Below are 57,671 nucleotides of genomic sequence, written 5' to 3'. Positions count from 1 at the left end.
GAGCCGCAGGTGCCGCCCGCCATGCCGGCGGAGCCGCCCACGGTGCAGCAGCAGGCGGTCCCGCTCCACGACGAACGTCCTGTGCACCCTGCGGCAGCAGTGCACCCCGAGGATGCCGTGCCCGCTGCGCCGCTCCACCACGAAGAGGCAGTGCACCCCGAAGGCTCCGCGGAGTTGGAAGCACACGCCTACGACCCGCACACTGAGCTGCACCCGGAAGCGGGGCACCACGACGCCGGGCACCACGAGTATGTGGAGCACGGCTACCCAGTGCACGGTGACGCGGTGCACGGTTACGGTGACAACGCCGCTTACGCAGGGCACCACCAGGACGAGGCACACCATGTCTATGACGACGCCGACGTCTATCCGCCAGCGGAGCACCACGAGCATCACGCTGACGAACCCGGCCACCCGCTGATGGCCGGTGCTTCTTCCGTTGGCGTCGCCCCGGCCAAGTCCAAGAAGGTGCGCCGCCGCCGCCGCTGGCTGGCGCTCCTGCTGACGCTTGCGGTCTTCGTCACGGCCCTTGTGGTGGGCGCCCAGTTCCTGAAACCGCTGCTCGGCGCGGACACCATCGCCGATTACCCCGGACCCGGTGCAGGAGAGGTGAACGTGTCCGTGGAACCCGGCGAAGGCACGAGGTCGGTTGCCACCAAGCTTCAGGACCAGAAGGTCGTGGCCAACGCGGACACGTTCCTACGGGAGCTCACCGCCTCCGGCGGGACTATTGCTCCGGGGGAATTCCAGTTCCGCCAGGAAATGAAGAACTCCGACGCGGTGGCCGTCCTGCTGGGCAAGGGTGATGGCAAAGTCATGTACTTCGCCCTGAGCGCGGGACTCCGGATTGGCGAGTCGCTGCAGGCAATTTCCCAGGGATCCGGGATCCCCGTCGCGGAGCTCTCGGCCTTGAGCGACTCCCCGGCGCAGTTCGGGCTGCCGGCGAAGGCCAAGAACCTGGAAGGCTACCTGGCTCCTGGTGAGCACCGCTTCCCGGTGGGCACCCCGGCCAAGGAGATTCTCCAGAAGCTCGTCACGGTTACGACTGACGAGCTGAAGGCACAGGGAGTCACCGACCCCGCGAAACAGTACGACGTCGTCACGGTTGCCAGCATCGTCCAGGCCGAAGGCGGACAAGCTGAGTACGGCGATGTGGCCGGCGCCATCTACAACCGTCTCAAGCCAAATAACACCGAGACGGCCGGACTGATCCAGTCCGATGCCACGGTGACCTACGGGTTGGGTATCAAGAGCTTTTATATCGACGAGGCACAAAAGGCGGACAAGTCCAACCCATACAACACCTACGCTAATCAGGGGCTACCGGTTGGCCCGATCGGATCACCCGGTAAGAGCGCGATCGACGCGGCCGCAAAACCCAAGGCCAATGACTACATGTATTGGGTGACGATTAATCTGGACACGAAGGAGACCAAGTTCTCCAAGACTCTGGCCGAGCACCTCCGCTATGTGGAGCAGTACAACACCTGGTGCGCCGCTAACGCGGGACGTTGCACGTGACCCTGAAGGCTGCCGTCCTTGGGCATCCGATCGGCCATTCGAAGTCCCCGGCACTACATCGGGCCGCGTACGCCCGCCTGGGCGTTGACGTGGCGTATTCCGCCATCGATGTGACCGTTCCTGAGCTTCCGGCATTCATGGCGGCCGTGCGCAACGAGCCAGGCTGGCGCGGACTGTCCGTCACCATGCCGCTCAAGACCGCCATGGTTTCCGAGGTTGACGAGGTCCGCGGAGTGGCAGGCATCCTGGGCGTGGTGAACACCGTGGTGTTTGAAGCCGAAGGCGGTTCCGTGCGCAGGGTCGGCTACAACACCGACGTCGCCGGCATCGTGAACGCCGTGCGGCATGCCGGTGTGGCCGCCGCACCGTCCGCGGTGGTCCTGGGCGGCGGCGGTACAGCTGCGGCTGCAGTCGCCGCGCTCAAGGACCTCGGCGCACCGTCTGCGGATATTTACGTACGCGACGTGCGGCGGGCGGCGGAAGCCCGGGCCGCGTCCGACGGCGTGGGCCTTCCGGTCCGTATCCTTCCACTGACCGGCGCGGCCGACGCAATGGCCGCCGCCGACGTCGTAATTTCCACCCTCCCTCCCCACGGGGCAGACGCCCTGGCGGAGCAGCTCGCGGGCCTCCGCACCCCGACTCCCGGGGTCCTGCTCGATGTCGCCTACGATCCCTGGCCCAGCCGGATTGCCTCCGTCTGGCAGCACGGGGGAGGATCCGTGGTTCCCGGCCTGGAGATGCTGCTTTACCAGGCGGTGGAGCAGGTGCGGTTTTTCAGCGGCCTCGGCGACGACGTCACGGCCGATGTCATAGATGTGATGTGTGACGCAGTCGGGGCACCCCGACGAGTGTTCTAACCGCCCTACGTGGCAGGATGGATTTTATGTTGCGTTGGTTGACTGCCGGTGAATCCCATGGCCCGGCACTGGTCGGAATAATTGAAGGCGTGCCTGCCGGTGTAGAACTCACCAGCAGCCAGATCGCCGATGCCCTGGCCCGTCGGCGCCTCGGCTACGGCCGCGGTGCCCGGATGAAGTTCGAGCAGGACGTCGTGACCGTGCTTGGCGGCGTCCGCCACGGCATCACGCAGGGCGGTCCCGTGGCCATCCAGGTGGGCAACACCGAATGGCCCAAATGGGAGCAGATCATGGCCGCGGACCCGGTGGCGCCGGAAATCCTCGCCGACCAGGCGCGCAACGCACCACTGACCAGGCCCCGCCCCGGACACGCGGACTTCACGGGAATGCAGAAGTACGGCTTCGACGAAGCCCGCCCCGTTCTGGAACGGGCCAGCGCCCGCGAAACCGCCACCCGCGTAGCACTCGGAACCGTGGCCGCGCAGTTCCTCAAGCAGCTGGGCATTGAGCTTGTCAGCCACACCGTGTCGATCGCCAGCGTCACCGTACCCGAAGGACGGCCGTTGCCGGTTCCGGACAACGTCATTGCCCTTGATGCGGATCCGCTCCGCTGCTTCGACCGGGAAACCTCGGACGCCATGGTGGCCGAGGTCGACGCTGCGCACAAGGAAGGCGAAACCCTGGGCGGCGTGGTCGAGGTGCTGGCCTACGGCCTTCCCCCCGGACTCGGCAGCTACGTCCACTGGGACCGCCGCCTGGACTCCCGCCTTGCCGCTGCCCTCATGGGCATCCAGGCCATCAAGGGTGTGGAGGTGGGCGACGGATTCCTTACCGCCTCGCGCCGCGGCTCCGCCGCGCACGACGAAATCGTCAAGGACTCCGACGGGCGGATCATCCGCACCAGCAACCGGGCGGGCGGCATCGAGGGCGGCATGAGCATCGGCGACGTCCTGCGCGTCCGTGCCGCGATGAAGCCCATTGCCACCGTTCCGCGCGCCCTGAAGACCATCGACGTGAGCACCGGCGAGGCCGCCAAGGCCCACCACCAGCGCTCTGACGTCTGTGCCGTCCCGGCCGCGGGCGTCGTGGCCGAGGCAATGGTGGCCCTGGTGCTCGCCGAGGCAGTGGCAGAAAAGTTCGGCGGAGATTCGGTCGCGGAGACCGCCCGCAACATCAAGGGTTACCTGGACAACATTCCGGCGTCCCTGGACTCGATCGGCCAGTAGTGCCGGGCAGCATCAGGCACGGCGCTGTGCCACGACGGCCCATCGCCCTCATCGGACCCATGGCGGTGGGAAAGTCGGCGATCGGCCACCAGCTTGCGCAGCAGCTCGGTGCGGCGTTCGTCGACACCGACGTCGTCATCGTGGAAAACCACGGCACCATCGCGGACATCTTCGCCGCCCGCGGCGAGACCGCGTTCCGGGAGATCGAAGCCCGGACCGTGGCGCGGGTCATCGAAGACGCCGGGAACGCCAGCACTGTCATTTCGCTCGGCGGGGGAGCCGTGCTTGACTCCGGCACCCAGCAGCTGCTCCGCCGCTGCACCGTGGTGTACCTCGAATGCGACGCCGACACGGTTTCGGAGCGGATTGCCCGGAATTCGGGCCGGCCGCTCCTGGCAGGTGACGCCATGGGCCGCTGGCGTGCACTGTTTGCCACCCGGCAGCCCGTGTACGAGCGGCTTGCCGATCTCGTTTTCGATGTCCGCCACGGAACCGTCGCGGATCTCGGGCATCGGCTGGAAGAGGCGCTGCGTGAGTACGCGGCGGCACAGACCGCGGCGGCGGAGCCAGTGGCCGCAACAAAGGAAGTTGAAAAGTGAGTAGCGAATCAACCGTCATCAAAGTCACCGGCAAGTCTGCCGCTGACAACTACGACGTCGTTGTGGGCCGTGGCCTGCTCGAACGCCTTCCGGAACTGCTGGGGGAGCGCGTCAAACGCGTCCTGGTCATCCACCCGCGGGCCCTGCGGCTCACCGGGGATACCGTCCGCGACGAACTGGCCTCGGCCGGATTCACCGCGCTGACAGCCGAAATCCCGGACGCCGAGGAGGGCAAGCACATCCAGGTGGCCGCCTTCTGCTGGCAGGTCCTCGGACAGAACGACTTCACCCGCTCCGACGCCGTGGTGGCTGTCGGCGGCGGCGCTGTCACGGACCTGGCCGGGTTCGTGGCCGCGACCTGGCTCCGCGGGGTCAAGGTCATCCACATGCCCACCAGCCTGCTCGGCATGGTGGACGCAGCCGTTGGCGGCAAGACCGGCATCAACACGGCCGAGGGCAAGAACCTGGTGGGCGCCTTCCACCCGCCCGCGGCCGTACTCGCCGACCTTGACACCCTCAGCACGCTGCCCAGGAACGAGCTGATTTCGGGGATGGCCGAGGTCATCAAATGCGGCTTCATCGCAGACCCCGCCATTCTGGACCTAGTGGAAAAGGACCCGTCCGCCGTCACCGATTCGCAGTCGACGATCCTCCGCGAGCTGATCGAACGGGCCATCGCAGTCAAGGCCGACGTGGTGTCGGAGGATCTGAAGGAGACCGGCCGGCGGGAGTTCCTCAACTACGGGCACACGCTCGGACACGCGATCGAGCTCGTGGAACGGTACTCGTGGCGGCACGGCGCTGCCGTGTCTGTGGGCATGATGTTCGCCGCTGAACTCGCCCGCAGTGTGGGGCGCCTCAGCGACGCTGATGCCGACCGCCACCGCGCCATCCTGGAATCTCTCGGACTGCCGATCACCTACCGCCGCGACCGGTGGCAGGGGCTGTTGGACGGCATGCGCCGGGACAAGAAGTCCCGTGGCGACCTGCTGCGGTTCGTCGTCCTCGACGGCGTTGCGCGGCCCGGAATCCTCGACGTTCCGGACACGTCCCTGCTGTTTGCCGCCTACCAGGAGATTGCCTCTTGATGACGACCGACGTCATGATTGATTCCATGGGCGGCACGAGCGAGTGGCCGGATGCGGGGTTCCCGGGTATCAAGATCAACCCGGACACGCTGATGCCGGGAATTGTCAACGAAGAAGTATGTAACCTGGCGTTGCAGGCATCGACCGACCCGGCGGACCGCATCATGGTCCTGCTCGCGGAAGGCCATGCCGCAGACGCCGCGGAGCTCCTCGCCGAGGCACGCTACAACGACCCCGAATCCTTCAGGCTGCGCACGTTTGAAGCAGAAGTCCTTCGCGTGTCCAAGCGTTTTGACCGGGCTGTGGACCTTTTCCGCCAGCTCTTGGGCGAAGTCCAGGGAACCGAGCTGGAGGCCCTGGCGCACCAGCACCTGGGGCGGGCCTACTATGCCGGCGGCAACACCGCAGCCGCCGTCGACGAGTTTGCCAAGGCCCTTGACCTGCGCGTCGCGGGATCTGCCGATGCCGCGCTGATCTACTCATCCACCGTCGCACTGCAACGGGCGCGGAACGTCCTGGAAATGTCGTCCTAGGGGCCCTCGCAGCAGCCCGCCCGCATTACCGGTAGAATGGTTCTTGGATTTTTGACAAACACTCGCTGGCAGCCTTTTGGCGTGCCTGCGTGACATAACCGGCTGGCGGCTTGAAGCGGTCAGATACAAACCAGAGGATACCAGTGGCAACCACAAACGACATCAAGAACGGAACCGTGCTGAAGCTTGAGGGCCAGCTCTGGAACATCATCGAGTTCCAGCACGTCAAGCCGGGCAAGGGCGGCGCGTTCGTCCGCACCAAGATGCGCAACGTCATGTCGGGCAAGGTGGTCGACAAGACCTTCAACGCCGGCCTCAAGATCGAGACTGCCACGGTTGACCGCCGCGACTACCAGTACCTGTACCAGGACGGCGCCGACTTCGTGTTCATGGACACCTCGGACTTCGACCAGCTCACCGTGTCCGCCGAGACCGTTGGCGACGCCACCAACTTCATGCTCGAGAACCAGATGGTGAACATTGCCATCCACGAAGGCACCCCGCTCTACATCGAACTGCCGCCGAGCGTCGTTCTCGAAATCACCTACACCGAGCCGGGCCTGCAGGGCGACCGCTCCTCGGCCGGCACCAAGCCCGCCACCCTCGAGACCGGCTACGAGATCCAGGTGCCGCTGTTCGTTGAGAACAACACCAAGGTCAAGGTCGACACCCGCGACGGCAGCTACCTCGGCCGGGTCAACGACTAGTGAGCGCCCGCGGTAAGGCCCGTAACCGGGCCCTGGATGTTCTTTTCGAGGCGGAGCAGCGCTCCCTCTCGGCTTTTGATGTGCTGCGGTCGCGGCGTGAAATAACCGACCAGATCGTCAACCCCTACACCCTTGAAATCGTTGAAGGCGTGGTCTCCCACCAGACCGCCATCGACGAATTCCTGGAGACCTACTCCCAGGGCTGGACGCTGGAACGCATGCCGTCCGTGGACCGCATCATCCTGCGCATCGGTACGTGGGAACTGCTCTATAACGACGACGTTCCCGACGGCGTGGCTGTCAGTGAAGCTGTGGCCCTGGCCAAGACGCTGTCCACGGACGAGTCGCCGTCGTTCATCAACGGCCTCCTGGGCCGGCTGCAGCAGCTGAAGCCTTCGCTGCTGGCGTAGTCGCCCGGTGCCTGGCTGCGGTCGTAACCGCAGCGTTTCACCAATGGAAAGGACCGGTCCCCGCCAAAAGGCGGGGGCCGGTCTTTTTCGTTTCCGCCCAGCCTGTTTCCGCCCAGCCTGTTTCCGCCCAGCCTGTTTCCGCCCAGCTGGCTACCGCTCAGCGAAGCACGGCGTCCCGCCGCGCCGAGATTTCCGCGAGCTGGCGGTGCTCGTCGAGCTGGTGTGCGGGAACGTCCCGGCCGCTGAGGATCCGCTGCCGGATGAAGGCAAGCTGCGTGGCCGCGTGCAGGAAGGCTTTCATCTGTTGCCCCCGGCCGAACTGCTTCGCCCAGCGGACCGCTGCGCGGCGGCCGCCGGCGGTCGCGAGCATGTCCACTTCCGGCGGCGTGAACCACCCCGCTGCCGCATATTCCAGGAGCCGCTGGCGCGTCAGCCGGTTCTCCGCCACGCGCAGCAGGACTATCACGATGACGGCCAGGACGAAGATGGGCACCTGGACCACGATGTACTGCAGCAGGAAGTCCTGGCCCATGCTGTTCCACATGCTGTGCAGCAACATGGCCGGGACCAGGCCGGCGAAGAACGCCACGACAGACATCCCGGTGTGCCAGCGGCGCGCCGCAAAGCCGAGGATCAGCCCCGTGGTCCCGGTAAAGATGGCGTGGGCGAAGGGGGACATCACGCCCCGCAGGAAGAAGACAACCGCGAGGTCCGCGCCCGGAGTGCTGGACTCGGCGATGGCCCGGCCGAAATAGAGGATGTTTTCCGTGAAGGCAAAGCCGCCGGCGATCGTGAAAGCGAACACCACGCCGTCCACTGGTCCGTCGAAGTGCTTCCGCGCCAGCAGCAGGAGCAGAAGCAGGCCCAGGGACTTCGCGAATTCCTCCACCACCGGGGCCTGGACCGTGACGGCAAACGTCCTGTAGTCCATGCCGGCGGGCGGCGCCGCGGCCAGTGCAAAGAACGGCTGGATCAGCAGCGTGACGGAAATGGACACCACAGCGCCCCAGAGGAAGGCGAACAGCAGCAGGCGTTTCGGCTCGGGTTCCCAGCGGTCAATAAGGTAGACGGCCAGAAGAACGGCGCCCAGTGGAATCAGGGAGGCGATGAAGCCGATTACGAACCCGGTGACGCCGGTGTTGCCCACCAGGTACGGGAGGACCAGGAAGAGGCTTGCGAAGGCCAGGAAACCGCCGCCGCCCACAAGGCCTACCACCCCCGCACTCGAACGTTTGCGCACGGCGGCCGGCGGCATGACAGTGGTCACCGCAGGCGCGTTGTTGTTCGCGGGTGCCGCACGGTAGAGGCCGGGACGGACCTGGCCCATCCAGGTGGGGTTGGTCTGCTGCGGCAGGTCCCGCCCGGGCCATGGGGGCTGCTGCCCGTTTCCACGGCCGCCGGACGGATCGTGCTGCGGCCAAGGCGCGTTCGATGTCATGAGATTGAGCCTATGTCCCGCCAACCGCCGCATCCAAGGCCGGCCTTGGTGCGGCGGCGGCGGACTGGAGGCAACCATAGGCAACACCGTGCCGGCGGCCAGCCCGGGGCAGCCTCACCGGCCGGCGGATGTGATGTTAAACGCTCTCCGCGCGCCCGGCGGGCAGCCGGGCCGGGATGGCGCGTGTGGTAATTTTGAAGGGCAAATGTTCCTTTTTTAATTCCGTCCCGTGAGGCGGGGAAAGGGGAGACGAGCGTTGACATCAGTCACAGAAGCACCGGTTCCGGCCAGGGTTGTACTCAACTCTGCGGACATTGACCGTGCACTCACTCGTATCGCCCATGAGATCCTCGAGGCCAACAAGGGTTCCCAGGATCTGGTGCTGCTGGGCATTCCGCGCCGCGGCTATCCGCTGGCCGTGCGCCTGGCCAAGAAAATCGCCGCCGCCGATCCCACCGTGGATGCCGCCGCCATCGTGGGCCAGTTGGACGTCACCATGTTCCGGGACGACCTCTCCCACCAGCCCACGCGGCCGCCCTATCCCACGCAACTGCCCCGAACCGGCATCGACAACAAGGTCGTCGTGCTGATCGATGACGTCCTCTACTCCGGCCGGACCATCCGCGCGGCACTGGATGCCATCGTCGACCTGGGCCGCCCGCGCATCGTCCGGCTCGCGGTCATGATCGACCGCGGACACCGTGAACTTCCGATCCGGGCCGACCACGTCGGAAAGAACCTCCCCACGTCCTCCTCCGAAAAAGTCCGGGTCCGGCTTGAAGAGACCGATTCCGTTGACGGCACACCGGTCAACGAAGTGGTCATCGAGGCAGGCGCATGAAGCACCTGCTTTCCACCGAAGACCTCAGCCTGGCCAACGCCATCCGCATCCTCGACACGGCCGAGGAGATGGCCGCGGTGGGGGAACGCGAGGTCAAGAAGCTCCCGGCCCTGCGGGGCCGCACCGTGGTGAACCTGTTCTTCGAGGACTCCACCCGCACGCGCATCTCCTTCGAGGCCGCCGCGAAGCGGCTGTCGGCGGACGTCATCAACTTTGCCGCCAAGGGATCCTCCGTCTCCAAGGGCGAATCCCTCAAAGACACGGCGCAGACGCTGGCCGCCATGGGGGCAGACGCCGTCGTCATCCGCCACTGGGCCTCCGGTGCGCCGCACCGGCTGGCCGCCACGGACTGGATCGACGCCGCCGTCATCAACGCCGGTGACGGCACCCACGAACACCCCACCCAGGCGCTGCTGGATGCCTTCACCATGCGGCGGCACTGGGCACAGCTCCACGGGACGCCGTCCGCGGGGGCTGACCTGAAGGGCATGCGGGTGGCCATCGCCGGTGACGTCCTGCACTCCCGGGTGGCCCGGTCGAACGTCTGGCTGCTCCGTACGCTCGGCGCGGAGGTCACGCTGGTGGCGCCGCCCACGCTGCTGCCCATCGGCGTCGGGCAGTGGCCCTGCAGCGTCAGCTACGACATGGACGAAACCTTGGCGAAGGGCGTGGACGCCGTGATGATGCTGCGCGTCCAGGGCGAACGGATGAACGCCTCGTTCTTCCCCACAACGCGTGAATACTCCCGCCGCTGGGGCTTCGACGACAACCGCCTCCGGGCCCTGGACACCCTGGGACTGAAGGACACCATCATCATGCACCCCGGCCCCATGAACCGGGGCCTTGAAATATCGTCCGCCGCCGCGGACTCTCCCCGTTCCACCGTGCTGGCACAGGTCCGCAACGGCGTATCCGTCCGGATGGCCGCCCTGTACCTGCTGCTGTCCGGGGACACCCGGGAACCGGCAGCCAACGCCTCTTCCGGCACAGCCTCTTCCAGCACCGCATATTCCAACGCCGCCCATTCCACCAAGGAGAGCCACTGATGGCACACGAACAACAGGATGCAGCCCGCACCGGGTCATACCTCATCCGCGGCGCGGCGATTCTCGGCGGCGCAGCCCAGGACCTCCTGATCCGCGACGGCATCATCACCGGACGCGGCACCGACTTGGCCGGCAGCGACGCGGCTGACGGCGCCACCGTCATCGAAGCCGCCGGCCTGGTGGCCCTGCCCGGCATGGTGGACATCCACACGCACCTCCGCGAACCCGGACGGGAAGACGCCGAAACGGTGGAGACCGGCACCCGCGCCGCCGCCCTCGGCGGCTACACGGCCGTGCACGCCATGGCCAACAGCAACCCCGTCGCGGACACCGCAGGCGTGGTGGAACAGGTGCACACCCTGGGACGCGCCGCCGGCTGGGTGGACGTCCGTCCCGTGGGCGCGGTCACCGTAGGCCTCTCCGGCGAACAGCTGGCCGAGCTCGGCGCCATGGCCGATTCCCGCGCCAAGGTGCGGGTGTTCTCCGATGACGGCATCTGCGTCCACGACCCTGTGCTGATGCGCCGGGCCCTCGAATACGTCAAGGCGTTCGACGGCGTGGTGGCCCAGCACGCCCAGGAACCCCGGCTCACCGCCGGCGCCCAGATGAACGAAGGCGACGTCTCGGCAGTTCTCGGACTGACGGGCTGGCCCGCCGTCGCCGAGGAAAGCATCATCGCCCGTGACGTCCTGCTGGCCCAGCACGTCGGGTCCAGGCTGCACGTCTGCCACGTCTCCACGGCAGGTTCGGTCGAGATCATCCGCTGGGCCAAGGCGCGCGGCATCAACGTCACCGCCGAAGTGACCCCGCACCACCTCCTCCTGACCGACGAACTTGTCCGCAGCTACGATCCCGTCTACAAGGTGAACCCGCCGCTGCGCACGGACTCCGACGTCCAGGCGCTCCGCGCGGCCCTGGCAGACGGCACCATCGACGTCGTCGGCACGGACCACGCCCCGCACCCGAGCGAACACAAGGAATGCGAATGGGCGCAGGCGGCCATGGGCATGACCGGCCTGGAAACCGCACTGTCCGTGGTGCAGGCGACCATGATCGAGACCGGCCTCATGGGCTGGGAGGACTTCGCCCGGGTCACCTCCACCGCTCCCGCCGTCATCGGACGGGTGGCCGACCAGGGACGTCCGCTGGAGGTGGGCGAACCCGCGAACGTCACACTGGTGGACCCGGCTGCGCGCTGGACCGTGGACCCTTCTAAGATGGCAACCATGGGCCGTAACTCTCCGTTCGCCGGAAGGGAACTCCCGGGCAAGGTTGTGGCGACGTTCTTCAAGGGTCATCCCACCGTCCTGAACGGCGAGCTCAATACCCCGTACCGTCACGGATCCCACCCGGAAACAACCGGTCCGGCGGGCGCCAACTGATGGACAACAAAGCCCTCACCCTGGTCATCACGCTGCCGCTCATCGCGCTCGTGCTGGCCATGATCGGCGCCGGCTGGCGGAGCCGCCTGCGGCGCCAGTCCGACGTCGAACAGTTGCCCGCGGTGCCGGCGGAACTGAGCCTGCCGCTTGCCGCGGCCGACGGCCAGTACGTCGCCACCACCACGGCGGGGGACTGGCTGGACCGCATTGCCGTTCAAGGCCTGGGAATCCGCACCAACGCCGAACTGACCGTCCACCCCGAAGGCGTGCTGTTCGAGCGGTCAGGTGCCGGACCGGTCTTCATCCCGGCCGGCAGGCTCACCGGAGTCCGGCAGGACAGCGGCATGGCCGGCAAGTTCGTCGAGAAAGACGGACTCCTGGTGCTCAGCTGGACACTGGGCGGCCGTGAACTGGACACCGGATTCCGGACCCGGCGCGCCGCCGACAAACCGGCCATCCTCGATGCCTTTCAAGAATTGATCTCCGCAGTCCCTCAGGCAGATGCCGATAGTGGAAAGTAACAACGTGACAGAAACCCAAGTAACAGCAAACGCAGATACTGCACCTGAACAGGGAACGTCGGCGCCCGCCGTGCTGGTGCTCGAGGACGGCCGCTTCTTCCGCGGCAGCAGCTACGGCGCCACCGGCACCGCCCTGGGCGAGGCGGTCTTCGCCACCGGCATGACCGGCTACCAGGAGACCATCACCGATCCCTCCTACGCCCGCCAGCTGGTGGTCCAGACGGCACCGCATATCGGCAACACCGGCGTCAACGCCGACGACGCCGAGTCCCGCCGCATCTGGGTGGCCGGCTACATTGTCCGCGACGCTGCGCGCCGGCCCTCCAACTGGCGCTCCGAGCGGTCCCTCGACGACGAACTCGTGGAACAGGGCATTGTGGGCATCCAGGGCGTCGACACCCGGGCCATCACCCGGCACCTGCGCGAACACAAGACCATGCGCGCCGGGATCTTCTCCGGCGACGCGGCCCGGGCCACGGACAAAGAACTGCTCGACGCCGTACTGGCAAGCGCGCCGATGGAAGGCGCCCGCCTCGCCGAGGAAGTCAGTGTTGACGAGGCCTACATCGTGGAACCGAAGGACTGGGGCTGGGACGGCGAGCCGCGCTTCAGCATCGCCGCAATCGACCTCGGCATCAAGCGCATGACCCCCATCCGCTTCGCCGAGCGCGGCGTCCGCGTCCACGTCCTGCCGGCGACGGCCACCCTGGCCGACGTGAAAGCGGTCAACCCGGACGGATTCTTCATGTCCAACGGTCCGGGCGACCCCGCCACGGCCGACAACCAGGTCAAGCTGCTCCGCTCGGTGCTGGACGAGAAACTTCCGTACTTCGGCATCTGCTTCGGCAACCAGATCCTGGGCCGGGCCCTCGGCTTCGGCACGTACAAGCTCCGCTACGGCCACCGCGGCATCAACCAGCCCGTGATGGACCGCCGCACCGGCAAGGTGGAGATCACCTCGCAGAACCACGGCTTTGCCGTGGACGCCCCGCTCGACGGCGCCACCCAGGCCCCCGAGGAACGGTTCGGCCGCGTTGAGGTCAGCCATGTGAGCCTCAACGACGACGTCGTGGAAGGCCTCTCCTGCCTGGATATCCCCGCCTTCTCGGTGCAGTACCACCCGGAAGCCGCCGCCGGGCCGCACGATGCCGCCTACCTTTTTGACCGCTTCATCGAGTTGATGGCGGACACCAAGAAGGCTGCCGCCCCCTCGGCTGGCGCCGACTCCAAAACTTCCACCGAATCCAAGACTGAGGACAAGAAGTAATGCCCAAGAGAACTGACCTTAAGAGCGTCCTGGTCATCGGTTCCGGTCCGATCGTGATCGGCCAGGCCGCCGAGTTCGACTATTCCGGCACCCAGGCTCTCCGCGTCCTCAAGGAGGAAGGCCTGCGCGTTATCCTGGTCAACTCCAACCCGGCCACCATCATGACGGACCCCGAGTTCGCCGATGCCACCTACGTGGAGCCCATCACCCCCGAGGTGGTGGAAAAGATCATCGCCAAGGAACGGCCGGATGCGGTCCTGCCCACCCTGGGCGGCCAGACGGCCCTCAACACCGCCATCGCGCTGGACAAGAACGGCGTGCTCGAAAAGTACAACGTGGAACTGATCGGCGCGAACATCGCCGCGATCGAACTCGGCGAAGACCGCGAAAAGTTCAAGGGCGTTGTGGAACGCTGCGGTGCGGAGTCCGCCCGCAGCCACATCATCCATACCATCGACGAGGCCCTGAAGGCCGCCGAAGACCTCGGCTACCCGATGGTCGTCCGGCCCTCCTTCACCATGGGCGGCCTTGGCTCCGGCCTGGCCTACGACGAGGGCGACCTCCGCCGGATCGTCGGCCAGGGCCTGCAGTACAGCCCCACCAGCGAGGTGCTGCTCGAAGAGAGCATCCTCGGCTGGAAGGAATACGAGCTCGAGATGATGCGGGACAAGAACGACAACGTGGTGGTTGTCTGTTCCATCGAGAACTTCGACCCCGTGGGCGTGCACACCGGAGACTCCATCACGGTGGCTCCCGCCCTGACCCTCACGGACCGCGAATACCAGCGCCTGCGCGACATCTCCATCGCGGTCATCCGTGAAGTGGGCGTGGACACCGGCGGCTGCAACATCCAGTTCGCCGTCGAACCGGACACGGGACGCGTCGTCGTCATCGAAATGAACCCGCGCGTCTCCCGGTCCTCGGCGCTGGCCTCGAAGGCCACGGGGTTTGCGATTGCCAAGATCGCCACCAAACTGTCCCTGGGCTACACCCTGGATGAGATCCCGAACGACATCACGCAGAAGACCCCGGCGTCGTTCGAACCGACGCTCGACTACGTCGTGGTCAAGGTTCCGCGGTTCGCGTTTGAGAAGTTCCCGGCAGCGGACCCGACCCTCACCACCACCATGAAGTCGGTGGGCGAGGCCATGGCCATGGGCCGCAACTTCACCGAGGCACTGCAGAAGGCGCTCCGCTCCCTCGAGCAGAAGGGCTCGCAGCTGGACTTCAGCCACGTTCCCGAATGGGAAGTCCCGGAGCTGATCGAAAAGTCCAAGCGGCCCACCACCGAACGCCTGCACCAGGTGCAGCGCGCCCTGCTGGGCGGCGCCACGGTGGAGCAGCTCTTCGAAGCCACCAAGATCGACCCGTGGTACCTGGACCAGCTCCAGCTGCTGAACGAGATCTCGCAGGAAATCCGCAAGTCCACCGCCCTGACCCAGGAGATGCTGCAGCGCGCCAAGCGCCACGGCTTCTCCGACGAGCAGATCGGCGCCCTCACCAACAACCAGGAGGCCGTGGTCCGCGGCGTCCGCCAGGCGCTGGGCATCCGCCCGGTCTACAAGACCGTGGACACCTGCGCCGCCGAGTTCGCCGCCTACACCCCGTACCACTACTCGTCCTACGACGAGGAGGACGAGGTGGCGCTGCACTCCAAGCCGTCCATCATCATCCTGGGTTCGGGCCCCAACCGCATCGGCCAGGGCATCGAGTTCGACTACTCCTGCGTGCATGCCTCCATGGCGCTCCGCAAAGCCGGCTACGAGACCGTCATGGTCAACTGCAACCCGGAAACCGTCTCCACCGACTACGACGTCTCCACGCGCCTCTACTTCGAACCGCTGACCCTCGAGGACGTCCTTGAAGTCATCGCGGCGGAGGAGCGCACCGGCGGCGTCATGGGCGTGTTCGTCCAGCTCGGCGGCCAGACCCCGCTCAAGCTCGCCCAGCAGCTGGCCGACGCCGGCGTGCCGATCCTCGGTACGTCACCGGAAGCGATCGACCTCGCCGAACACCGCGGCGCATTCTCCCGCGTGCTGGACGAAGCCGGGCTCATCTCGCCCAAGAACGGCACCGCAGTGTCCTTCGAGGACGCCAAGAAGATCGCCGACGAAATCGGCTACCCGGTCCTGGTCCGCCCGTCCTACGTGCTGGGCGGACGCGGCATGGAGATCGTCTACGACGAGCCCAACCTCTCCCGTTACATCGCCAACGCCACCGAGATCACCACCGAACATCCGGTGCTGATCGACCGGTTCCTGGAAGACGCCGTCGAAATCGACGTCGACGCCCTCTACGACGGAACAGAAATGTACCTCGGCGGCATCATGGAGCACATCGAAGAGGCCGGCATCCACTCCGGCGACTCCGCCTGTGTGCTGCCTCCGATCACGCTCGGCAACAACGTGATCGAGCGTGTACGCACCGCCACCCTGGCCATCGCCGAGGGCGTGGGCGTCCGCGGCCTCATCAACATCCAGTTCGCCCTGGCCTCCGACGTCCTGTACGTCCTCGAAGCCAACCCGCGGGCCTCCCGCACGGTGCCCTTCGTCTCCAAGGCCACGGGCGTGCAGATGGCCAAGGCTGCCGCGCTGATCGGCACCGGCGTGACCATCAACCAGCTCCGCAGCGCCTACAAGATGCTGCCGGAAACCGGTGACGGCTCCACCCTGCCGTTCGACGCACCCGTCTCGGTCAAGGAGGCCGTGCTGCCCTTCAGCCGCTTCCGTACCCCGGAGGGCAAGGTTGTGGACTCCCTCCTCGGCCCGGAAATGCGCTCCACCGGCGAAGTCATGGGCATCGACAAGCACTTCGACACGGCTTTCGCCAAGAGCCAGGCAGCCGCCAACAACGCGCTGCCCACCGAAGGAAAGATCTTCGTCTCCGTGGCCAACCGGGACAAGCGCTCGGTGATCATGGGCGTCAAGCGCCTCTCCGACCTCGGCTTCGAGATCGTCTCCACCGGCGGCACCGCGGACGTCCTGCGCCGCAACGGCATCCAGGCCACCCCGGTCCGCAAGGTCGCCGAAGGAAGCAGCGCCGAAGGGGAAGGCACCATCGCCGACCTCATCATCGCCGGCGAGATCGACATGGTCTTCAACACGCCGTCCGGCGGAGAAGCCCGCATCGACGGCTACGAACTGCGCGCGGCGGCAACGTCCATCGGCATTCCGTGCATCACCACGGTGGCCGAGTTCAACGCGGCCGTCCAGGCGATCGAAGCATTGCGCACTTACGAATGGTCGGTGACCAGCCTGCAGGAGCACGCTGAGAACCTGAAGGCCCTGCAGAATGGCTGAGCAAGCGGCAGCAATGACGGCCGGCCGGGAGTCCTTCGGCTCCCGGCTCGGCCGGGCCATGGCGGACCGCGGTCCGCTGTGCGTGGGGATCGATCCGCACCCGGCGCTGCTGAAGGCCTGGGGACTGAACGACGACGCCGCCGGCCTGGAGCGCTTCTCGCTCACGGTCGTGGAGGCAGTGGGTTCGCTCGCTGCCGCCGTGAAGCCGCAGGTGGCCCTCTACGAACGCCACGGCTCGGCCGGCATGGCCGTGCTGGAACGCACCCTCGCAGCGTCTGCCGATGCGGGCGTGCTGACCATCGCCGACGCCAAGCGCGGGGACATCGGCTCCACCATGGCAGCCTACGCCGACGCCTGGCTCCGGGACGGCTCTTCGCTGGCCGCGGATTCGGTGACCCTGAGCCCCTACCTGGGCTTCGAGTCGCTGCGCCCGGCCCTGGACCTTGCGGCCGAATACGGCCGCGGCGTCTTTGTCCTGGCCCTGACGTCCAACCCGGAAGGCGCCTCCGTCCAGCACGTCGGCGGCGCGGATTCCGTGGCCCGCCGGATCACCGAGGCGGCGGCTGCTGAAAATCTCCGCTACACGGGCGCGCTGGGCTCTGTGGGCCTGGTGGTTGGCGCCACTGTGGGTGGAGCGCTGGCGGACCTGCAACTGGACCTGGCGGCGGTACGCGGAATCATCCTCGCGCCGGGCCTCGGAGCCCAGGGCGCCACGGCCGCGGATCTGCGGGCAACGTTCGGTGCCGCCTATTCGCAGGTCCTGGGCACCTCAAGCCGGGACATCCTCTCCGGAGGGCCCTCCGTTGGCGGACTCCGGGAGGCCGCCCTGCGCACCTTGGAGCCCCTGCTGACCAGCTGATCCATCGATTTTCGCGTCCATTGATTTCTGCGCCAGGCAAAGGGTAGGTTCGGAGGACTCCCGGGACCTTTGCCTTGGATCCGACCGACGATATCGGGGTGACTTGAGTGAGCCTGCGGCCCCTGACAGACCAGGAACGCGCGGACGCGCTGGGTAAGGCGGCGGCCGCCCGGGCGGCCCGGGCGGAAGCCAAGGAACAGCTAAAGCTTGGAACGCTCACGGTGGCTGAACTCCTCGCCTCCGGGGACGGTGATTCCGCCATCGCGCGGATGAAGGTTTCCGAAATGCTGGAGGCGTTCCCCGGTGTGGGCCGTGTCACGGCCGCTGCCATCATGGACGAGCTGGGCATTGCCGTATCCCGCAGGCTGCGGGGGCTCGGCATTCACCAGCGCCGGGCGCTGGTAGATTTTATGAACGAGAATCACGTCCATCCGAATAACGCCCAAAGGAATATGTGAGCAAGAAACCGGGACTGACAGTCCTCGCCGGCCCGACGGCTGTTGGTAAAGGCACCGTGTCCACCTACATCCGGGACAACTATCCCGAAGTCTGGCTTTCCGTCTCGGCCACCACCCGGGCTCCGCGCCCGGGGGAGCAGGACGGCGTTCACTACTTCTTCAAGTCGGCCGAGGAATTCGACGCCCTGGTGGCCGACGGCGAACTGCTCGAATGGGCCGTGGTCCACGGCCGCAACCGGTACGGTACGCTGCGCAGCACCGTGGACGCGGCCATCGCCGATGGCCGTTCGGTGCTGCTGGAGATTGACCTGCAGGGCGCGCGCCAGGTCAAGCAGGCCGTCCCGGAAGCCCAATTCGTGTTCCTCGCCCCGCCTACCTGGGAGGAAATGGTCCGCCGCCTGGTGGGCCGCGGCACGGAATCAGCCGAGGAACAGCAGCAGAGACTGGAAACCGCTAAACTAGAACTTGCCGCTGAGCCGGAGTTCGATCACACCGTCATCAATGATGACGTTCGACGCGCAGCGGACGAGCTTGTTTCACTCATGGGGCTGACCCCGCACCCGCACTAGCCGCAGGGTCGGATCGGCCCGTTAGAATTTGGAGAATTCGTGTCCACGAACCTTGAAGGCATCATCAACCCGCCGATCGACGAGCTGCTGAAGGCAGCTGATTCCAAGTACGGCCTGGTGATCTTCGGTGCCAAGCGTGCACGTCAGATCAACGCATACTACGCCCAGCTGCACGAGGGCCTGTTCGAATACGTTGGCCCGCTGGTCGACACCAAGCTGAACGAGAAGTCGCTGTCCATCGCCCTGCGCGAAATCAACGAAGGCAAGCTCGTTTCCACGCCGATCGAACCCGCAGAGTAGATCTCCTTACACAAAAAGACTGCCTGTTGACGGAGGTCACGTGCGCATAGTCCTCGGAGTCGGGGGAGGGATTGCCGCCTACAAGGTGGCATCGCTCCTCCGGCTTTTTACTGAAGCCGGACACAACGTCACGGTGATCCCCACGGAGGCGGCCAACCGCTTTGTTGGCGTGGCCACCTGGGAAGCCCTGTCCGGGAACCCGGTCAGCAACAGCGTCTTCGACGACGTTCCGTCGGTCAACCATGTACGCCTGGGTCATGAGGCGGACCTCATCGTGGTGGCCCCGGCCACGGCGGACCTCCTGGCGCGTGCCGCCGGCGGCCATGCCAACGACCTCCTCACCAACACTCTCCTGATGGCCAGCGGCCCGGTGCTGATGGCCCCTGCCATGCACACCGAAATGTGGCTGCACGCTGCCACCCAGGCCAATGTGGAAACGCTGCGCAGCCGGGGCGTAACGGTCCTTGAACCCGCCAGCGGCCGGCTCACCGGCTCCGACTCAGGCCCCGGCCGGCTGCCGGAGCCCGAGGCTATCTTTGCCGCCGCGCTGGCCCTGATGCAGGGCAACGCCGTTCCCGGGCAGCTGCCGCTTGCCGGGCGCACCGTCACCATCAGCGCGGGCGGCACACGGGAACCGCTGGACCCGGTACGGTTCCTCGGCAACCGCTCGTCCGGAAAACAGGGAGTGGCACTTGCCGTGGCAGCCCGCGACGCGGGCGCGAGCGTCCGGCTGCTGGCCGCCCACATGGACGTACCGGCTCCCGCCGGCGTCGAAGTGGTCCGGGTCGAAACTGCGCTGCAGCTCCGGGAAGCGGCGCTGCGCGCGGCAGCCGATTCCGACGTCGTCATCATGGCTGCCGCCGTGGCGGACTTCCGGCCCGCCGAGGTGTCGGACACCAAGATCAAGAAGCGGGATGACACCGCCGATCCAGTGATCAACCTGCTCCGCAACCCGGACATCCTGCACGAACTCGTGGAGGTCCGCGCGGCGGGCAGGCCCGGTCAGCTGATTGTGGGTTTTGCCGCGGAAACCGGCGACGCCGAGGGGGACGTGCTGGACCACGCCGAGGCCAAACTCCGGAAGAAGGGTTGCGACCTGCTGGTGGTCAACCACGTGGGCGAGGGCCTGGTGTTCGGCCAGGACAACAACTCCGTGGTCATCCTTTCCCGCACCGGCTCCGAACCACAATCGGCATCCGGCTCGAAGGACGAAGTTGCGGCGGCCGTCATTGACCGCATCAGCTCCGAGTTGAGCCGCGTATTCCCACGAGCTTGAACGGCCGGCGTGTGCAAGGCCTCCTTAGCAGGGGGACACATGCCGAGGCCTGACCGATTCCCAACCAGTAAGGTAGTTGAGTGACTTTACCGCTGCACATTCCCGCATCCCATGGCGCGACGCCGCCATCCCTTCGTCTCTTCACGTCGGAGTCCGTGACTGAAGGCCATCCGGACAAGATTTGCGACCAGATCAGCGATGCGATCCTGGATGCCCTGCTGGCGAAGGACCCCGAGTCCCGCGTGGCAGTGGAGACGCTGGCCACCACCGGACTGGTGCACGTAGCGGGCGAAGTCACCACAGACGCCTACGTGGAGATCCCGCAGATCGTGCGGGAGACCATCCTGGGGATCGGCTACGACTCCTCGGCCAATGGGTTTGACGGTGCACGCTGCGGCGTCTCCGTCTCCATCGGCCAGCAGTCCAACGACATTGCCGGCGGCGTGTTCAACTCCCTGGAAGCCCGCGAAGGCCGCCAGGAAGACGACTACGACCTCCAGGGCGCCGGCGACCAGGGCCTCATGTTCGGCTACGCCAGCGACGAGACGCCGTCCTACATGCCCGTGCCGATCTGGATTGCGCACCGCCTCTCAGAGCGCCTCACCGAAGTGCGCAAGAACGGCGAACTTCCCTACCTCCGCCCGGACGGCAAGACCCAGGCCACGATCGGCTACGACCGCGACCGGCCGGTCTCCGTCGAAACCATCGTGATCTCCAGCCAGCACGCGGAGGGCGCCAGCCTCGAGCAGCTGCGCGCCGACCTTGCCACGCATGTGATTGACCCGGTGCTGGCGGTAGCCAACCTGGACATCTCGCGTACCCGCAACATCCTCAATCCAGCCGGAGCGTTCGTGATCGGCGGCCCCGTGGGCGACGCCGGCCTGACCGGCCGCAAGATCATCGTGGACACCTACGGCGGCATGGCGCGCCACGGCGGCGGTGCCTTCTCCGGCAAGGATCCGTCCAAGGTTGACCGCTCCGCGGCCTATGCGATGCGCTGGGTGGCCAAGAACGTGGTCGCTGCCGGACTTGCCAAGCGGGCCGAGATCCAGATTGCCTACGCCATCGGCCAGGCACGGCCCGTGGGCACGTATGTCGAGACCTTTGGCACGGAAACGGTGGATCCCGAGCGCATCAGCGCGGCTATTTCGGAAATCTTCGACCTCCGTCCGCGTGCGATCATCGATGCGCTGGACCTCAAGCGGCCCATCTACGCAAAGACTGCTGCGCACGGACACTTCGGCCGCGACGATCCCGACTTCACCTGGGAACGCCTTGACCGTGTGGATGACCTCAAGGCTTTCTTCAACGCCTGAGGGCCGCCACCGGAGTCAATGTCGGTGCCGTGTGTTTGGCTGTAGCAGGGCCCCCGTTCGGGCGGCCCTGCTACTGTGCTTTCCGGCTGGTGGAGCATTGCTCCACCGCGCCGGACCCATGACCACCACAACTGGCAGATGCTGAACGGAGACTGGTCCCATCGCTTCCTTTCCCGGTGAGGCAGCCGCCGCCGAAGAACCCTTCCAGCTGTCATTCCTCCAGGGGTTCCCGGCCGCCCGGACGCAGTCTTCCGGCGGTCCTCCGCTCGCGCCGTCGCTGCCCGTAGCCAGAGTGCTCATCGAATCCTCACTGCCCCATCTGGACCGGCCCTTCGACTACAGCGTGCCGGCCTCGGTCGACGACGCCGCGCAGCCGGGTGTGCGGGTCAAGGTCAAATTCAACGGCCAGGAGCTCAGCGGCTACATCCTTGACCGGGTGGCTGATTCCGACGCCGGGCACGTGCTCTTACCGCTCCATAAAGTCGTGTCTGCCGTGCAGGTCCTCACGCCGGAAATGGCCGCGCTGGCCGGCACTGTGGCAGCCCGCTACGCCGGAACCGTCAGCGACGTCCTGCGCGTGGCCATCCCGCCGCGGGTTGCCAAGCTTGAGAAGGAGCTGGCCACCGAGGGAAAGCTCTCCGCAAGCCCTCAAATGACGGAAGCCGCTGCGGACGCGGAGCCGGAGGCGTCCCGCATTCCACACCCACCCGGGAACTGGTCCCGCTACGTCAACGGGACGGCCTTCCTCCGGCACCTCGCTGCGGGCGAGTCGCCGCGCGCGGTGCTAAGCGCGCTCCAGGGTTTCGGCCCTGCCGGCTGGCCCGAGCTCATTGCCGAAGCCGTGGCGGCCGTCCGTGCCGCGGGCCGTGGCGCGGTGGTGGTGGTTCCGGACCAACGCGACCTGGACCGCGTTGAGGCCGCCCTGGCGCGGCTGCTTCCCCGGGAAGACATCGCCCGGCTCACTGCCGACGACGGGCCGACGCCCCGCTACCGCAGCTACCTGCGGGTGTTGACCGGGCACGCGGGCGTCGCGGTCGGCACCCGCTCGGCGGCCTATGCCCCCGTGCACAACCTTGGCCTGGTGGTGTGCTGGGACGACGGCGACGACCTCCACATCGAGCAGCGGTCGCCCTACGCCCACACCAGGGAGGTCCTGCTCCTGCGCGCGGAGCAGGAGGGCGCAGCGTGCCTGCTGGCGGCGCACACCCGCAGCACCGAACTGCAGCGCCTGGTGGACGCAGGCTGGGCCCGGACCGTGGAAGCCGCCCGCCCTGAGGTCCGGAGGACTGTACCGCGTGTCCTGAACACCGCGGACAGCTTTGAACAGGAACGCGACCCCCTCGCCCGGATCGCCAGGCTGCCGGGGGCGGCCTGGCGCGCCGCCAAGGAAGGCCTGGAACGCGGCCCCGTCCTGGTGCAGGTGGCCCGCGCCGGCTATGCGCCCTCGCTGGTCTGCGACTCCTGCCGGGAACCTGCCCGGTGCACGGCCTGCAGCGGGCCCCTGGCTATTGACGGCGCCGCCGGATCGTCCGCCGTACCGCAGTGCCGCTGGTGTTCTGCGCCGGCGCCGGCCTGGCGCTGCAGCCACTGCACCAGCCCCAGGCTCCGCCGCTCCGCCACCGGTGTGCTGCGGACCGCGGAGGAGCTGGGCCGGGCGTTCCCGGGCAAACCCGTCATCACGTCGTCGGGCGACCACGTCAAAGCCACCGTCCCGGACACAAGAGCCCTCGTAGTGGCCACCGTGGGAGCGGAACCTGTGGCGGCTGGCGGCTATGCCGCCGCACTGCTGCTGGATGGGGACTCTTTGCTGCGCCGGGAAAACCTCCGCGCAGGGGAGGACGCCGTACGGCGCTGGTTCAACGCCGCGGCGCTCGTCAAGCCTGCCGCTGAGGGGGGCCTCGTGGTGATCACCGCGGACGACGCCGCCGGGGTGGGCGCGCTGCTTCGCTGGGACGCCAGCGGGTATGCGCAGCGCGAATTGTCATTGCGGCAGGAGCTCCAGTTGCCCCCGGCGGTGCGGGTTGCCTCGGTGACCGGCGGCCGGACCGCCGTCGGGCACTTCACCGAGGCCATTGAGCAGGGCCTGGCCCGGCAGGGCATTACCCTGCGCATGGCTGGTCCGGCGCCCGTGCTGCTGTCGAATGCACGGGCAGCCAGCCAGGAGGCCGGCGAGGACGTCCGGACGCTGCTGTTCATTCCGTATGCACAGGCGGCGGAATCAACGCGTGCGATGCGGGCCGTCAAGGCCGCGGCGGCGGCACGGCGCAGCGACGATCCCGTCCAGCTCCGGCTTGACGGCGTGGACGTGCTCTAGCTGATGTGCTCCAGCCGACGTGCCCTGGTTGTGTGTCCCGGCTGACGGCTGACGGCTGACGGCTGACGGCGAACTGCGGCTGAGGAGCTTCCGCCGGGGCCGGCCTCAGCGCCTGCTGATCCGGGCGGCCTCTTCGGCCAGGTCCACGAGTTGCCGGGCGGAGTGGTCCCAGCTGAATTCCGCAGCCCGTTCCACGGAACGGCGTGACAGCGCCTTCCACACCTGCGCCTGTTCCAGCCGCCGCACCGCTTCGGCGAACTCGGACGGGGAATCCGGGTGGACGTACGTCACGGCGTCCTGCCCCACTTCGCGGAAGATCGGGATGTCACTGGCGATGACGGGCGTGCCGTGGGACATGGCCTCCACGAGCGGCAGCCCGTAACCTTCCGCGCGTGAGAGGCTGATCAGGGCAGTGGTCCGGGCCAGCAGGGCCTCGTACTCGGCATCCGTCACGCCGTTATGGAAGACGACTTCCGCTCCCGGCGGCACCAGGGCCTCGAGTTCCGCCCGGCGCTGCGGCGTGATGCGGCTGAGGAGATGGAGCGTCATGCCGGGCAGTTCGGCCATTCCCCGCACCATGGTGTCCACGTTTTTGTACGGCATGAACGAACCCATGTAGAGCAGGGTGGGGTCCGCGCCGGCACCGGGGTCGCGGGGCGTGTGGCCGTGCTGCGGAGCGTTGCCCACAATCCGGACCGGCCGCTTCGTCAGGCGGTATTTGGCGATCAGGGCTTCGGTGGTGTGGCTGATGGTGGCCACCACGTCCGCCCGGTTCAGGAGCAGCCGCTGCGGCCAGAACGCCTTGTGGTAAAGGCGCCACAGCACTCGGACCGGGGCAGGCAGGAAGCCTGGCGGAGCGGGGTGCTCGTAGTAGATGAGGTCGTGGAGGGTCAGGACCAGACCGTACTTCCGGCCCAACGTCCCCATCGTCTGCATCGGGCACACCACCACGTCGGCGCCAAGCTTGTTGACCTTAGCGGCCACGAAGAGCTCCGCGGGGGAGAGCGGGCTGTTGATCATCGTGTAGGGCACGTCCGGGAGCAGGGCCAGCTGCCGGGGATCGCTGACGAGCATCGAGACGTCGGCGATCTTGGCCGTGGCGGCGATCAGGCTGGCCCCGTACCTGCTGATTCCGTCGTGGTGGTCCAGGCGGGTGAAGCGGGCATCGATAATGATTTTCACGCGGGATGGTCCTTCAGGAAGCGTCTGATGTAGCCGGCGGCCGGTGCGGGTGTCTCATAGTGGATAAGGTGCCCCACACCCGGAATGACCTCGAGGGTGCCGTCCGGCAGGAGGGCCTTCAGCTTGTGCTGGTCCGGGAGCATCGCAATCTCATCCTTTTCACCGGCAACCAGCAGCACCGGAAGGGCCAGGTCCGCAGCAACTTCGGAGACGTTGCTGCCCACGGACGCCTTGAAGGACTCAAGCAGGCTGTCCCGGTTGGCAAAGGCCGAGAAGTACGCGCTGTGCTGGCCGTGGATAAAGCGACGGAGCTGCTTGTCCCTGGTCTTTGCCATGGCGACGCTCATGACCCTGACAATGAGCCTGCTGCGGAGCAGGTACAGGCCCAGGGCGCGGGGGAGCCTGGCAGAGGCCTCGTAGTAGATGACTGCCAGTTTGGTCATGACGCCCTTGGGCCCCTCCAGTGCCGGCGCGGCAATGGGATTGATGAGGATGAGCGGGAACACGGCGCCGGGGTTGGCCGCCACGAAATGGCTGGCAATGATGGATCCGAAGGAGTGTCCCAGCAGCACCGTTTCCGGCCCCAGGCCCAGGGCGGTCATGAAGTCGCGGATGAACTGCCCGTACCGCGCGAGGCTGTGCTCACCATCGGTGAACGCGCCGGAGCTGCCGAAACCGGGCAGGTCGGGCATGATCAACCGCATGTCGGGGAGCTGGTCCGCAACCCGCAGCAGGCCGTGGTGGTCCCCGCGGAATCCGTGGATCACCAGGATCGTCCTGGTCTCCGCTGTGACGGTAACGGGCTCGTACACCCAGTAGTCCACAGTGCAGCCATCCAGGTCCACGCTGGCGGCCCGCGTCCTGTCGTCCAGTGCGCCGCTGAAGAGGTGCAGGGCCTGTGCCGGTCCTGTGTCCACTTGTTCCATGGTGTCGAATCCTAGTTGACGTTGTCCGGGTGGGAGCCTGTGCGCTGGTTGCGTTCCAGGGCGGCAAGGGCGGCCATGTCCGAGGCGTCCAGGGTAAAGCCGAAGACATCAAGGTTTTCCCGGATCCGGGTGTAGGAGCTGGCTTTAGGAATGACCACGTTGCCCAGCTGCACGTGCCACCGCAGGACGATCTGGGCCGCGGTCCGGCGGTGCGCCGCTGCCAGCTCCACAACCACTGGATCCTCCAGCACCTGCCCCCGGCCCAGCGGGCTCCAGGCCTCCGTGCGGATACCAAGCCGGTCATGCAGGCCCCGGAGTTCGTCCTGCTGCAGCCAGGGATGAAGTTCCACCTGGTTCACGGCGGGGACCACTTCGGCCGTCTCGAGCAGGCGCTCCAGGTGGGCAGGCTGGAAGTTGGAAACTCCGATGGCCCGGATCCTGCCCTCGCGGTACAGGGTTTCCATGGCCCGGTAACTTTCGGTGAAGAGTCCGCGGCGGGCGCAAGGCCAATGGATGAGGTAGAGGTCGATGTATTCCAGGCCGAGGTTGGACATGGAGGTCTGGAAGGCCCGCATCGTTGCGTCGTAGCCGTGGTCGTCATTCCACACCTTCGTGGAGACGAAGAGGTCCTCCCGGGAGAGCCACGGCGCCGCCTCGCCGGAGCCGCCGCCGGCTCCGCTGCCGCCGAAGCCGGAGAGGGCGCCGATGGCCTTGCCCACCCCGGTTTCATTTCCGTACATGGACGCAGTGTCGAAGTGCCGGTAGCCGGCTTCGAGGGCCATGGTCACCAGGCCGGCAGCGTCCGCCGGGGGAACCTTGTAGAGCCCGAAGCCCAGCTGGTCGATCAGCACACCATTGTTGAGGCTTAGCCGGGGCGAGGTTTTCATAGCACTGACTCTACCGACTCCCCGCGGCAGGCTCCCCGGGACAGGCCGTGAAGCCTGCCGCTGCCGGCGTCACGACAACCCGTCGAAACTCACCAGGCGCCGCGCCATGGCTTCATCGAGGATCAGGTCGGTGGCGAGCCCGGCAGCGAGCGCGCCGCGCAGTCCGTTGATCTTCGAGGCTCCTGATACGACGCAGATCCGCCGCCGGACCTGCCGCAGCTGTGCCAGCGCCGGGCCGGTGGACCGTTCGTTGAGCGTGATGCCGTCGGAGGACCCGTCGCCGCGGAAAAACACGGTGGCAACGTCACCCACCACGTCCGAGCTGGCCAGAATGTTCAGGTCGTTCTCGTCGAGGTAGCCGCCGGCATAGACGTGGCTCGGGTAGTCGGCGTCCACTGATCCCACACCGAAAATGGCAATGCTCATGCGTGACTGCAAATCCAGGATGCGCTGGACGCTGCGTTCATTCCACATGGCGGTTTTCGTGGCGGCGTGGTCAAAAAACGCCGGAACGGGAAACTGTTCAACACGCGCCCCGAAGGCGCTGCCGAACCTGCGCATGATGTCGCTGGCGTAGGTAATGCCGGTGGTCTGCATGTTCCCCGCGCCGTTGAGCTGGACGATCACGCTGTCGTGGGTGATCTTGCGGGTCAGGTGGCGGCTGACCGCGCTGAGGGTGGATCCCCACGCGACGCCGATGATCGCGTTTGAGTCGACCAGCGGACCGATGGTCCGTGCAGCCTGCATGGCCACCCTGTCAAGTGTCTCCGCCTCATTCAGGGTGTCCACCACCGGAACGACGTGCACATCGACGCGGTATTGGGCGCGGATCATGTTCTCCAGTTCGGGTCCCGTGTCGAGCGGATTGCGGATCTGGATCTGCACCAGGCCGGTTTCCCGGGCAGTCGATAAAAGCCGGGAAACCGTGGATCTCGAGGTCCGGAGCTCCCTGGCTATGGCGTCCATCGTGAGGTCCTGGAGGTAATACAGTTGTGCAGCCCTGAGGGCTTCTGAGTGGCGTGAACGCGGCATTGGGCTTCCGTTCTGCACGTTTGTGCATAGTGCTTGACTCCATTTTCCATTAGTCCAAACAATAGTGGTGAACGGCGCCGCGCTGAGGCGTGCCGCACAGAACCAAACCCAAAGGAGCAGATTTGGGAACCAACGATTCATCCGGCCATCCGTCTTCCAGCCGCCAGCGGTCCTCAGTGCAGAGCCTGCGAAAGCGGCCCCGCGCGCAGGTCCTGATCATCGGCGGCGGAATCAACGGAGTGGGCACGTTCCGCGATCTGGCACTACAGGGCGTCGATGTTGCGCTCGTCGAACGCGGAGACTACTGCCAGGGGGCCAGCGGTGCATCGTCGCACATGATCCACGGCGGAATCCGGTACCTCGAAAACGGTGAGTTCCGCCTGGTCCAGGAGTCCGTCGTCGAACGCAACAGGCTGCTGCGCATTGCCCCCCACTACGTCAAGCCGCTCCAGACCACTATTCCCATCTTCAGCACCTTCTCCGGCGTGCTGTCCGCGCCGCTGCGGTTCCTGACCCACAAGCAGCAGGGCAAGCCGAAAGAACGCGGCGCCTTCCTGATCAAGCTCGGCCTGAGCATGTACGACTTCTTCTCACGCGACGGCGGCACAGTTCCGCGCCACCAGTTCCGCGGCCGGAAGCGCGCCCTGGCGGAACTGCCGCGGCTGCACCCCGGAATCAAGTACGCGGCCACCTATTTCGATGCCTCGGTCCACAACCCCGAGCGGCTCACCCTGGACGTGCTCCAGGACGGCGAAAAGGCCGGCGCCGTGGGTCCGAGTGACGCCCGGGCCAGCAACTACCTTTCGCTCGTGTCCATGGGCGGGGCGGCCGGAAATTCGTCCGGTTCCACGGGCGGCAGCACTGTCCAGCTGCGCGATGAACTCACCGGCGAAGTCTTCGACTTCACGGCGGACGTGATCGTCAACACCACGGGGGCCTGGGTCGACCTGACCAACCAGGCCATGGGTGCTGCCTCCTCCTTCATGGGCGGAACAAAGGGTTCGCACATCGTGCTGGACCACCCCGGGCTGCTCGAGGCCTGCAACGGCCGCGAAATCTTCTTTGAACACACGGACGGCCGGATCGTGCTGATTTACCCGATGGGCGACCGCGTGCTGGTGGGCACCACCGACGTCGATGCGGACATGGCAGAGGATGCCGTCTGCACCGACGCCGAGATCGACTACTTCTTCGACCTGATCGGCCATGTCTTCCCGGACGTCCCGGTGAGCCGGGACCAGATCGTGTACACCTTCGCCGGTGTCCGCCCGCTGCCCCGGCACGACGCCACCCAGCCCGGCTTCGTCAGCCGGGACTACCGGATCGAGCGCGGCGGACAGCATACGTCGGCCGGCGGCGCCGTCGTGCTCAGCCTGGTGGGCGGCAAATGGACCACGTTCCGGGCCCTGGCAGAACACCTGACAAATGACGTGCTCAAGGAACTGGGACTGGAACGGAAAGTCTCGACGGCGAAACTCGGCATCGGCGGCGGCGCCGGCTTCCCGGACACAGCGTCCGGCATCGAACAGTGGATCAAGGCACACATGTCCGCCGGCCGCGACGCTGACCGGATCTCCGGATTGCTGACCCGCTACGGCACCCGCGCCGAAGAAGTCCTGCGATACCTCGACGCCGGACCGGACCGGCTCCTGCACTCCACCCGCGAACTCAGTGTCCGCGAACTGGAGTTCATGGCCCGCAACGAACAGGTGGGGCACCTCATCGACGTGCTGATCCGGCGCACGTCGCTGGCCTTCCGCGGGCTGGTGACCGGCGAACTCCTCAACGAGGTCGCAGAGGTCCTTGCCGTTCCGCTGGGCTGGGACGCCGCCGCCCGGGCAGCCGAAATCCACTACGCCCAGGAGGTGCTTGAACGCTTCCACGGCGTCCAGGTCCACAGCCTGGTCGCCTAGATAGCTTGCGTGCCCGGGGAGGGAGTGCCCGGGCGCAAGGGCTGCGCGGTTCCGCTGGAGGAACAGCCGGCGCAGCAGCCGGCCGGCAACGCAACAACGTTGCCGGCCCAACAGCCCTTCAAACTCGCGAAGGGCTGACAACAGAAAATAGAGGAGTCAAAGATGTCTCTTGGAATTGTTTTCCTTTCCGAAGTATTCGGAACCGCAATGCTCACCCTGCTGGGTTGCGGCGTTGTGGCAAACGTCGCGCTCAAAGGCACCAAGGGCAACAACGGCGGATTCCTGATGGTCACATGGGGCTGGGGCATTGCAGTCTTCTGCGGTGTTTTCGTGGCTGCCAAGTCCGGCGCACACCTGAATCCCGCCGTCACTTTCGGCCTGCTGCTCAACGGCAAGGCGGAGTATGCTCCCGGCGTCAGCGTCGACTTCGCATCCACACTGACCTACTTCGGCGGTGAATTCCTGGGCGCGTTCCTGGGTGCAGTGGTCATGTGGCTGGCCCACAAGCAGCACTTCGACGCCGAACCTGAACCCGCCAGCAAGCTCGCCGTGTTCTCCACGGGCCCTGCCATCCGCTCCACCCCGTGGAACCTGATCACCGAGATCATCGGCACCTTTGTCCTCGTCTTCGTCATCCTGACCCTCGGCGGGACCCCTTCCGGCCTTGGCCCGCTGGCCGTGGCCCTGCTGGTTGTCGGTATCGGTGTGTCCCTCGGCGGTCCCACCGGCTACGCGATCAACCCCGCCCGCGACCTCGGTCCCCGCATCGCCCACGCACTGCTGCCCATCAAGGGCAAGGGCTCCAGCGACTGGAGCTACTCCTGGATCCCGGTAGTGGGCCCGCTGGTAGGCGGCGGACTCGCCGGCGCCGTCGCAGCAGTAGTGCCGATCATCGCCTCGGCAGCTTCCTGATCCCCGTCCCGCGTTCCAACACCCCCACCAAGCCCTTCAGACAACAGACAAGGACGTCAACATGAACCAGTACGTAATCGCCATCGACCAGGGCACCACCAGCACCCGCGCCATCGTCTTCGACCACAGCGGCAGCATCGTCTCCTCGGGCCAGATGGAACACGAGCAGATCTTCCCGCAGGCAGGCTGGGTGGAACACGACCCCGCCGAAATCTGGAACAACACCCGCGAGGTCATCGCCTCCGCCCTGTCCAAGGCGAACCTGACCCGGCACGATATCGCCGCCGTCGGCATTACCAACCAGCGCGAAACGGCCGTTGTCTGGGACAAGACGACGGGCGAGGCCGTATACAACGCGATCGTCTGGCAGGACACCCGGACCCAGGACATCGTGGACGAGCTGGCCAAGGATGGCGGCCCGGAGCGTTTCAAGCAGAAGGTGGGCCTGCCGCTGGCAACGTACTTCTCCGGCACCAAGATCAAGTGGATCCTGGACAACGTGGAGGGCGCCCGCGCCAAGGCCGAAGCCGGCGACCTGGTCTTCGGCAACACGGACTGCTGGGTCCTGTGGAACCTCACGGGCGGAGTGGACGGCGGCGTGCACGTCACCGACGTCACCAACGCCTCCCGGACCATGTTCATGGACCTTGACACGCTGTCCTGGGACCAGGAGATCCTGGATGCCTTCGGCGTTCCGGCCTCCATGATGCCTGCCATCAAGTCATCCTCCGAGGTCTACGGCACGGTCCACACTTCACAGCTCCTCCGTGAAACGCCGGTTGCCGGCATCCTTGGCGACCAGCAGGCGGCCACCTTCGGCCAGGCGGCGTTTGAGGCCGGCGAGGCCAAGAACACGTACGGCACCGGCTGCTTCCTGATCTTCAACACCGGGGAGGAAATCGTCCACTCCAAGAACGGCCTGCTGACCACTGTGGGCTACAAGCTGGGGGACGCTGCTCCACACTATGCGCTGGAAGGCTCCATCGCCGTCACCGGATCCCTCATCCAGTGGCTACGGGACAACCTCGGGTTGATCAGCAGTGCCCCGGAAGTGGAAACGCTCGCCGCCTCGGTCAAGGACAACGGCGGCGTGTACATCGTCCCGGCGTTCTCGGGACTGTTCGCGCCGTACTGGCGGTCCGATGCCCGCGGCGCCATCGTGGGCCTGACCCGATTCGTCAACAGGAACCACATCGCCCGTGCGGCACTGGAGGCCACCGCCTTCCAGACCCGTGAGGTGCTCGACGCCGTCAACGCGGACTCCGGTGTTCCGCTGACGGAGTTGAAGGTCGACGGCGGCATGGTCGCCAATGACGCCCTGATGCAGTTCCAGGCGGACATCCTGGGTGTTCCGGTGATCCGGCCGAAGGTCGTGGAGACCACCGCCCTCGGCGCTGCCTATGCTGCCGGCCTTGCCGTCGGCTTCTGGAAGGACCTGGGGGAGTGCTCGGCCAACTGGTCCGAGGACAAGCGCTGGGAACCGCAGATGGACGCAGGGGAGCGGGACCGCCAGATGCGCCTCTGGAAGAAGGCCGTGACGAAGTCCATGGACTGGGTCGACGAGGACGTGAAGTAGACCCGGCGAGCCTATGCCTTCGCTGTTAAGGGGGCCCCGCCCGTCCCCTGCTGCTCCCGACGCTCGCAAGCTCGCGTCGGGGCCCTCGCAGCAGTGGGCCCATCGCGGACGCCCGAAGCCGCTCCCGGGCCCCCTTAACAGCTCGGCATGTCCGAGCCGGTCGATTCAGCCGCTCGTGGCGACTTACGTTTAGGTGATGGTGGAGGTGCGCTAAAGTAGTTCTATGCGTGCGATCCTTCTGCTTAGCTAGCCGCGCGGTATCCCGACCAAGTACGGATTGCCGAGCGGCCGCCCCTCCATGTCGAGGGGCTTTTGTGTGTCTGGGGCTATCTCCCGGCCGCAAGCAGGGGATCAGGGGCCGGGGCGGACAGGACGCCAGGGCCGTACGAAAAGCGGTACAGAACAGAAGAGGGCAGCAGTGAGCGTTCAGCCGGAGACAGAGACCGGAACAGCAGCAGTCGCGACCGAAGGTCCCGAGGAGGGTACCTACAGCTTTGCCGCGATGGAGGCCAAATGGCCGCAGGTGTGGGAAGACCTCAAGGTGTTCACGCCCGTCGATGACGGTTCCCGGGAGCGCCGCTATGTCCTCGACATGTTCCCTTACCCGTCGGGTGACCTGCACATGGGCCACGCTGAAGCGTTTGCCATGGGTGACGTCGTGGCGCGGTACCTGCGCCAGAAGGGCTTTGACGTCCTGCACCCGATCGGCTGGGACTCCTTCGGCCTGCCCGCGGAAAACGCAGCCATCAAGCGCAACGCGCACCCCAGCGAGTGGACCTACGCCAACATCGACACCCAGGCGGCGTCTTTCAAGCGCTACGCGATCTCCGCTGACTGGTCGCGCCGCCTGCACACCTCGGACCCGGGGTACTACCGCTGGACCCAGTGGCTGTTCAAGCGCTTCTATGAGCGCGGCCTGGCCTACCGGAAGGACTCCCCGGTCAACTGGTGCCCCAAGGACCAGACCGTGCTGGCAAACGAACAGGTAGTCAACGGCGCCTGCGAACGCTGTGGCACCGCCGTGACCAAGAAGTCCCTTAACCAGTGGTACTTCAAGATCACCGACTATGCCGACCGCCTGCTGGACGATATGGACGAGCTGCGCGGCCACTGGCCCGAGCGCGTCCTGGCCATGCAGAAGAACTGGATCGGCCGCTCCGAAGGTGCACACGTCAACTTCGTGATCGAAGCCGACGGCGGCAAGCCGGCCAAGGACGTCACCGTCTTCACCACCCGCCCGGACACCCTGTACGGAGCCACGTTCTTCGTGGTCGCGGCAGATGCGCCGCTGGCAGTGGAACTGGTCACGGCCGAGCACGCCGCAGCCCTTGACGCCTACCGCGAACAGGTCAAGGCACTGTCCGAAATCGAGCGGCAGTCCACCGAACGGGAAAAGACGGGCGTCTTCACCGGCCGTTACGCCGTCAACCCCCTGAACGGCGAAAAACTGCCGGTGTGGGCAGCGGACTATGTCCTGGCTGACTACGGCACCGGCGCCATCATGGCTGTCCCCGCCCATGACCAGCGCGACCTGGACTTCGCCAAGACCTTCGACCTGCCCGTCCGCGCCGTGCTGGACACGGGAGAAGACGACCCCGCAGTCACCGGGACGGCGACGGCGGGGGAGGGAACCCTGATCAACTCGGGTGTTCTCGACGGCCTGCCCAAGGCGGAGGCCATCCCCGCCGCGATCGACATCCTGGAGAAGCAGGGCACCGGCGAAAAGTTCGTCAACTTCCGGCTGCGCGACTGGCTGCTCAGCCGCCAGCGCTTCTGGGGCACGCCCATCCCGATCATCCACTGCCCGGCCTGCGGCGAGGTTCCTGTTCCCGACGAACAGCTGCCCGTCACCCTGCCGGCCGACCTGCGCGGCGAAGACCTGTCCCCGAAGGGCACGTCCCCGCTGGCGGCCGCCGAAGCCTGGGTCAACGTTGAGTGCCCCAACTGCCACGGCCCTGCCAAGCGCGACACCGACACCATGGACACGTTCGTTGACTCGTCCTGGTACTTCCTGCGGTTCGTTTCCCCGCAGTACACCGAGGGTCCCTTCGACCCGGAGAAGATCAACGACTGGATGCCGGTGGGGCAGTACGTGGGCGGCGTGGAACATGCCATCCTGCACCTGCTGTACGCACGGTTCTTCACCAAGGTCATCCACGACCTCGGGATGATCGACGCCGACGAGCCGTTCAGCGCACTGCTCAACCAGGGCCAGGTCCTCAACGGGGGCAAGGCCATGAGCAAGTCCCTGGGCAACGGTGTTGACCTTGGTGAGCAGCTGGACAAGTACGGCGTGGACGCCGTGCGTCTCACCATGATCTTCGCCTCCCCGCCGGAGGACGACGTCGACTGGGCGGACGTGTCGCCGTCGGGCTCCGCGAAGTTCCTGGCCCGGGCCTGGCGCCTGGCGCAGGACGTCACCAGCACGCCCGGAACGGATGCCGCCCAAGGAGACCGTGCGCTGCGCTCCGTCACGCACCGCACCATCGCCGACGCCGCCGCACTGCTGGACAGCAACAAGTTCAACGTTGTGGTGGCCAAGCTGATGGAACTGGTCAACGCGACCCGCAAAACGATAGATGCAGCTGCCGGCGCGGGCGGCGCGGATCCTGCGGTCCGCGAAGCGGCGGAAGCCGTAGCGGTCATCCTGAGCCTCTTTGCGCCCTACACGGCCGAGGACATGTGGAACGTGCTGGGGCATCCCGCCTCGGTGGCGAACGCCGGCTGGCCATCGCACGACGAAGCCCTCCTGGTGCAGGACACTGTCACCGCGGTGGTCCAGGTCCAGGGCAAGGTCCGCGACCGCCTGGAGGTCTCCCCGGAGATCGGCGAGGACAAGCTGCGTGAACTGGCCCTCGCGTCGGAAAATGTCCAGCGCGCCCTCGACGGGCGGGGTATCCGCACGGTCATCGTGCGAGCCCCTAAACTGGTCAACATCGTCCCGGCTTAGCCGGGGCACCGGCCGCCGGCAATGCCGGCGGCCGGTCATCACGCTTGGCCGGAATAGCAGGGGGACACCGTGAACGACCGGGAACCGGCCGGCTGGCCGTGGCTGAAGGAACGGCTGGTCCGCCTGCGGCCGGCCCCCCGACCGGGAGCTACCCCGGACGTGGTGGCGGCCGCCGTCGTGCGCACTGCGGTGGTGACCGATTCCGCAGCGGCGCTTCCGGCCGACTGGGTCGGCGACTTCGCCGCCGACGGCCGGCTGACTGTGGTTCCCATGCCTGTCATGGTGGGGCCGGAGATTTACGGCGAAGGCGAAGACGACATCACCGAGACCATTGCGGTGGCGCTGGCCACGGGCACTCCGGTCAAGACGTCACGGCCGTCGCCCGGCCAGTTTGAGCAGGCCTATCTTGCGGCGCAGCGCCGCGGCTTCGAAGCGGTGGTCTCCGTTCATATCTCGGGAGCACTTTCCGGCACGGCGGACTCTGCCAGGCTCGCGGCATCGCGCGTGGGCATCCCCGTGGAAGTGCTCGACTCGAAGACGGTGGGCATGGCGCTGGGCATGGGTGTGCAGAGCGCGGTGGTCGCGGCGGCAGACGGCCGGGGGGCCGCTGAAGTGCGTGCCTTTGCGGAAGAACGGCTGGCGCGTACCAGGGTGTATTTCTATGTACCCAGCCTGGAGCAGCTCCGCCGCGGCGGCCGGATCGGAGCGGCGGCATCCCTGTGGGGGACAATGCTTGCCATCAAACCGATCCTCGCCGTGGACGACGGGAAGATCGTTCCGCTGGAAAAGGTCAGGTCCGCCGCGCGGGCCGTGGCGCGCCTCGAGGAAATTGTGGTGGCGGATGCCGCCGCGCGTCCTGACGGCCAGGCGCGCCTGGCCGTCCACCACTTCGGCAATCCCGGGGAAGCCGCTGAGCTTGCGGAACGGCTGGCGGCCTCGCTCCCGGGCATACCCCCGGCGCAGATCAGTTCGCTGCCCGCCGTCCTCGCCGCCCACGCGGGGCTGGGTGTCCTGGCCGTGATCGTGGGGGAGAGCAGTACACCGCACAAGGAACCCGCTCTGGCCCAATAGCGGCGCCGGTAGTACAGTCTCCCCACCAAGCAGGCTCCCTACCGAGCAAGGAGGCTTCGATGACAATGCAGGTGCACCACGTGGCGCAGTTCGACAAGGACGTGTCCGAAGAAGTGACGAACTGGCTGAAGTACCTCAAGGGCCAGGTGACCAGCGTCCAGTTCCTCACCACGACGGTGCCTGATCCGAAGGCGCCTGACGCATGGCGGGTGCAGTACGAGGCCTACATCACGTACCAGAAATAGCCAGCCGGAGGGCCCGGGTCAGGGGCTGCAGGTCACCGTGTCACGGTTGTAGCGGCTTTTCTCGAGCACGCTGATGCTGTCCGACACTACGGTGCAGGAGGCGCCGTCGGGGAACGTGTAGACACTCGTCGCGCCGGTTTTGATGACGTTCGCGTCGAAAGACCACGGGCTTTCATAGTAGCCAAACAAGCTGACGAACTTGTGGGTATTGTCCACTGTGATGGTTTCGCCGTCGGGGGAGATCTGGGTGGCACTCACCTCACCGCTTCCCTGGAAGACGGCGACTCCGCTCGGCGTATGAACCTCGATGTGCCGTTCTGTGCCCGTCTGGCAAAACGTCCAGCCGGAAAGTTCATCCGTGATACACGTCGACTATTCGGTGAACTGGGTCCCTTCACTCCCTGCCGCGCTGGCCGGTGCCGCGCCGCACGCCAGCAGTAACCCCAGGCCCACCCCGCATCCGGAAAAGAGCACAGACATTTTTGACATCGTGACCGCCCCCCAAAGTTCAGACCATTCCCCGGATTCGGGGCAGGGCAAAATCGTAAGGCTGCGGTGCCTCCCGGTCAATATGTAAATTCAATGGTGAAAAGACCGGGCGTTGTCCCGGTGACCTGCTGTGCGTCCGCTTTCCACATACCGCCCTTCCGCAGTGTCCGTTCCCGCCGTGTTCTCCTAGCGTGGCGGGTATGTCACGCCGGAACGCGGAAGCGGGAGCACCTGCCGCGGCCACCCGTGCGCGGCGGCGACTGACGGCCTCCCTTGGACCGGCCGCCGGCGATGCCAGGGGCGGGCCAGGAACAGCCGGGGGTATTGGACAGGGGCTGCTGGAGCACGGAGCTCCCGGCCAGGGAACTTTCACGTACGACGGCGGTGCGCGGCCGGATCCGGATGCGGCTGACGCCGCCGCCGGTGGCGGGGTCGCCGGACCGGCGAAGTTCAGGTGGCGCACGGGCATCCGCGTTGCCGTGCTGCTGGGAATCGTGAGCCTCCTGCTGGGCGGCTGGTTCTGGTGGGACGTCGCCGGCAGCCGTGCACAGGTGGTCCCGCTGAGCGACATCAGCAGCACGGACGCCGGCGGGCAGCCGGAAGCAGGCCCAAGGGCAGAGGACCCGGGAGAGACCGGCGGGACGTCAGAAGGAGGGCGGGCTTCCGATCCTTCCTCTGGAAGGAAAATCGTGGTCCATATCGCGGGGGCTGTGAACAAAGCCGGCGTTGTGGAACTGCCGGACGGTAGCCGGATCCACGAAGCAATCGCTGCCGCGGGTGGGAGCACGGACACCGCTGACCTGGAACGGCTGAACCTGGCCGCCGTGCTGACCGATGGCCAGAAGATCCATGTTCCCCGGTTGGGGGATCCCGCGGACGTCACCGGAACGGCGGGCAGCGAACCGGGGTCCGATGGAACAGGCTCCGGTGGACAGGGAGCAGGCACTGCCAAAGTCGACCTGAATACGGCCTCCGTGGAGGAGCTGGGGGCACTGCCCCGGGTAGGGCCAGTCCTGGCCCAGCGCATCTTTGATTGGCGGAAGGAGCACGGTCGGTTCAGTGCCGTGGAGGAACTCGACGCCGTGGACGGCGTCGGCCCCAAGATGCTGGAAACGCTATTGCCTCTCGTGCGGGTGTCCTGAGATGGGCAGCCCCAGTCCATGGCAGCGCTTCGTCGACGCAGCCGTCCGGGGCCGGCAGGACGAGGCCTTCCGGCCGCGGCCGGACCCTCCCCGTGACCCGACCTCGGGTTTTCCACGTACGCCGGGCGTACGCTCCGCCGGCATCATCGGCATCGTGCCCCGGACGTCGGCCGGACTGCGGGCCATGGTTGCCGCCCGCCTTCTTCCCCGGCCGGAGGACAGGGCACGGGGAGCCGGGAAACCTGCTGCGTCGGGAACCGGCAGCAAACCACGGCGCAGGACTGACCTGCGCCTGGCACCTCCGGCCCTCCTCACCTGGGCGGCCGCCGTCGGGGGTGTCTGGTTGCCGTTGCCCGGACTCTGCGCGGTGATCGGGGGACTGCTCCTGGCGGCAATGGTGCTGCTGGTGGTGATCCGCCGGCGCCGGGGGATGACTCACGGGTCCGGGCTGGTGCCGCGCAGCTTCCTGACCACCCTTGCCGTTGCCCTGGTGCTATCGGCAGCCGTCGCGTCCCACTCGGCGGTAGCAGCGTCGCAGAAGCATGACGGACCCGTCGCCGACGCGGTGACGGCCCGTTCCGCAGTCGTGGTTGAGGCGGAGATAGAAGGCTCGCCGCGCGAACTCAAGGTTCCCGGCCGCGCCGGGTCCGGCCGGTGGGCTGTGCAGGCGACAGTTTTCATGATCATCGCCAACGGCCGCCTCATCAGGGGTGATGCGGACGTGCTGATCGTCGGCGGTGACGATTGGCAGCACGTGGTCCCCGGGCAGCGGGTCCGGACCACAGGAAAACTGCAGCCGGCCGACGCCGGCCAGGCGCAGGCGGGCACGCTGTCCGCCACTACCGGCCCGGCCACCACTGCTGCCCCCTCGGCATGGCGGGAAGAACCTGTCGCGCTCCGCAGCGGGTTTGCCGCCGCCGCGGAATGGATCGGCGGCGATGCCCGCGGCTTACTGCCCGGAATGGTCACGGGTGATACGGGCTTCCTCGATGAACAGCTGGAGAGTGCCATGAAGACTGTCGGCATGACGCACCTGACGGCCGTGAGCGGAGTGATAGATACCTTTCGAGATGGGTACTGAACTAATCCCGAACTTTCGGTGCGTAGTCAATGAGGCTCGATTCGCCTCGGACGCCTCCAGTTCGCCGACTGCGGCAAGCTCCCAACCCGGACTACCATGCCTACCTGGATATGCATGCAGAGGCAGCTTCGTGACCGGGTCCGCGCGTGACGGTGCAGCCTCTTCGCCAGGCACGCTGCTCACTCGGCTGCCTGGTCGCGCTCAACCACAGACGCAGGCGCTGAAAGGGTTCGAGAAGAGCATCGAGGAGCTGAAGCGTCGCTGCACGCCCGTCTTCTGGCCGATCTTATTGCCGAAGGCCGAGGACTTTCACCGATGGCGCGTCCAGCTGGAGTGCGGCTGCATTCACGAGGTCTTCACGCGCGGCAAAGACGACTTTCCGGACGCTTGCAGTTGGTCTGACCCAATTACTCAGCGTCCGCTTCCCGCGGGTGAGTACTGGTGCACGAACGGCCACGGCGAGGCGGGACGCGCTTACCGAGACGTCGTGGAGTGGCTCGAACGCGAGGTCAAGGAGCTCCCGCCGGACCCGGCGGAGTCGCCCTACGAGGGGATGGATCCCGCGACGTGGGCGAAGATCAGGCAGCCGGAGCCGCACTCAGCGGCGTTCTGGCGGGTCCGGCTCTCCTGTGGCCATTTCAAGGGCCAGGTCACGACCGACGTGGACTGGAGGCCAGAAGACGGACCCAAACTGTCCACCGAGAAGCGCGCCGCCGAGATGCGGAGGAAGCTCGAAGCGATGTGGTCGGCCGAGGGGCGCGCTGGATGGCCCGAGGAAGGCCCCGAGCGCGACCACGTCCAGAAGATGCTTGACCTCCGCTGGCCGCGGCCCGAGCCCGATCAGGACTGCTACGCCTGCAGGCATGCCTGGCGGATCACGGGATACCAACGCATTGGATGGTTGACCCCCAGGCTGGACACGAAGAAAGCCTCAGACACGCACGCGGACGCCGAACGCAGGAAGGCCGAGGCCCGGCTGGCAAAGGTGGAGGCCGAAGCACGCATGCTGCGTCGGCAGCTAGGCCTGCCTTCGGACGACACAGGCGGCTCGACCAAGAAGGTTCACGTCGGATTCGTCGGGCCGCACCACCTCGTCCCGAACCAGTCGAAGAACTGAGAGCAGCCCTGCCGAGAACGGGGTGCCTTCAGCGGCAAAGAAAATCAGCCCGCGCCGGACGGCAACGGGCTGATCATGATGGTCCGAGTCTACGTCACCTCAGGATCCTGTCAGCGTAGCGGTCGGAGGATTCGAATCGTAGCGCCCCCTGGCCGTTCAACGCGCTGTACAGGGTCTGCCGGCTGACGCCGAGCTCTCACCGCGGCCTTGGGGACGACCGTTTGTGTGGTCAGTTCATGCGATTACTTGCGAATTGTGCCTTCTGGTCCAATCGCCAGCTGATATCAGCGCCGGTCTAGATCGCCCTCGAGAGAGGCCAGGCGCTCTTGGTCTCGACGGATCGCGATGGCAGCCGCGACAGTGGCCCCTGAACGAATCGCCTCCGGCGGGATCGGCCGCAACGCGATAGCTTTGGCAGCGGCCTCGGAAGCAGCCTGAGCCTCTTGACCTTTGCGCTCCATGGGATCAATTCTAAGTGTGGTCACTGTCACGCGCTGACGCGTTCACGTTTCTGATCTTCAGTGCCTGTCCCGTCTCGGGTGCTAGTGGCCTGATCTGCACACCAGCGGACCGGGTGGGCCCTCGGGCCGCTTGCTGGGACTGCCCTTCCCACTATCTAGCTCCGAGCAAGACGGTGGAGTGCCACTTGCCGTCGGGTCGCTGATAACTGCTCTTATCAACGTACGGAAAAGACGGGCCCTCGCGTGACGCGCTCGGCCTAACCGAGAGTCCCGGACTAAGTCATCCCGTACAAGGCGGCCCGATGGCCGTCCGCTACGACGACGAGTTCCGGTCCCTGTTTGCCGTGGCGAATGCGGAAAAGAGCTTCGACAGCTTCCTGCAGTACCACGAGTACCGTCAAGCACATAGACAACATGGACTACTAGCGTGAAATCCGATTCCGTGAGCACGAAGAAATTCAAACTCAATCCGGCCGAACAGTTTACGTTGGAAATAGTCAGTACCAGCCGATGGCCCCCCATATTCGGCTGGTACTGACTATTGCTTAGTGTGCTGCCTGGTACTTTTCGAGAATCTCCTGCTGGATACGGCCGCGGGTGTTCACCTTGAGCCCGTTATCCAAAGCCCACATCCGAACTGCTTTGGTATCCACCCCGGAACCGCCGGCTTTGCGTCCCGCCGGACGTCCACGGCCGCCGGATATCCTGCGTCCGGCATTGGCAAAGCGTTCCAAGGCTGAACGCAGCTCGTTGGCATGAGCCTCATTCAGATCAATTTCGTATTCAAACCCGTCAAGGCCGAACGTGATGGTTTCATTGGCTTCCGAGCCGTCAAGGTCATCGGAAAGAATTACTACTGTTTTCTGGGCCATGAATTAAGGCTATCAGTTTATCGAGCGGGTGAACGGCGTATCTGCCGGGGTGCCCCAGAAACGGGAGCTGCCGGCTCAAGAATGGTCCTGCAATGACGAGGCACTTGCCTTTGCGGGGCCCCGGCCTTGGACGCTGATGTCGAATTTCAACTGTTCAGCTCTGCTGCCGCACCGTGTTCAGTGGAATCAAGGCAGCAATATCACTGATCTCCTCCGCTAAGTCAGTGCTTAGACGGTTACCATCGGCTTTACGGGTCAGGAATTTGATCGCAGCAGTCTTGCGTCTGACCTTCGTGGTCTCCTTCAACCATTCGTGGTAGGAGTTCAGTTCAAGCGCCAGTTCCTTCTTCCGGCCGACAAAGTCCTGCTCGTACTCATACACTTTTTCTGCGATTCTGCGGTTTGCCAAGGGAAAAACATATGCAGTCAAAAGGGAGGGATTTACGTCGCCGAGACCCGCATCGGCGAGAATGCGCGGAGCGAGTATGCCACGTTTATTTTTGGATTCGGCGCGATACTCCGGAGAATGAACCAAGGCTGCCGCCGCGTCGGCAATATACCGGCGCTCCCTCTCCAGGCTTTCCTGATGCTCAGCGTCTTCACCGGCATCGGACTCCGACTGCGCCGCGTACAACTCGCTTAGGAAAGAGTCAGTCCATTCCGTTTGCGCGTGCCAAACATAGGCAAGGCCCTCGGCGACCCATGTTATCGAGACACCCTCCGTGGAACCATCGTGGGGTTGGGCGCGGGTAACAACCTGCTTCACTGCGTCAGGCAGGTCCTCGTCATCGCCGACCAGCTCGGCCACAAGCCCATGCAGATCAAAGGGCACTGCACTGACACTTACAAATGACGCTCCCACCCGGGCAGCGAAATGCACCACTTCAGTGGCGGAAAGTTGTTTTCCGTCCAGCGCGACGTAATGTTCACCTTCGAATTTCGCTCCCGGGAGAAACAACAGACCTGCCTCCGCGGCCTGGGTTGGAATACTGGCGGCGATATCAGCCAATTCGGCCGAGGTGTAGGTGAAAGTCATGGTCAAATACTAAGAGACGCATCAGACACTATTTTCAGATTCAGACGGTTAGGGTATGGCATCTCCTCTTCCATCTCCCTCTGGCTGGGAATGCCCGCAGCGAGGCAACACATAAGATAGCCCGGTGACTGACGAACCAAATCGCCCCCGGTTTCTGACCTTGGCCCAGGTCGCTGACGAGTTGAACGTGAAGCAAAGCCTCGTTCAAGGCCTCATCAGGACAGGGGAGTTGCGTGCTTTTCAGGTCGGTGGAAGGGGCATGTGGCGCATTGGCCGCCAGGACGTCGAAGACTACATCGATCAGTCTTACCGGCGCACCGCTGAGCGCATCGCGGCCGGCGATCTCGAAGATGGGGCTGAATCCGAGGATCAAGAGTAGCTAGTCCTCTTGACTTGGCAGTCAGAGACTCGCACGGGACCAGCGGCGGTGTTGTTTTTCCCAGTGAGCTGCGCCCAATCAATTGAACAGCGCGTCGAGCGTCAATGAAGTTCCCTTGCCTGGGCCAGGTGAGACAGGGCCTGCTCAATCCGCTCTGCCGTAGGCGTACCTGTCCGACGGTTGCCATCCACCAGGACCGTTTCGGCAAAGGAAAATGGAGCGTCCTCGCGAACCCGTTCCAAGACCCGGACGAAGCGCCTGTCCGAGGTCAGGAACAGGTCACAGTCGACCAAATAGGACGCCTGCTGAGCATCGCCCGGATTGCCAGAGCCGGGCTTGGCCGTCAACTGCACGAAATCGACTGCCCAGTTCAGCCAATTCCGGGGAACGTCGACAACGTTGGCCTCATCCAACCACATGTGCACGAAGCTCTCCGGGCTGGAGCGCAGCTTTCCGAGGTCAACCCAAGGCTCGATCCAGTCGGTCATGGTGCGGTCCTCGCCCGTGATGCGGGCTCGAGGGCCGACCACCCCCAGCTGGTGCCAGGTTAAGTGCGCGAGCCTGAGTCGCCACAGGGCCCTGGGTGAGCCGTTCCATCCAGGCAGCTTCCCGAGAAGGGGGGCCCTGTCCGACTCAGGGTCATCCTTTCCGTGAAGCTCGGTGAGGTCGCCCGGCTTGAACTTCTCTTCCCTCATCTCTGTGCTGTTCTGCTTCTGTCCCGCGACGATGTGATCCCTCACGGGGGCCTGGCCCTCATGATGCTCATGCAGAGCCGTCGAGTCCTCCAGAGCTTGCCTCCAGATCTTCTTCAACCAGAAGGTCCGGAGACGTTCCGCCTCGGCACGGTCAGGAATCCGGCGAAGCCATTCCGGATGAGTGCGTCTGATGAGCTCTACGACTTCCTCAGCGAACAGATCCGCCTCGGTACGAACCCGCGTTCTTCTGGGACCCCTGGCAATGCCGGCCACCAATCTCTTGCGGACGTCCTCGCGCCCGATTCCGACGATCTCCAGCAGTGTGCTGGGCAAGACCTGCACCTGCAGGTCCAGTTCTTCGAGGAGAGTCTCCAACCGGGGAAGTGACCCATCATCCAACGTGGACCACAAGTTTGTATCAAGGATTATCCGCGTGCTTTGAGTCGACATTCTCTGACCATAGTGCTGCCAGCACGTGGCTGAAAATCCTCCCAGGTGGTGCAGATCCGAGTAGGGGCCAGTCGTCGTACCAGTGGTGTCCATGGACGTCCATTCGGTGCAGCCAGTGGTGGTGACAGCGGAGCTGTCACGGAGGAGTCATCGACGAAGAGCAGCCTGCAGCACAGCGGCGCGCCACCACCGGATTCCGAGGAGAACCGCCATGAGCATCATCGCCGTACCCGTACAGGACGCGCTGCCGTTCGACGTCGGTTCTGACGTGCTGGTCGCCAGTGCACCCGTCTACGACGGGCGGGCCCGCAAGGCCGACCGCGAGCTGTGCCAGCGCTACTTTGCCTCATGTTGCTTCATTGCAGGGGCAATCGCGGAGGACAAGGCGATTTGCTGGACTCACGAAAGGGGGACGACCCGGACATGCCCAGTTCGAGCGAAGGTTGTATGCCAGATGAAGTAGCGGTGTACGACAGGCCATATCAAGGCGTGACTGCTGCTTACTCATGGAAAGGAATCAGCGCACCTGATCCCTCCGTAACATTAGCCGGTTTCTTGACATGACAGAGCGATCCGCTAGCTTTATCATCACGCGCACAATGCGCGGATTGGCGGGTTTAGCAGCTAGGAGAAACTGTGGGCTCCATACGTATTGACGTTGATTCCGTGCGGGGCATTGGTCAAGCAATCGATAATGCTTCTCAAAACGGATTTGCTGAAGTAAATTCTCTGGCCGCCCGCTTTGACCCCTCCGCAGTTTGGACAAGTAATGCGTCCCAGAGCTACCAAGCGGCTATCGACCGGTGGAAGCAAGCGCAGCTTAATGTTCATCAGGCGCTCGAGGAACTCGGTAGGGAAGTCAAGACCATCGCCGACAACTTTGAGCGCGTCGATGGAACTAACTTCGGATGATCAGATGGTAATTCCATTGGGGCTCGCTGCCCTTGGGGACTGGATGAAATTTGCAGGGTGAGCGTGAGATTAAATTGCGGGTCTCGGTCCCCGGCAGATCTGAGGCAGCACATACAGATTTCATAGTTAAGTTTGGACCTGCGTCCACTGTTCGGGATCTGACGGATGGGCTCAAGGCTCAAGGCATCGTCAGACCTGGAGACTATATTCTCCGTCGGGAACTCGTGAGGTTCCATGACGCACGAGGCGTGCAAACCGCGGTGCACGGCTACCTTGATCATGCAACGCCGGTAGATGTTCATGATCTCATTGACGGTGACATCCTCGAGATCGTTGCGGATGCGGGCCAGTTTTCCATGCCTCTGCGGGGCCGGGGGAGTGACCTCAAGGCTGACGAGATCTATGTCGTGGACGAGGCCGGTACTAGAAAAGGCCGCGTCACTCTCCTCCGAGAGGGCGATCCCGTCGTATTTTCCGCCTTGGATTCTGATGCTCAAGTTGTGGTGGACGATGGCCAGTTCGGACGAGAGCGCATGGTCATCCAGCGGCGGGGAAATGCCGCGGAAGTCACGTTCAGTGATGGATTGCTGCCAAGAATGCTGGTAGGCGGTGAGCGTCCGTCAAGTTCTATTGTCAGGCTTACCCCCGGTATCCGCCTTGCTTTTACCGGTACAGATGATGAAGTCGATCCTGTTCGTGCAGAATGGGTGATAGCGTCCGGTGCCTCCCTGATCGGCAAGGCACCCCTGGGGAAGGTTCGGCTCGAACCGAAGGCCCGTACCACAGTGCCAAAGAGTCCAGTGCTGAGGGAAAGATACAGAAAAATCTCCCGACGGCCCGAGAAGCCCAGGAATCCCGACTTTCAGTTCGAGAATTTAGTGACTCCCCTCGGTGTAGGCGCAATTCTATTCGCCGTAACAAACAATGCGCTTTCCCTTATTCTGGCTGCTCCACTGGCAGTCCCAATGCTTGTGTCGTACTTCCGCAACCTGCGACATCAGGAGAGGATTTATCAAAAGAACCTGGATGTTTGGCTGGAACAGAGCCGAAAGGCCCTTTCCGAACAGACGCGGCTAACGGGACAAGAGGAAAACATTCTTCGAGAACTTGGGCCGGATTCCGAATGGCTTAAGGCGCAAACCTACAGACGCCGCGCATCGACCTGGGGGCGTTCTCACCGGGACAGAAGCTTCATGCATGTTGTTGTCGGGAATGGGAGCTTTCGCAGCCAACAGACTATTGAGCTTGACGCAGGCGTGGACCTGGATGAAATCGAACTGGAATCAGTGCTCAAGGATGGACAACGAACGCGTGAGGGTGACCATCTGACGTCCTGGGTAGCCGATGACACCCCAGTCCTGGTCGATCTGAAGAGCCATAATCTGGCGATCGTCGGGCCCACGCAATCGGTCAAGAACAGCACCACCGATATTCTTCTGCAGTTGGCATGCAGCCACTCACCAACCGAGCTCGCAATTGCAACCTTCATTCCGGAAGGCGAGCTGGGCGCTTCATATGACTGGATGAAATGGCTGCCACAAGTCACCGCGCCTTCTATATTCCTCCCACTCAATCGGATGGTTCTCGGAAGAACGCATTCAAAAGATTTCCTTAGTGAGGTCCTTAAAGTCCTGAAGAGCCGTGAGGATCTCCTAAGGCGCGATGTGGCTGCAAGACATCATGTTCTCTTCATTTTGCATGAAAGCGCGGAAGTTGATGTTGCACTCTTAGAGGAGATTCTCTCCCTCACGCCAGGCCTGTTTCATGTTCTATGGATTGGGTCCAGTCGCGACGGAATTCCTCAATTCATCGACGCGTTTCTGGAGATTCCGGCGAACCATGCCCTGTCACTCGCTGGACAAGTGGAGCCCCGAGCCTTATTGACGCTGCCCAGCGGGACAATAGACGACTTTGAGCTCGTACAGCATTCGCATTCCCCCGACCGAACAGCACTTAGCCTTGCACCTCTCTATGACCCTCGGGCTTCCGGTGCAAGCGCAAGCATTCCAGCTTCGGTTAGGGCGTCGACAGTCTGGAACATCGAAGCCGTTCGTTGGGGTATCGCTGACACAGATGGTGAAATGGTTCCCCGCTCAGCATCGGAGGAGCTAAAGGCCAGGCTGGGACGGGCCTCGACCGACAATGATCTCGTCATCGATCTCGTCGAAGATGGACCCCACATGCTCATAGGCGGGACCACAGGGTCTGGTAAGAGCGAGTTCCTTCGGTCATTCGTTCTCGGCCTTACCCTCGAATACAGTCCTGATGAGGTGTCTCTGTTCCTCGTCGACTACAAGGGTGGGCAGACCTTCCGGAAGGTCGCCGGCGTTCCACACACCGTCGGTTTTATCAGCGACCTGGAAGGTGCAAACATTGACCGGGCCATCAAGTTCCTCCAGGCCGAAATACGCCGACGGCTCTCCGCCTTTCTCGAGGCCGGTGACGCAAAGGAGTTTGCAGAGTATCGCGCCAATATTGCTGCTCTGCACGGCGCAAAAAAGCTGCCGCGGCTTGTTGTGGTCTTTGACGAATTTCACACACTTGTTCGAGAGACAGAAGGCAAGCGTGGTGCCGACTACAGCGTGCTTGAAGCCGTCGAGGACATAGCCCAGCGTGGGCGGTCGCTCGGCATCCACGTGATCCTCGCGACGCAGCGTCCGTCAACTAGGGTCATTCGTGATGACACGAGGGCAAATATAAGGGCCAAAGTCGCCCTTGCCACTCTGAGCGACGAGGACTCGCGCGTCATCATTGATGCTCCCGACGCCGCGCAAATTCCCCGCAGTCTCCCCGGCCGTGCGCTGCTTAGCACCGGCGGATCCGGACTGGTCGAGTTTCAGTCACCAATCGTGAGCAGGCAGTACAACGCGCCCGGTCGTGCTGGCGGTAAAAGAGTGATCCTTGCCCCCCTGATGGCGGGTACATCGGCACAGGACGTGAGCGCGGATGCGGATGCCAATGGAAAGGCAGCGTCCGGCCCGACGGAAATTGACCATATTGTGGAGACCATCAAAAATTCATTTCAGGAAGCTCAACGGCTACAAATTGACGGCTCAGGGGAAGTCAGCTTCCAAGACCTGCGCGATGTAGCGGTTCTTCCGGCGTCACTTTCCGAACAGCCCCGACGACTGAATACAGACGTCCAGGGGCTCGGCGAAAGGACAGGTGGTCAATCTGATGACACCGACGGCTCGATTGGTATTGGCGTAGTTGATGATCCGGCGAACCAGTGCATCCGGTCCCTGAACGTGGACATGGAGGCTGGGATGTTTGTTCTGCAAGGACCTCCTCGTACGGGAAAGACGTACGGCCTTATGATGCTCGCAGAGGGTTGGCTTGCTAAGTATCCCGCCGGGGAGGTATTTGTTCTCGACGCGCAGACTGAACTTACGAAGCTCGCAGGACTTCGTAAACACACCAACTGGTACATCACGTCCATCGGAGACGCAGCATCTCTGACAAGGGTTATCGATCAGCTGTGGTCGGCGGCAGAAACACCGGGTGACGACTCCGTGCCTCCGCGGCTTCTGATCATCGACGGGTTTGACCGCCTACAGATGCTGTTTGAGTCCAACCAGCGAACGGGCCTTTGGCTTGAACGTCTCATCGACCTCACGCGGTACGGGAGGGCGGCGGGGATCCACATGGCTATCAGCATTGGCTCCGAACAGCCGGACAAAGTCTTCCAGTCAGACATCGGAGCGACGATACGGCTTGGGCGGAACTTTCATGAGCACCGTGTGCCACGCAGCGAGTGGCTTCCGGGGTATGGCTTCAACGACCAAGACCAGCTGATCCAGCTCTATTTCCCGGATGAGGAGTCCACCCCGGCGCTCAGCACGTCGTCGAAATTCAAGCCCTGGGTGCAGCCAGCCCTTTCGGAACTGGCGTATCCGGGGTGGAAAGACAGTAGCTCGGTTGGCTTAGGTCGTGACGATATTCTTGGGGAGACCGAATCTATCGATCTCACGAAGCACACTCTTTTGATCTCCGGTAGAGCACGCAGCGGGAGGACCAACGTCCTCAGGGTCATCGCAGCGCAACTTTTCGAGCGAACCTCCAAGAGAGTAATACTCATCGGAAAACAAATTGAGGGAGAATCAGCTTATTTTCTAACAGAGGCGGCTCAATACGAGGAACCGTCCGGTGCTTCGAATATTGAGCATGAGCAATTGCAGGAGGCGGAGAACTGGTTGGCCGCTTCCTTCCCGGAGGCTGCATGCGTCGACGGCAGGCCAGTATTTCTTTTTGACGAGGAAGACACTTATGGTGTCGATACAATTCGCTCCAGAGTTAGGCTACTTCATAAATACCGCAGAATTGTCTTGGTCTGCACAGTGAAGGGTTCATCCCAGCCGAACTATTCGACCGTCGCCGGCTTCGACTCCGTGCGCGCACAAAGTATTCACCTCTACCTCACTCCAAACCCCCGTCTCGTCGTCGCCGAGAACAGCAGTCTCCACGCAGAGCCGTTGGTGCATAGGCCGAGGTCCAAATATCTTCCAGGCCAAAGCATTCTTGTCGACGAATCCGGACAACGGTTTATCTGGGTCCCTCACGCCCGCTCAGAAAGGAACAAGTCATGAGCACTGGCCTGATCGACGATGAGACTCTGGACCCTGAGGAAACTCCTGTCCCGCCTTCGAACGACATTCGAGACGACCCCCTCCAGCGCCCCATTGGACCTCAGAGCTGGCGACCGTCAGACCTTTTCATCAACCTCGCAGGCGGGGACGTAAAAACTGTACGTGCGTACGGGGACCGCGGGTGGTTCGTCGGTCTCGGCTGGGCACTCATCGTGGCCGCCACCGTTGCCGCAGGGAGCCTGACCACTGCCACCGTTATTTTCACGGATATGAAGACCCTCGACTTCAATGTCCTGGCATGGGTGTTCGTGGGCTATTTCCTGGTCATCTTGTTCCTGGACAGGTGGATCGTCAGTGATCAGAAGGCGGGGTTCGAAGTCAAGGGAAGGAAGTCGTGGTGGCGAACGGTCTTCATCTGGCTGCTCAACCTCTCTGCTGAACTCGTCAAAATGGCACCCCGTCTCGGCCTGGTGGTGGTGGGCTCTCTCCTCTTCGCGGACATCCTGATGATGGTGATCTTTTCTTCCGCCATCAGCGAGCAGGTCAAGGTCAACCAGGCGACGGCAGTCACGCAATACAACACCACCATTGATACTGAAATCAACAAGCAGATACAGACGAAGACCGCTGAACGCGACAGCCTCCAGAAGCAAATTGATGCGGCCAATGCAAACAGCTCTACGGCGACCAAGGCAATCGCAGATGTGGACGCGCGGATCCAGGCTCTCGCGGATCGGAACGGCAAGTTTTACAGCTGCTACCTCAACGGATTTGGGTGGACATATTGCCAAACTACCGATTACCAGAACCTGCTGGACGAGCGTGACCGTCTAACGGGTGACGCTCCGAGCACCAAGGCACATATCGACGAACTTAACACCAAAATTCAAGACATCAACGATTACCTGAACCCGAACCCGCCGGCAAAGAGTGACGGAACCGTTCCCGCGACCGTCTACTCGGATGTCCGCCAGAAGTTCGAAGCCCAAGCCCCTACTGCCAAAGACGGGTTGCTCGAGCGCAAAGAAGCACTGTCGCAACTAACCGACAAGTCGGAGGGTTCGAGCAATTACAATGCCGGTGCTGATTTCTTTCACTCCCTTTTCCGCTGGTTCTTGTTACTCTTTGAGCTACTTCCAGTGATGATGAAGTTTACGCGCTCCATCACTCAGCGAACGGCGTACGCAAGCTCCATCGCCTCCCGGGAGGAAGCGGCACGGATTCGCTGCTGGATTGAGGTTGAAGAGGCAGAACTGGAGCGGGACGTACGTCTCCAGCGATTCAAGACGGAGAGCCGCATTTTCAGTGAGTTCCTGGCTACTGAGAAGGAAGTGATGCTGCGCGCCAACGCCCGCGAACGCATCAAGTATCGGCTCTGGGACTACTTTCAGCGCAACCGGAAAGCCGATACGCCCTCTCCTGACGCTGGCAAAGAACCGTTTTTTACAGAGGAGCCACCCGTTCAGGAAGCCGTGCTCCTTGACCATCTCAAGCACGCCAGCAGCAGCAGCTCCGCCAGGCGGAAGACCCGCACCAGGGTTGTAGACAACGACAACAGCCTGTACGAATAACTAAGCTGTGCGGCTATTGATCCACCCTCTTTGGAAACCATGGGGGAATTTCACTGGCTGGCCGGGGGTACTCCTGAAGCTCAAGCCAGTAGTTCTCGGGCATCGGCTCGAGGTCCCATTTAGGCTTCTCATCGTAATTATAAGAGAACTTGTAGTCTCCTTGTAGGCGATCAATTTTGAGCTTTAGGGAAAGCCAAGTTCCGTGGGCTTCAGTCGCCAAAGCTTTCTTCAAAGCAAGGAGCGCTTCGAGGGCTTCACTGGGTATAGGTTGATATTGAGGAGTGCCCGTTGCGACAGTACACTCGCTGACCGCCTCGGATACGTTCCCGACCTCAATATACGAGAGGGTAATAGTTTCCCAGCCCGTGTCGGAATATGCCGACATTATAGATCGGCAGATCGTCTGCTCTAAATCCGTAACGCTTTCGCTCATCGGTGTTCCTAGTTTTTGAAGATTCTTGACATGACCGGACCGTTGTCCACCTTGTAGGTAACAGTGTAGATCGATGGCCTCACACTAGTGTCGCTACTATAATTCATCTTAATATCAACGTCGATTGATTTTCCCTCACCTATGACTTTTGCCCATTGCTGTTCAAGAGCATAATATTCGCGGTTGCCCAGGCGATTAAGATCGCTCCTCATTGCGGTAATGTTGATAGATTCTCCAGGTCCCCCGAACTGGGTGCCAAAGATGTGGCCACCATCGTCACCCGGGAGCCGGTCTAGTCCGCCGGCGAGCCGCTGTTGATAAATGTTCCGGTCTTTCGTGATCAAAGTATCAAGTCTTGCTGATGACTCTGAGACTCGACCTATCGAATCAGTGGTGTAGCTAAATCTTTTATCGACGATATACGTCGTGTCAGGCTTTGGATTGTTGAGGATCCTGTTCCAGCTGCCAGATTCACCCGAGGAGAGACGAATCGTATCGAGTTGTCGCCCGGCGGCCTTTGCGGTAATTTTCCCGCCCTCAGAGGCAGCCTTTTCGATCTTCCCCGTGGTTCTTCCTGCAGCCAATGCGGCCCCGGATCCACCGGCGGTGAGTATTGTCGCGATGATTCCTGGGGCGATTTTTCCCATGGCCCTGGCCGGGTCCTTTTGCCACGTCTCTGCATCGATGATCCCTTCCCACATTTTCCTTAGTGTTCCGGGACCATCAGCTTCAAAGGCGCGTACGAGGTTCATGACGGACTGAGGCTGGGTCACGAGGTTCCAAGTGCCAACGACCGACTCCGAAACGCCCTCGACAACTCCGCCGGCAAACGAGGCGAAAGCCTTGCCGATTTCTTCGCCTACTGCCTGTCGCATGGCCTGCGGATTTACGTTGATGTTTGTTCCCCAAGCGGCGGCGTGTGCGGCCGCGGCCCTCACATCGTCACTGGCCTGCTCAAAGCAACGTTGGATACGGGACTCGAGGCTGATGAGATCGCCCTTAAGCTTCGAGAAAACAAGAGTGGCTGCGAGGCCGGGTTCCCTGGCTTGTTGCTTAAGTTGCGTTATAACGGTTTGGCGTTGGGCGATCAGCGGACTTACAGCGTAAGCAAGCACCTCGAGGGTTGAAGCGACTGACCCTGATGCCGAAGCGAAACCATCAGTTGCGTTCGCGATAGTTCGGAGGGTCGAGCTGACATGTTCGGCCGACACCCCAGCCCAAACGGGAGAGTGTCCAATTTGGCCCGCGATTTGTCGAAGGACATCGGCCTGTGCCCTAAAATCGTTCTGCGCGTCGCGGTACCGCTGAGCTGATCCAAGGACTTCGTGCTGGGACGGGGGATCCGGACGGAAGTCCATCATTAGTACCGCTGAAAGCTCGATGAACCAGCGCTGTCAATTTGGGAGACTTCCGCTGCAAAAGATTCCATAAACGACCCCGCGTTGAAGCAAATTTGCTTCGTCTGCGAGACGTCAGAACCCCACACCTCCTTGTAGGCTCCCAGACTCGTGGCCAGGTTGGTTCCCCAACCGGTCTGATGAAGCCGGGAACTGAGCTGATCGCCTCCCATGTCACCGTGATTACTTGCCAGCAGCAGCTTAACTCCAGCGGACGATACCGCCTGGCCTAGGGCCGATAATTGTGCTGGATCCACTTCCAGAATTTGAGCCATATTTCCTCCGCAGTTAGCGCCGGGACCCTTTCGAAACCTCTGGGGCTTGGCTGAAGCATATGTGATGACTCACCGCGCAACGATCTGGGCTAAGACATGTTCCGTCAACGACGGGATTGTTCACCTTCTACCCACGGACCGGTTCCCCGGAAAGACCGGCGATACCCAGTTCTGGCGGTCCTTGCATTCCACAACCTGGAGCCGTGATTCGTGCCCTGATAACCGCGTCGAAGCGTGCAGTTCACAGCCTTAAGGGCGCTACCTGAACCTGGCGATGACGCTTAGCACAAGAAACCCCACTCCCGGCAGCATCTGCTCCAACGGTGGGGTCTCTTTTTTTTCGAGTTAGTTGCTTACGGCTGGCCGGGATCTTCCGGGTTGCCGCTGTCGTCGACGTCCTTCATCTGTTGTTCCAACCGGGCTGCATGGGCCTGCTTAGTTTTCCTATAGGCCTTCACACCACCGGAGATGACGACGCCGACCGCTAATACAACACCTGCGTAGAGCAGGTCCTCAGCGCGGGCATCATGTTTGCCTGCGTGGTACCCCTTGCCATAGACCGCGCTTGCCACGAGTGCCTCCCCCTTTTGAATTCTGAATGACGCCGAAAGCCTATCCCAGGTGGTGTGTGTGGGGAGTTGTGCGTCCATCAGTTTTCGCCAGCGCTCGGTCTTCTCTGGCGGCCTTCGACTCGGGACCGCATCCCGTCAGCGCCGGTTCTGGTTTCGCTCGACAGCGGCTCTACGCTCTTGGGTCGCCTCGGATCGCAAGGGCCGCCGCGGCAACGGCTCCGGAGCGGATCGCCTCCTGCGGAATCGGTCGGAGCGCGATGGCTTTGGCGGCTGCGGCTTTGAAAGCAGCCTGAGACTGGGGAGTCGAGGCGCGAAGGCAGCTCTCCACAAAAGAGCGTCTGCGAGCACCTCTGGCGGCGGGCCTGTACTCCTGTCGTAACGCAGGACACGCCGACATTATCGGTCTCTCAGAAGTGGTTTGTCGCAAACGCTAGATAAAATGAGAGACAAGGTCGACGAGGCGTCGACCCCGGGCTTGTTCAACACTGACACTTTTGAGCCCTGAGCTCTCAGACACCGAACATCGGAGCTCTCCACCGAAAGATCGTGGAGAGACATGGACATCGGTTATGCGCGCGTCTCGCGCAGCGACCAGATTCTGGACGGCCAGCTCAATGAGCTTCAGGATGCTGGCTGCCAACGGATTTTCACCGAGAAGGCCTCAGGCAGCAAGGACTCCAAGCGGCCCGAGTTTGATTTCTGCCTCCGAATGCTTCGCCCAGGCGATCGCCTCGTCGTCACGGAGCTCTCGCGTCTCGGCATGCACACCGGCGAACTCGCGAACCTCGAAGAGGCGTTGCAAGAGCGCGACTCCGGTCTCCGGATCTCTCTCGATCTCGACACCACGACGCCTTCGGGCAAGCTGATCTTCACCGTCATCGCAGCAGTGGCACAGATGGAGCCCGAACTCCTCATCGAACGGACCCGATCCGGTCTCGCCGCTGCCCGTGCCCAGGGGCGAGTCGGCGGTCGCAGGCGCACGGTTACCGACAAGCAAATCGCCAAGGCACAAGCCCTTTACGACGAACACCGATTCACGATGGCTGAGATCGCGCGACTCTGCGAGACCAGTCCCGCGACGCTCTACAGGTACCTGAACATTGGAGCCGAACAGTGACGGTCGTGCTCGGGCGCTTCAGCCCAGCTGGGCGGGGCCGGGTGGGTGACTTGAGGGGCACGTCCAGTCTGTGGACTGCGACGGTGCCCCGCCAGGCGCTGGACCAGATGTTCAGGGCTGCCCGCGCGCCGCCGCACACCAAGCACGAAGGAGGCGATCGCACACACACGAACTGAAGGAGAGCATTATGCGCAACCCCGCTACGACCAAGTCTATTAGGACTATTGCCTGTTGGGCCGCCGGCATCGGTTTGGCCGCCGGCCTCGTCGCCTGTTCCGGAGGACCGGGCCCCAGCGGCGAGTACTACAACGACAAGGGGCGGCTCGTCGTCCAGGGCGACTCGGTCGCCTTCTATCCCTTCGGTTGCTCCGACTCGGCGCGGGGCGTGGTTGTGATCGAGACCGATCCGAGCGCTGAAGGTCAGATCTCCGAGGACGGCTCCCACGTCCTCTGGAACTCCGACGACGAGCACCTCGGAAGCGACCGGATCAGTGGATCCACTTCCATCGACATCAGCAGATCGGGCGACGCCCTCAAACTCGGCGACTACGACTTCGCCGCCATGGACGCGGACGAAGCACTGAGCGTCTACAAAGAGATGTGCTGACGTCGGGATGGAGGCGCTTCGACGTCCTGCAGCGTCACCGCCGGTCATCGGCGGGCGGAGCCCGCCCGGGGGAGGGCTTGGAGGGGCCCGGTGTCGAGGCGGGTCCTCTCCGACCTCGGCATCCCTCGGCACGAACGGAGTTCACAATGCACGACGCCCTGTCCAACGACGAGTTCCACGGCTTCCATGAGGCTGAGCGCCTCATGAGCCACCACCGGTCACGGGCTCGAGTCCGCGAGCGGCTCAGCTGCACCGGTTTCCTCAGCGACCACGACGTCGCCGCGGTCCACGTCGAGAAGATCTCGCGCGCCGACCGCGCCTTGCTGTCGGCCTTCGACCGTGCCGGACGGCAGCTGCGCGGCGACACGCTCTACGTCGACGACCCGAACCAGCGCCTCGACGTCGCGCCCGAGTTCGACCACGACTACACCGGGATGGCCGTGCCCGACGGTTCCGACCTCGCGGAGGCTGTCTCCAGGGAGGACGGCTGGGTCGTCGACATGGAGGCCCTACGGGAGTACGACCTCGTCGAGGACCGCCGGACCACCCAGCGGGCCGTGTTCCTGGCGCACCTTGCAGACATGATGAACGACGGCCGCGCACGGGGGGTCGTGCTCGGCCGGTTCGGCGATTCCGAGTCATCTTCATAGATTCCAAGCGAGAGAAGCCCACCCCGCCACGCGGCGGGGTGGGCTTCTTTTTTCGTGACTGCTCGGCTACTCGTTCGACATGGCCGGCGTCGCGCTCAAAGCCTCCTTCCGACGACGGAGCCTCGCGGCGATGAGGACGGCCACGACGGTCCCGGAGGCCGCGGCGTTCAGGGCCAGGAAGCCGCCCATGCCCAACTGGAGAGGCAGGAGCTCGTTGCTCCCCGTCGTCGTCCAAACCAGCATCGCGATGAGTGCCAGTGCGCCGACGAAGCCGTAGACGAAGCCCTCGCCGTCGAGGCGGCTGAGCTGCTTGGGATCACGGCGATTACGCACGGCGAAAACGGCGTGGTGCGGGAGCAGCGCAGGCGCGACGACAAGGAGAGCTGCGGTCGCATCGTTCTTGATCGCGGAGCCCCACCAGCGCCAGGAGCGCCACCAGCCGGTCGGGAAGTCTGCCCGGGCCTGGGCGCGGATGGCGTTGATCTTCATCTCTTACTCCTTCGGTTCGCGCTTGTGGTTGATTACGGCAGACGGCACAGGCCGCCCAGGCCTCGGAGCCGGCTGCGTCGGCCCGACCGAGCCGGGCGGCCGTTGAGCCGATCCCGATGCGATCGAGCGGTCGACCTGCTCCCGCCGCTGTCCCTGCTGCGGACGCTGACCCGCGGTCTCGGGCTGTCCCTGCTGAGCCGGACCAGTGACGACTCGACGCCTGCTCGAGGCCAGGGCCTGAGCGGTCCCGGGATCGTGCCCCGGGATCGGACGCGCCGTGCGGGAGCCCAGTGCACCGCTGTACCCCGGGCTGCCGCCGCGACCCTGGCTGAGCTGGGCGGCACCGCCGGTGCCAGGAATGCCAGCGACGAACCGCGCGCCCTGCGGCTGCTGGCCGTCCTCGCCCGCGGATGCCGGAGAGCTGTGGCCGCCGGTGCCGAAGTGCGTCGAGCTCGACCCGCTGGCGATCGCCTTGCAGCCGCTGCTTGTGCGCTCAGCTGGCTCAGTGCTGGGCTGACTGCTGCGCTGGCCCAGCTGTTTCATGCCCGAAGTGCCCTGCGCCCCGCCAAGGCCGAAGCTGGTCTGGCCGCCGGTCTTGCCCGAGGGCGAGGAATGGCCCCGGCCATTGGTGCCCGGCTGCGCGCTTTCGCTGTGGTTGGACTGCCCGTTCGTGCGTCCACGGGAGCCCGGCTGGTCACCCGTGCTGTAGCCGAGATTCGACAGGCCGCCCTTGTTGCTCAGGCTCTGAGCGGTTTCCTTGTCGGAGCGCGAACTGCCCGCGTTGCCGCTGGTGAGCTGCAGAGGCCCGCCCCTCGCCTC

At 64.3% G+C, this 57,671-nt stretch carries 53 protein-coding genes (2 of these 53 only partly in view); 38 read left to right on the top strand and 15 right to left on the bottom strand.

The window, feature by feature from the left end; translation table 11 throughout:
- The 8 genes from mltG to nusB form a co-directional block, all read left to right on the top strand.
- Positions 1–1,521, top strand: partial view of an endolytic transglycosylase MltG gene (mltG, locus tag PV761_RS10275; protein WP_347896425.1) — the 3' portion only. Its footprint begins 153 nt before the window's first position; only the last 1,521 of its 1,674 coding nucleotides appear in the window; its start codon lies off the left edge, out of view; the stop codon is at positions 1,519–1,521.
- Positions 1,518–2,378, top strand: a complete 861-nt coding sequence (locus PV761_RS10270; protein WP_055803254.1) for a shikimate dehydrogenase — start codon at positions 1,518–1,520, stop codon at positions 2,376–2,378. Before mltG ends, PV761_RS10270 begins: the two co-directional genes overlap by 4 nt.
- 26 nt (positions 2,379–2,404) lie before the next feature.
- Positions 2,405–3,604, top strand: a complete 1,200-nt coding sequence (aroC, locus tag PV761_RS10265) for a chorismate synthase (protein ID WP_028269114.1) — start codon at positions 2,405–2,407, stop codon at positions 3,602–3,604.
- A 59-nt stretch (positions 3,605–3,663) separates the two neighbouring features.
- On the top strand, positions 3,664–4,203 hold the full coding sequence (locus PV761_RS10260; protein WP_051628686.1) for a shikimate kinase: 540 nt from the start codon (positions 3,664–3,666) through the stop codon (positions 4,201–4,203).
- Positions 4,200–5,291, top strand: a complete 1,092-nt coding sequence (aroB, locus tag PV761_RS10255; protein ID WP_347896422.1) for a 3-dehydroquinate synthase — start codon at positions 4,200–4,202, stop codon at positions 5,289–5,291. The genes PV761_RS10260 and aroB overlap by 4 nt, the downstream gene beginning before the upstream one ends.
- Complete coding sequence (locus tag PV761_RS10250; protein WP_231510977.1) at positions 5,291–5,824, top strand: tetratricopeptide repeat protein; 534 nt, start codon at positions 5,291–5,293, stop codon at positions 5,822–5,824. The genes aroB and PV761_RS10250 overlap by 1 nt, the downstream gene beginning before the upstream one ends.
- 143 nt (positions 5,825–5,967) lie before the next feature.
- Positions 5,968–6,531, top strand: a complete 564-nt coding sequence (gene efp, locus PV761_RS10245; protein WP_028269118.1) for an elongation factor P — start codon at positions 5,968–5,970, stop codon at positions 6,529–6,531.
- Complete coding sequence (gene nusB, locus PV761_RS10240) at positions 6,531–6,941, top strand: transcription antitermination factor NusB (RefSeq protein WP_028269119.1); 411 nt, start codon at positions 6,531–6,533, stop codon at positions 6,939–6,941. The genes efp and nusB overlap by 1 nt, the downstream gene beginning before the upstream one ends.
- Positions 6,942–7,098: 157 nt before the next feature.
- On the opposite strand, the gene PV761_RS10235 is transcribed toward nusB, so the two are convergent.
- Positions 7,099–8,379 carry a PrsW family intramembrane metalloprotease gene (locus PV761_RS10235; RefSeq protein WP_028269120.1) on the bottom strand — a complete coding sequence of 427 codons (1,281 nt, stop codon included), beginning with the start codon at positions 8,377–8,379 and terminating at the stop codon, positions 7,099–7,101.
- Between the two features lie 256 nt (positions 8,380–8,635).
- On the opposite strand from PV761_RS10235, the gene pyrR reads away from it, so the two are divergent.
- From pyrR to PV761_RS10170, 13 genes are all read left to right on the top strand, one after another.
- Complete coding sequence (gene pyrR / locus PV761_RS10230; protein ID WP_028269121.1) at positions 8,636–9,220, top strand: bifunctional pyr operon transcriptional regulator/uracil phosphoribosyltransferase PyrR; 585 nt, start codon at positions 8,636–8,638, stop codon at positions 9,218–9,220.
- Positions 9,217–10,266 carry an aspartate carbamoyltransferase catalytic subunit gene (locus PV761_RS10225; protein WP_347896419.1) on the top strand — a complete coding sequence of 350 codons (1,050 nt, stop codon included), beginning with the start codon at positions 9,217–9,219 and terminating at the stop codon, positions 10,264–10,266. Before pyrR ends, PV761_RS10225 begins: the two co-directional genes overlap by 4 nt.
- Positions 10,266–11,648 carry a dihydroorotase gene (locus tag PV761_RS10220; RefSeq protein WP_347896417.1) on the top strand — a complete coding sequence of 461 codons (1,383 nt, stop codon included), beginning with the start codon at positions 10,266–10,268 and terminating at the stop codon, positions 11,646–11,648. Before PV761_RS10225 ends, PV761_RS10220 begins: the two co-directional genes overlap by 1 nt.
- Positions 11,648–12,169: a hypothetical protein gene (locus PV761_RS10215; protein ID WP_347896415.1), complete on the top strand. Its 522-nt coding sequence runs from the start codon at positions 11,648–11,650 to the stop codon at positions 12,167–12,169. Before PV761_RS10220 ends, PV761_RS10215 begins: the two co-directional genes overlap by 1 nt.
- Positions 12,150–13,436, top strand: a complete 1,287-nt coding sequence (gene carA / locus PV761_RS10210) for a glutamine-hydrolyzing carbamoyl-phosphate synthase small subunit (RefSeq protein ID WP_028269125.1) — start codon at positions 12,150–12,152, stop codon at positions 13,434–13,436. The genes PV761_RS10215 and carA overlap by 20 nt, the downstream gene beginning before the upstream one ends.
- Entirely contained in the window at positions 13,436–16,735 is a 3,300-nt protein-coding gene (carB, locus tag PV761_RS10205; protein WP_028269126.1) for a carbamoyl-phosphate synthase large subunit, read from the top strand. Before carA ends, carB begins: the two co-directional genes overlap by 1 nt.
- Positions 16,728–17,594 carry an orotidine-5'-phosphate decarboxylase gene (gene pyrF / locus PV761_RS10200; protein WP_055803237.1) on the top strand — a complete coding sequence of 289 codons (867 nt, stop codon included), beginning with the start codon at positions 16,728–16,730 and terminating at the stop codon, positions 17,592–17,594. The genes carB and pyrF overlap by 8 nt, the downstream gene beginning before the upstream one ends.
- 107 nt (positions 17,595–17,701) lie before the next feature.
- Entirely contained in the window at positions 17,702–18,052 is a 351-nt protein-coding gene (mihF, locus tag PV761_RS10195; RefSeq protein WP_347896411.1) for an integration host factor, actinobacterial type, read from the top strand.
- Positions 18,049–18,621, top strand: a complete 573-nt coding sequence (gmk, locus tag PV761_RS10190) for a guanylate kinase (protein ID WP_028269129.1) — start codon at positions 18,049–18,051, stop codon at positions 18,619–18,621. Before mihF ends, gmk begins: the two co-directional genes overlap by 4 nt.
- A 39-nt stretch (positions 18,622–18,660) precedes the next feature.
- Entirely contained in the window at positions 18,661–18,921 is a 261-nt protein-coding gene (gene rpoZ, locus PV761_RS10185) for a DNA-directed RNA polymerase subunit omega (protein WP_011692102.1), read from the top strand.
- 40 nt (positions 18,922–18,961) lie between these two features.
- Positions 18,962–20,197, top strand: coding sequence for a bifunctional phosphopantothenoylcysteine decarboxylase/phosphopantothenate--cysteine ligase CoaBC (gene coaBC, locus PV761_RS10180; RefSeq protein ID WP_028269130.1), 1,236 nt, complete (start codon positions 18,962–18,964; stop codon positions 20,195–20,197).
- 80 nt (positions 20,198–20,277) lie between these two features.
- Complete coding sequence (gene metK / locus PV761_RS10175) at positions 20,278–21,513, top strand: methionine adenosyltransferase (protein WP_347896408.1); 1,236 nt, start codon at positions 20,278–20,280, stop codon at positions 21,511–21,513.
- Between the two features lie 208 nt (positions 21,514–21,721).
- Positions 21,722–23,827, top strand: coding sequence for a primosomal protein N' (locus tag PV761_RS10170; protein ID WP_347896437.1), 2,106 nt, complete (start codon positions 21,722–21,724; stop codon positions 23,825–23,827).
- Positions 23,828–23,932: 105 nt separating this feature from the next.
- Here the strand turns inward: PV761_RS10170 and PV761_RS10165 are convergent, their stop codons facing one another.
- From PV761_RS10165 to PV761_RS10150, 4 genes are all read right to left on the bottom strand, one after another.
- Positions 23,933–25,009, bottom strand: a complete 1,077-nt coding sequence (locus PV761_RS10165) for a glycosyltransferase family 1 protein (RefSeq protein WP_347896406.1) — start codon at positions 25,007–25,009, stop codon at positions 23,933–23,935.
- A complete protein-coding gene (locus tag PV761_RS10160; protein WP_347896404.1) occupies positions 25,006–25,935 on the bottom strand; it encodes an alpha/beta hydrolase in 930 nt (309 codons plus the stop codon). The genes PV761_RS10165 and PV761_RS10160 overlap by 4 nt, the downstream gene beginning before the upstream one ends.
- Before the next feature lie 11 nt (positions 25,936–25,946).
- Entirely contained in the window at positions 25,947–26,822 is an 876-nt protein-coding gene (locus PV761_RS10155; protein WP_347896402.1) for an aldo/keto reductase, read from the bottom strand.
- Between the two features lie 69 nt (positions 26,823–26,891).
- Positions 26,892–27,854: a sugar-binding domain-containing protein gene (locus PV761_RS10150; RefSeq protein ID WP_347896400.1), complete on the bottom strand. Its 963-nt coding sequence runs from the start codon at positions 27,852–27,854 to the stop codon at positions 26,892–26,894.
- Positions 27,855–27,976: 122 nt separating this feature from the next.
- Here PV761_RS10150 and PV761_RS10145 point away from each other — a divergent pair, with 122 nt between their 5' ends.
- The 6 genes from PV761_RS10145 to PV761_RS10120 all read left to right on the top strand — a co-directional run bounded on the left by PV761_RS10145 (position 27,977) and on the right by PV761_RS10120 (position 36,521).
- Positions 27,977–29,767: a glycerol-3-phosphate dehydrogenase/oxidase gene (locus PV761_RS10145; protein ID WP_347896398.1), complete on the top strand. Its 1,791-nt coding sequence runs from the start codon at positions 27,977–27,979 to the stop codon at positions 29,765–29,767.
- A 162-nt stretch (positions 29,768–29,929) separates the two neighbouring features.
- Complete coding sequence (locus tag PV761_RS10140) at positions 29,930–30,679, top strand: MIP/aquaporin family protein (RefSeq protein ID WP_028269138.1); 750 nt, start codon at positions 29,930–29,932, stop codon at positions 30,677–30,679.
- A gap of 61 nt (positions 30,680–30,740) precedes the next feature.
- On the top strand, positions 30,741–32,255 hold the full coding sequence (gene glpK / locus PV761_RS10135) for a glycerol kinase GlpK (protein WP_028269139.1): 1,515 nt from the start codon (positions 30,741–30,743) through the stop codon (positions 32,253–32,255).
- Positions 32,256–32,673: 418 nt separating this feature from the next.
- Positions 32,674–35,205: a leucine--tRNA ligase gene (leuS, locus tag PV761_RS10130; RefSeq protein ID WP_347896395.1), complete on the top strand. Its 2,532-nt coding sequence runs from the start codon at positions 32,674–32,676 to the stop codon at positions 35,203–35,205.
- Between the two features lie 69 nt (positions 35,206–35,274).
- A complete protein-coding gene (locus PV761_RS10125; RefSeq protein WP_347896393.1) occupies positions 35,275–36,276 on the top strand; it encodes a DegV family protein in 1,002 nt (333 codons plus the stop codon).
- Between the two features lie 59 nt (positions 36,277–36,335).
- Positions 36,336–36,521: a hypothetical protein gene (locus tag PV761_RS10120; RefSeq protein WP_028269142.1), complete on the top strand. Its 186-nt coding sequence runs from the start codon at positions 36,336–36,338 to the stop codon at positions 36,519–36,521.
- A gap of 18 nt (positions 36,522–36,539) precedes the next feature.
- On the opposite strand, the gene PV761_RS10115 is transcribed toward PV761_RS10120, so the two are convergent.
- Positions 36,540–36,779 carry a hypothetical protein gene (locus PV761_RS10115; protein ID WP_347896390.1) on the bottom strand — a complete coding sequence of 80 codons (240 nt, stop codon included), beginning with the start codon at positions 36,777–36,779 and terminating at the stop codon, positions 36,540–36,542.
- Between the two features lie 431 nt (positions 36,780–37,210).
- Between PV761_RS10115 and PV761_RS10110 the strand changes: the two genes are divergently transcribed.
- The 3 genes from PV761_RS10110 (at position 37,211) to PV761_RS10100 (ending at position 40,350) form a co-directional block, all read left to right on the top strand.
- A complete protein-coding gene (locus PV761_RS10110) occupies positions 37,211–38,152 on the top strand; it encodes a helix-hairpin-helix domain-containing protein (protein ID WP_347896388.1) in 942 nt (313 codons plus the stop codon).
- Between the two features lies 1 nt (position 38,153).
- A complete protein-coding gene (locus PV761_RS10105) occupies positions 38,154–39,233 on the top strand; it encodes a hypothetical protein (protein ID WP_347896386.1) in 1,080 nt (359 codons plus the stop codon).
- Positions 39,234–39,720: 487 nt separating this feature from the next.
- Positions 39,721–40,350, top strand: a complete 630-nt coding sequence (locus PV761_RS10100; protein WP_347896384.1) for a hypothetical protein — start codon at positions 39,721–39,723, stop codon at positions 40,348–40,350.
- 1,006 nt (positions 40,351–41,356) lie between these two features.
- Here PV761_RS10100 and PV761_RS10095 read toward each other — a convergent pair.
- Complete coding sequence (locus tag PV761_RS10095; RefSeq protein WP_347896382.1) at positions 41,357–41,683, bottom strand: Lsr2 family protein; 327 nt, start codon at positions 41,681–41,683, stop codon at positions 41,357–41,359.
- A gap of 154 nt (positions 41,684–41,837) precedes the next feature.
- A complete protein-coding gene (locus PV761_RS10090) occupies positions 41,838–42,719 on the bottom strand; it encodes a hypothetical protein (RefSeq protein ID WP_347896380.1) in 882 nt (293 codons plus the stop codon).
- A gap of 124 nt (positions 42,720–42,843) precedes the next feature.
- On the opposite strand from PV761_RS10090, the gene PV761_RS10085 reads away from it, so the two are divergent.
- Entirely contained in the window at positions 42,844–43,098 is a 255-nt protein-coding gene (locus PV761_RS10085) for a helix-turn-helix domain-containing protein (RefSeq protein WP_347896378.1), read from the top strand.
- Between the two features lie 101 nt (positions 43,099–43,199).
- Here the strand turns inward: PV761_RS10085 and PV761_RS10080 are convergent, their stop codons facing one another.
- Complete coding sequence (locus PV761_RS10080) at positions 43,200–44,168, bottom strand: hypothetical protein (protein ID WP_347896376.1); 969 nt, start codon at positions 44,166–44,168, stop codon at positions 43,200–43,202.
- A 286-nt stretch (positions 44,169–44,454) separates the two neighbouring features.
- Between PV761_RS10080 and PV761_RS10075 the strand changes: the two genes are divergently transcribed.
- The 4 genes from PV761_RS10075 to PV761_RS10060 all read left to right on the top strand — a co-directional run bounded on the left by PV761_RS10075 (position 44,455) and on the right by PV761_RS10060 (position 51,312).
- Positions 44,455–44,706: a hypothetical protein gene (locus tag PV761_RS10075; RefSeq protein ID WP_347896374.1), complete on the top strand. Its 252-nt coding sequence runs from the start codon at positions 44,455–44,457 to the stop codon at positions 44,704–44,706.
- A gap of 173 nt (positions 44,707–44,879) precedes the next feature.
- Positions 44,880–45,155: a WXG100 family type VII secretion target gene (locus PV761_RS10070; protein ID WP_330194425.1), complete on the top strand. Its 276-nt coding sequence runs from the start codon at positions 44,880–44,882 to the stop codon at positions 45,153–45,155.
- A gap of 50 nt (positions 45,156–45,205) precedes the next feature.
- Positions 45,206–49,741, top strand: a complete 4,536-nt coding sequence (locus tag PV761_RS10065) for an FtsK/SpoIIIE domain-containing protein (RefSeq protein ID WP_347896371.1) — start codon at positions 45,206–45,208, stop codon at positions 49,739–49,741.
- A complete protein-coding gene (locus tag PV761_RS10060; protein WP_347896369.1) occupies positions 49,738–51,312 on the top strand; it encodes a DUF4407 domain-containing protein in 1,575 nt (524 codons plus the stop codon). The genes PV761_RS10065 and PV761_RS10060 overlap by 4 nt, the downstream gene beginning before the upstream one ends.
- Before the next feature lie 13 nt (positions 51,313–51,325).
- On the opposite strand, the gene PV761_RS10055 is transcribed toward PV761_RS10060, so the two are convergent.
- From PV761_RS10055 to PV761_RS10040, 4 genes are all read right to left on the bottom strand, one after another.
- Entirely contained in the window at positions 51,326–51,745 is a 420-nt protein-coding gene (locus PV761_RS10055; protein WP_347896367.1) for a hypothetical protein, read from the bottom strand.
- Between the two features lie 8 nt (positions 51,746–51,753).
- The gene (locus PV761_RS10050) at positions 51,754–52,860 is read right to left on the bottom strand and encodes a DNA/RNA non-specific endonuclease (protein WP_347896365.1); all 1,107 of its coding nucleotides are present in this window, start codon (positions 52,858–52,860) and stop codon (positions 51,754–51,756) included.
- A 245-nt stretch (positions 52,861–53,105) separates the two neighbouring features.
- Positions 53,106–53,417: a hypothetical protein gene (locus PV761_RS10045; protein ID WP_347896363.1), complete on the bottom strand. Its 312-nt coding sequence runs from the start codon at positions 53,415–53,417 to the stop codon at positions 53,106–53,108.
- Positions 53,418–53,770: 353 nt separating this feature from the next.
- Positions 53,771–54,067, bottom strand: coding sequence for a hypothetical protein (locus PV761_RS10040; protein WP_347896361.1), 297 nt, complete (start codon positions 54,065–54,067; stop codon positions 53,771–53,773).
- 478 nt (positions 54,068–54,545) lie between these two features.
- Here PV761_RS10040 and PV761_RS10035 point away from each other — a divergent pair, with 478 nt between their 5' ends.
- The 3 genes from PV761_RS10035 to PV761_RS10025 all read left to right on the top strand — a co-directional run bounded on the left by PV761_RS10035 (position 54,546) and on the right by PV761_RS10025 (position 56,363).
- Positions 54,546–55,106, top strand: coding sequence for a recombinase family protein (locus PV761_RS10035; RefSeq protein ID WP_347896359.1), 561 nt, complete (start codon positions 54,546–54,548; stop codon positions 55,104–55,106).
- A 187-nt stretch (positions 55,107–55,293) separates the two neighbouring features.
- Positions 55,294–55,713 (top strand): hypothetical protein, encoded by a 420-nt coding sequence (locus PV761_RS10030; protein ID WP_347896357.1) that lies wholly within the window; start codon positions 55,294–55,296, stop codon positions 55,711–55,713.
- A gap of 146 nt (positions 55,714–55,859) precedes the next feature.
- The gene (locus PV761_RS10025) at positions 55,860–56,363 is read left to right on the top strand and encodes a hypothetical protein (protein WP_347896355.1); all 504 of its coding nucleotides are present in this window, start codon (positions 55,860–55,862) and stop codon (positions 56,361–56,363) included.
- 66 nt (positions 56,364–56,429) lie between these two features.
- Here the strand turns inward: PV761_RS10025 and PV761_RS10020 are convergent, their stop codons facing one another.
- Complete coding sequence (locus tag PV761_RS10020; RefSeq protein WP_347896353.1) at positions 56,430–56,852, bottom strand: hypothetical protein; 423 nt, start codon at positions 56,850–56,852, stop codon at positions 56,430–56,432.
- Positions 56,853–56,855: 3 nt separating this feature from the next.
- Positions 56,856–57,671, bottom strand: the 3' end of a protein-coding gene (locus PV761_RS10015) for a hypothetical protein (RefSeq protein WP_347896351.1). The gene runs 2,550 nt beyond the window's last position; the window shows 816 of its 3,366 coding nt (coding positions 2,551–3,366); the start codon falls outside the window, past its right edge; its stop codon occupies positions 56,856–56,858.

The sequence above is a fragment of the Arthrobacter sp. CC3 genome, assembly GCF_039907775.1.
Lineage (GTDB): Bacteria > Actinomycetota > Actinomycetes > Actinomycetales > Micrococcaceae > Arthrobacter.
Note: the sequence above shows the minus strand (reverse complement) of the source record. Positions and strands in the feature narration are given on the sequence as shown.

Coding starts and splice junctions, on each gene's coding strand:
- aroC (WP_028269114.1), top strand. CDS start 2,405: ATGTTGCGTTGGTTGACTGCCGGTGAATCCCATGGCCCGGCACTGGTC.
- PV761_RS10260 (WP_051628686.1), top strand. CDS start 3,664: ATGGCGGTGGGAAAGTCGGCGATCGGCCACCAGCTTGCGCAGCAGCTC.
- PV761_RS10250 (WP_231510977.1), top strand. CDS start 5,291: ATGACGACCGACGTCATGATTGATTCCATGGGCGGCACGAGCGAGTGG.
- PV761_RS10235 (WP_028269120.1), bottom strand. CDS start 8,379: ATGACATCGAACGCGCCTTGGCCGCAGCACGATCCGTCCGGCGGCCGT.
- PV761_RS10225 (WP_347896419.1), top strand. CDS start 9,217: ATGAAGCACCTGCTTTCCACCGAAGACCTCAGCCTGGCCAACGCCATC.
- PV761_RS10220 (WP_347896417.1), top strand. CDS start 10,266: ATGGCACACGAACAACAGGATGCAGCCCGCACCGGGTCATACCTCATC.
- PV761_RS10215 (WP_347896415.1), top strand. CDS start 11,648: ATGGACAACAAAGCCCTCACCCTGGTCATCACGCTGCCGCTCATCGCG.
- carA (WP_028269125.1), top strand. CDS start 12,150: ATGCCGATAGTGGAAAGTAACAACGTGACAGAAACCCAAGTAACAGCA.
- carB (WP_028269126.1), top strand. CDS start 13,436: ATGCCCAAGAGAACTGACCTTAAGAGCGTCCTGGTCATCGGTTCCGGT.
- pyrF (WP_055803237.1), top strand. CDS start 16,728: ATGGCTGAGCAAGCGGCAGCAATGACGGCCGGCCGGGAGTCCTTCGGC.
- PV761_RS10160 (WP_347896404.1), bottom strand. CDS start 25,935: ATGGAACAAGTGGACACAGGACCGGCACAGGCCCTGCACCTCTTCAGC.
- PV761_RS10155 (WP_347896402.1), bottom strand. CDS start 26,822: ATGAAAACCTCGCCCCGGCTAAGCCTCAACAATGGTGTGCTGATCGAC.
- PV761_RS10150 (WP_347896400.1), bottom strand. CDS start 27,854: ATGCCGCGTTCACGCCACTCAGAAGCCCTCAGGGCTGCACAACTGTAT.
- PV761_RS10140 (WP_028269138.1), top strand. CDS start 29,930: ATGTCTCTTGGAATTGTTTTCCTTTCCGAAGTATTCGGAACCGCAATG.
- glpK (WP_028269139.1), top strand. CDS start 30,741: ATGAACCAGTACGTAATCGCCATCGACCAGGGCACCACCAGCACCCGC.
- PV761_RS10120 (WP_028269142.1), top strand. CDS start 36,336: ATGACAATGCAGGTGCACCACGTGGCGCAGTTCGACAAGGACGTGTCC.
- PV761_RS10110 (WP_347896388.1), top strand. CDS start 37,211: ATGTCACGCCGGAACGCGGAAGCGGGAGCACCTGCCGCGGCCACCCGT.
- PV761_RS10105 (WP_347896386.1), top strand. CDS start 38,154: ATGGGCAGCCCCAGTCCATGGCAGCGCTTCGTCGACGCAGCCGTCCGG.
- PV761_RS10095 (WP_347896382.1), bottom strand. CDS start 41,683: ATGGCCCAGAAAACAGTAGTAATTCTTTCCGATGACCTTGACGGCTCG.
- PV761_RS10090 (WP_347896380.1), bottom strand. CDS start 42,719: ATGACTTTCACCTACACCTCGGCCGAATTGGCTGATATCGCCGCCAGT.
- PV761_RS10075 (WP_347896374.1), top strand. CDS start 44,455: ATGAGCATCATCGCCGTACCCGTACAGGACGCGCTGCCGTTCGACGTC.
- PV761_RS10060 (WP_347896369.1), top strand. CDS start 49,738: ATGAGCACTGGCCTGATCGACGATGAGACTCTGGACCCTGAGGAAACT.
- PV761_RS10055 (WP_347896367.1), bottom strand. CDS start 51,745: ATGAGCGAAAGCGTTACGGATTTAGAGCAGACGATCTGCCGATCTATA.
- PV761_RS10045 (WP_347896363.1), bottom strand. CDS start 53,417: ATGGCTCAAATTCTGGAAGTGGATCCAGCACAATTATCGGCCCTAGGC.
- PV761_RS10040 (WP_347896361.1), bottom strand. CDS start 54,067: ATGGACGCACAACTCCCCACACACACCACCTGGGATAGGCTTTCGGCG.
- PV761_RS10035 (WP_347896359.1), top strand. CDS start 54,546: ATGGACATCGGTTATGCGCGCGTCTCGCGCAGCGACCAGATTCTGGAC.
- PV761_RS10030 (WP_347896357.1), top strand. CDS start 55,294: ATGCGCAACCCCGCTACGACCAAGTCTATTAGGACTATTGCCTGTTGG.
- PV761_RS10025 (WP_347896355.1), top strand. CDS start 55,860: ATGCACGACGCCCTGTCCAACGACGAGTTCCACGGCTTCCATGAGGCT.
- PV761_RS10020 (WP_347896353.1), bottom strand. CDS start 56,852: ATGAAGATCAACGCCATCCGCGCCCAGGCCCGGGCAGACTTCCCGACC.